Annotated in this window: 58 protein-coding genes (2 of these 58 cut by a window edge); 39 read left to right on the forward strand and 19 right to left on the reverse strand. The window is 57.3% G+C overall.

Translation table 11 applies throughout. The features are described from left to right. On the forward strand, window positions 1-383 hold the end of the coding sequence (locus SOM40_RS01905; protein WP_320529834.1) for an isovaleryl-CoA dehydrogenase. Its footprint begins 1,240 nt before the window's first position; 383 of the gene's 1,623 nt are visible here — the last part of the coding sequence; its start codon lies off the left edge, out of view; it ends in the stop codon at window positions 381-383. A gap of 3 nt (window positions 384-386) precedes the next feature. Here SOM40_RS01905 and SOM40_RS01910 read toward each other — a convergent pair whose 3' ends face one another. From SOM40_RS01910 to bsmA, 3 genes are all read right to left on the reverse strand, one after another. Next, entirely contained in the window at window positions 387-2,312 is a 1,926-nt protein-coding gene (locus SOM40_RS01910) for a methyl-accepting chemotaxis protein (RefSeq protein ID WP_166181392.1), read from the reverse strand. Between the two features lie 172 nt (window positions 2,313-2,484). After that, the gene (gene yjfN, locus SOM40_RS01915; protein ID WP_106994053.1) at window positions 2,485-2,772 is read right to left on the reverse strand and encodes a DUF1471 family protease activator YjfN; all 288 of its coding nucleotides are present in this window, start codon (window positions 2,770-2,772) and stop codon (window positions 2,485-2,487) included. 136 nt (window positions 2,773-2,908) lie between these two features. Next, window positions 2,909-3,238, reverse strand: a complete 330-nt coding sequence (gene bsmA / locus SOM40_RS01920; RefSeq protein WP_166181393.1) for a biofilm peroxide resistance protein BsmA — start codon at window positions 3,236-3,238, stop codon at window positions 2,909-2,911. A gap of 138 nt (window positions 3,239-3,376) precedes the next feature. Between bsmA and yjfP the strand changes: the two genes are divergently transcribed. Continuing rightward, complete coding sequence (gene yjfP / locus SOM40_RS01925) at window positions 3,377-4,108, forward strand: esterase (RefSeq protein WP_320529835.1); 732 nt, start codon at window positions 3,377-3,379, stop codon at window positions 4,106-4,108. Here the strand turns inward: yjfP and ulaR are convergent. Further along, window positions 4,105-4,860 carry an HTH-type transcriptional regulator UlaR gene (gene ulaR, locus SOM40_RS01930; RefSeq protein WP_106994056.1) on the reverse strand — a complete coding sequence of 252 codons (756 nt, stop codon included), beginning with the start codon at window positions 4,858-4,860 and terminating at the stop codon, window positions 4,105-4,107. The two genes, yjfP and ulaR, sit on opposite strands and share 4 nt — an antisense overlap. A gap of 108 nt (window positions 4,861-4,968) precedes the next feature. After that, window positions 4,969-6,033 carry an L-ascorbate 6-phosphate lactonase gene (gene ulaG, locus SOM40_RS01935; protein ID WP_320529836.1) on the reverse strand — a complete coding sequence of 355 codons (1,065 nt, stop codon included), beginning with the start codon at window positions 6,031-6,033 and terminating at the stop codon, window positions 4,969-4,971. A 356-nt stretch (window positions 6,034-6,389) separates the two neighbouring features. Here ulaG and ulaA point away from each other — a divergent pair, with 356 nt between their 5' ends. The 6 genes from ulaA to SOM40_RS01965 are packed head-to-tail and all read left to right on the forward strand — an operon-like array spanning window position 6,390 to window position 10,797. After that, on the forward strand, window positions 6,390-7,790 hold the full coding sequence (ulaA, locus tag SOM40_RS01940; protein WP_312080170.1) for a PTS ascorbate transporter subunit IIC: 1,401 nt from the start codon (window positions 6,390-6,392) through the stop codon (window positions 7,788-7,790). Between the two features lie 12 nt (window positions 7,791-7,802). Further along, a complete protein-coding gene (gene ulaB, locus SOM40_RS01945; protein WP_106994059.1) occupies window positions 7,803-8,108 on the forward strand; it encodes a PTS ascorbate transporter subunit IIB in 306 nt (101 codons plus the stop codon). Between the two features lie 9 nt (window positions 8,109-8,117). Then, the gene (ulaC, locus tag SOM40_RS01950) at window positions 8,118-8,585 is read left to right on the forward strand and encodes a PTS ascorbate transporter subunit IIA (protein ID WP_106994060.1); all 468 of its coding nucleotides are present in this window, start codon (window positions 8,118-8,120) and stop codon (window positions 8,583-8,585) included. Between the two features lie 12 nt (window positions 8,586-8,597). Beyond that, a complete protein-coding gene (locus SOM40_RS01955) occupies window positions 8,598-9,248 on the forward strand; it encodes a 3-keto-L-gulonate-6-phosphate decarboxylase UlaD (RefSeq protein ID WP_320529837.1) in 651 nt (216 codons plus the stop codon). 9 nt (window positions 9,249-9,257) lie between these two features. Beyond that, window positions 9,258-10,124, forward strand: coding sequence for an L-ribulose-5-phosphate 3-epimerase (locus SOM40_RS01960; protein ID WP_320529838.1), 867 nt, complete (start codon window positions 9,258-9,260; stop codon window positions 10,122-10,124). Continuing rightward, window positions 10,111-10,797 (forward strand): L-ribulose-5-phosphate 4-epimerase, encoded by a 687-nt coding sequence (locus tag SOM40_RS01965; RefSeq protein ID WP_320529839.1) that lies wholly within the window; start codon window positions 10,111-10,113, stop codon window positions 10,795-10,797. Before SOM40_RS01960 ends, SOM40_RS01965 begins: the two co-directional genes overlap by 14 nt. A gap of 81 nt (window positions 10,798-10,878) precedes the next feature. On the opposite strand, the gene yjfY is transcribed toward SOM40_RS01965, so the two are convergent. Continuing rightward, window positions 10,879-11,154, reverse strand: a complete 276-nt coding sequence (yjfY, locus tag SOM40_RS01970) for a DUF1471 family protein YjfY (RefSeq protein WP_320529840.1) — start codon at window positions 11,152-11,154, stop codon at window positions 10,879-10,881. 343 nt (window positions 11,155-11,497) lie between these two features. Here yjfY and rpsF point away from each other — a divergent pair, with 343 nt between their 5' ends. The 5 genes from rpsF (at window position 11,498) to SOM40_RS01995 (ending at window position 14,030) form a co-directional block, all read left to right on the forward strand. After that, complete coding sequence (rpsF, locus tag SOM40_RS01975) at window positions 11,498-11,893, forward strand: 30S ribosomal protein S6 (protein ID WP_011915632.1); 396 nt, start codon at window positions 11,498-11,500, stop codon at window positions 11,891-11,893. Between the two features lie 6 nt (window positions 11,894-11,899). Next, entirely contained in the window at window positions 11,900-12,214 is a 315-nt protein-coding gene (gene priB, locus SOM40_RS01980) for a primosomal replication protein N (protein ID WP_014068638.1), read from the forward strand. A gap of 4 nt (window positions 12,215-12,218) precedes the next feature. Next, on the forward strand, window positions 12,219-12,446 hold the full coding sequence (gene rpsR / locus SOM40_RS01985) for a 30S ribosomal protein S18 (protein ID WP_000135199.1): 228 nt from the start codon (window positions 12,219-12,221) through the stop codon (window positions 12,444-12,446). A 41-nt stretch (window positions 12,447-12,487) separates the two neighbouring features. Then, window positions 12,488-12,937, forward strand: coding sequence for a 50S ribosomal protein L9 (gene rplI / locus SOM40_RS01990; protein WP_032616202.1), 450 nt, complete (start codon window positions 12,488-12,490; stop codon window positions 12,935-12,937). A 151-nt stretch (window positions 12,938-13,088) separates the two neighbouring features. Then, on the forward strand, window positions 13,089-14,030 hold the full coding sequence (locus SOM40_RS01995; RefSeq protein ID WP_320529841.1) for a DMT family transporter: 942 nt from the start codon (window positions 13,089-13,091) through the stop codon (window positions 14,028-14,030). A 23-nt stretch (window positions 14,031-14,053) separates the two neighbouring features. On the opposite strand, the gene SOM40_RS02000 is transcribed toward SOM40_RS01995, so the two are convergent. Next, window positions 14,054-14,689: an OapA family protein gene (locus SOM40_RS02000; protein ID WP_106994065.1), complete on the reverse strand. Its 636-nt coding sequence runs from the start codon at window positions 14,687-14,689 to the stop codon at window positions 14,054-14,056. A 231-nt stretch (window positions 14,690-14,920) separates the two neighbouring features. On the opposite strand from SOM40_RS02000, the gene bamJ reads away from it, so the two are divergent. Together bamJ and cycA are read left to right on the forward strand one after the other, a co-directional pair. Further along, entirely contained in the window at window positions 14,921-15,541 is a 621-nt protein-coding gene (bamJ, locus tag SOM40_RS02005) for a BamJ family beta-barrel-assembly machinery protein (RefSeq protein ID WP_032616205.1), read from the forward strand. Window positions 15,542-15,847: 306 nt separating this feature from the next. Then, window positions 15,848-17,257 carry a D-serine/D-alanine/glycine transporter gene (gene cycA / locus SOM40_RS02010; protein ID WP_106994066.1) on the forward strand — a complete coding sequence of 470 codons (1,410 nt, stop codon included), beginning with the start codon at window positions 15,848-15,850 and terminating at the stop codon, window positions 17,255-17,257. Between the two features lie 96 nt (window positions 17,258-17,353). On the opposite strand, the gene ytfE is transcribed toward cycA, so the two are convergent. After that, the gene (ytfE, locus tag SOM40_RS02015; protein WP_320529842.1) at window positions 17,354-18,016 is read right to left on the reverse strand and encodes an iron-sulfur cluster repair protein YtfE; all 663 of its coding nucleotides are present in this window, start codon (window positions 18,014-18,016) and stop codon (window positions 17,354-17,356) included. A gap of 242 nt (window positions 18,017-18,258) precedes the next feature. Between ytfE and SOM40_RS02020 the strand changes: the two genes are divergently transcribed. Then, the gene (locus SOM40_RS02020) at window positions 18,259-19,908 is read left to right on the forward strand and encodes a methyl-accepting chemotaxis protein (RefSeq protein WP_106994068.1); all 1,650 of its coding nucleotides are present in this window, start codon (window positions 18,259-18,261) and stop codon (window positions 19,906-19,908) included. 41 nt (window positions 19,909-19,949) lie between these two features. On the opposite strand, the gene SOM40_RS02025 is transcribed toward SOM40_RS02020, so the two are convergent. The 3 genes from SOM40_RS02025 to SOM40_RS02035 form a co-directional block, all read right to left on the reverse strand. Further along, window positions 19,950-20,909: a DMT family transporter gene (locus tag SOM40_RS02025; RefSeq protein ID WP_320530007.1), complete on the reverse strand. Its 960-nt coding sequence runs from the start codon at window positions 20,907-20,909 to the stop codon at window positions 19,950-19,952. 75 nt (window positions 20,910-20,984) lie between these two features. Next, complete coding sequence (locus SOM40_RS02030; protein WP_320529843.1) at window positions 20,985-21,809, reverse strand: AraC family transcriptional regulator; 825 nt, start codon at window positions 21,807-21,809, stop codon at window positions 20,985-20,987. Window positions 21,810-21,889: 80 nt separating this feature from the next. Further along, window positions 21,890-22,738, reverse strand: coding sequence for an SDR family oxidoreductase (locus SOM40_RS02035; protein WP_312077700.1), 849 nt, complete (start codon window positions 22,736-22,738; stop codon window positions 21,890-21,892). An 89-nt stretch (window positions 22,739-22,827) separates the two neighbouring features. On the opposite strand from SOM40_RS02035, the gene SOM40_RS02040 reads away from it, so the two are divergent. Beyond that, on the forward strand, window positions 22,828-23,208 hold the full coding sequence (locus SOM40_RS02040) for a winged helix-turn-helix transcriptional regulator (protein WP_320529844.1): 381 nt from the start codon (window positions 22,828-22,830) through the stop codon (window positions 23,206-23,208). Between the two features lie 113 nt (window positions 23,209-23,321). Here the strand turns inward: SOM40_RS02040 and SOM40_RS02045 are convergent, their stop codons facing one another. After that, window positions 23,322-25,265 (reverse strand): bifunctional 2',3'-cyclic-nucleotide 2'-phosphodiesterase/3'-nucleotidase, encoded by a 1,944-nt coding sequence (locus SOM40_RS02045; protein ID WP_320529845.1) that lies wholly within the window; start codon window positions 25,263-25,265, stop codon window positions 23,322-23,324. 190 nt (window positions 25,266-25,455) lie between these two features. Here SOM40_RS02045 and cysQ point away from each other — a divergent pair, with 190 nt between their 5' ends. Continuing rightward, window positions 25,456-26,196, forward strand: a complete 741-nt coding sequence (gene cysQ / locus SOM40_RS02050; RefSeq protein ID WP_312189480.1) for a 3'(2'),5'-bisphosphate nucleotidase CysQ — start codon at window positions 25,456-25,458, stop codon at window positions 26,194-26,196. Here the strand turns inward: cysQ and SOM40_RS02055 are convergent. After that, window positions 26,190-26,747 carry a YtfJ family protein gene (locus SOM40_RS02055; protein ID WP_261644604.1) on the reverse strand — a complete coding sequence of 186 codons (558 nt, stop codon included), beginning with the start codon at window positions 26,745-26,747 and terminating at the stop codon, window positions 26,190-26,192. The two genes, cysQ and SOM40_RS02055, sit on opposite strands and share 7 nt — an antisense overlap. Window positions 26,748-27,071: 324 nt before the next feature. Between SOM40_RS02055 and SOM40_RS02060 the strand changes: the two genes are divergently transcribed. Next, a complete protein-coding gene (locus SOM40_RS02060; protein ID WP_032616223.1) occupies window positions 27,072-27,278 on the forward strand; it encodes a DUF1107 domain-containing protein in 207 nt (68 codons plus the stop codon). Window positions 27,279-27,347: 69 nt separating this feature from the next. On the opposite strand, the gene paeA is transcribed toward SOM40_RS02060, so the two are convergent. Together paeA and msrA are read right to left on the reverse strand one after the other, a co-directional pair. Continuing rightward, window positions 27,348-28,685: a polyamine export protein PaeA gene (paeA, locus tag SOM40_RS02065; RefSeq protein ID WP_106994075.1), complete on the reverse strand. Its 1,338-nt coding sequence runs from the start codon at window positions 28,683-28,685 to the stop codon at window positions 27,348-27,350. 188 nt (window positions 28,686-28,873) lie between these two features. After that, window positions 28,874-29,515, reverse strand: a complete 642-nt coding sequence (msrA, locus tag SOM40_RS02070) for a peptide-methionine (S)-S-oxide reductase MsrA (protein WP_106994076.1) — start codon at window positions 29,513-29,515, stop codon at window positions 28,874-28,876. A 224-nt stretch (window positions 29,516-29,739) separates the two neighbouring features. Here msrA and tamA point away from each other — a divergent pair, with 224 nt between their 5' ends. Genes tamA through SOM40_RS02085 form a run of 3 tightly spaced genes read left to right on the forward strand, consistent with a single transcriptional unit; the run spans window position 29,740 to window position 35,593 of the window. Then, complete coding sequence (gene tamA, locus SOM40_RS02075; protein ID WP_225759739.1) at window positions 29,740-31,473, forward strand: autotransporter assembly complex protein TamA; 1,734 nt, start codon at window positions 29,740-29,742, stop codon at window positions 31,471-31,473. Further along, a complete protein-coding gene (gene tamB / locus SOM40_RS02080; RefSeq protein ID WP_320529846.1) occupies window positions 31,470-35,246 on the forward strand; it encodes an autotransporter assembly complex protein TamB in 3,777 nt (1,258 codons plus the stop codon). Before tamA ends, tamB begins: the two co-directional genes overlap by 4 nt. Before the next feature lie 2 nt (window positions 35,247-35,248). Next, the gene (locus SOM40_RS02085; RefSeq protein WP_166181410.1) at window positions 35,249-35,593 is read left to right on the forward strand and encodes a gamma-glutamylcyclotransferase family protein; all 345 of its coding nucleotides are present in this window, start codon (window positions 35,249-35,251) and stop codon (window positions 35,591-35,593) included. 146 nt (window positions 35,594-35,739) lie between these two features. Here SOM40_RS02085 and ppa read toward each other — a convergent pair whose 3' ends face one another. Beyond that, the gene (gene ppa, locus SOM40_RS02090; RefSeq protein WP_106994080.1) at window positions 35,740-36,270 is read right to left on the reverse strand and encodes an inorganic diphosphatase; all 531 of its coding nucleotides are present in this window, start codon (window positions 36,268-36,270) and stop codon (window positions 35,740-35,742) included. A 309-nt stretch (window positions 36,271-36,579) separates the two neighbouring features. Between ppa and ytfQ the strand changes: the two genes are divergently transcribed. The 5 genes from ytfQ (at window position 36,580) to SOM40_RS02115 (ending at window position 42,823) form a co-directional block, all read left to right on the forward strand. After that, a complete protein-coding gene (ytfQ, locus tag SOM40_RS02095; RefSeq protein ID WP_032616231.1) occupies window positions 36,580-37,536 on the forward strand; it encodes a galactofuranose ABC transporter substrate-binding protein YtfQ in 957 nt (318 codons plus the stop codon). Between the two features lie 98 nt (window positions 37,537-37,634). Further along, window positions 37,635-39,137: a galactofuranose ABC transporter, ATP-binding protein YtfR gene (gene ytfR / locus SOM40_RS02100; RefSeq protein WP_106994082.1), complete on the forward strand. Its 1,503-nt coding sequence runs from the start codon at window positions 37,635-37,637 to the stop codon at window positions 39,135-39,137. Between the two features lie 10 nt (window positions 39,138-39,147). Then, entirely contained in the window at window positions 39,148-40,173 is a 1,026-nt protein-coding gene (gene ytfT, locus SOM40_RS02105) for a galactofuranose ABC transporter, ATP-binding protein YtfT (protein ID WP_166181415.1), read from the forward strand. Continuing rightward, a complete protein-coding gene (gene yjfF / locus SOM40_RS02110; RefSeq protein WP_106994084.1) occupies window positions 40,160-41,161 on the forward strand; it encodes a galactofuranose ABC transporter, permease protein YjfF in 1,002 nt (333 codons plus the stop codon). Before ytfT ends, yjfF begins: the two co-directional genes overlap by 14 nt. 93 nt (window positions 41,162-41,254) lie before the next feature. Then, window positions 41,255-42,823, forward strand: coding sequence for a methyl-accepting chemotaxis protein (locus SOM40_RS02115; protein WP_166181416.1), 1,569 nt, complete (start codon window positions 41,255-41,257; stop codon window positions 42,821-42,823). On the opposite strand, the gene SOM40_RS02120 is transcribed toward SOM40_RS02115, so the two are convergent. Together SOM40_RS02120 and fbp are read right to left on the reverse strand one after the other, a co-directional pair. Next, complete coding sequence (locus SOM40_RS02120; protein WP_261644608.1) at window positions 42,798-43,073, reverse strand: LysR family transcriptional regulator; 276 nt, start codon at window positions 43,071-43,073, stop codon at window positions 42,798-42,800. The two genes, SOM40_RS02115 and SOM40_RS02120, sit on opposite strands and share 26 nt — an antisense overlap. Window positions 43,074-43,313: 240 nt before the next feature. Next, a complete protein-coding gene (gene fbp, locus SOM40_RS02125) occupies window positions 43,314-44,312 on the reverse strand; it encodes a class 1 fructose-bisphosphatase (protein WP_166181418.1) in 999 nt (332 codons plus the stop codon). Window positions 44,313-44,491: 179 nt separating this feature from the next. On the opposite strand from fbp, the gene mpl reads away from it, so the two are divergent. After that, window positions 44,492-45,865 carry a UDP-N-acetylmuramate:L-alanyl-gamma-D-glutamyl-meso-diaminopimelate ligase gene (mpl, locus tag SOM40_RS02130; RefSeq protein ID WP_106994088.1) on the forward strand — a complete coding sequence of 458 codons (1,374 nt, stop codon included), beginning with the start codon at window positions 44,492-44,494 and terminating at the stop codon, window positions 45,863-45,865. Window positions 45,866-45,971: 106 nt separating this feature from the next. Here the strand turns inward: mpl and yjgA are convergent, their stop codons facing one another. After that, a complete protein-coding gene (gene yjgA / locus SOM40_RS02135) occupies window positions 45,972-46,523 on the reverse strand; it encodes a ribosome biogenesis factor YjgA (RefSeq protein ID WP_106994089.1) in 552 nt (183 codons plus the stop codon). A 95-nt stretch (window positions 46,524-46,618) separates the two neighbouring features. Between yjgA and pmbA the strand changes: the two genes are divergently transcribed. The 11 genes from pmbA to SOM40_RS02190 all read left to right on the forward strand — a co-directional run. Next, complete coding sequence (pmbA, locus tag SOM40_RS02140; RefSeq protein WP_106994090.1) at window positions 46,619-47,971, forward strand: metalloprotease PmbA; 1,353 nt, start codon at window positions 46,619-46,621, stop codon at window positions 47,969-47,971. Between the two features lie 54 nt (window positions 47,972-48,025). Further along, window positions 48,026-48,409: a cytochrome b562 gene (gene cybC / locus SOM40_RS02145; protein WP_106994091.1), complete on the forward strand. Its 384-nt coding sequence runs from the start codon at window positions 48,026-48,028 to the stop codon at window positions 48,407-48,409. 516 nt (window positions 48,410-48,925) lie between these two features. Next, window positions 48,926-49,264 carry a glycine dehydrogenase gene (locus SOM40_RS02150; protein ID WP_106994092.1) on the forward strand — a complete coding sequence of 113 codons (339 nt, stop codon included), beginning with the start codon at window positions 48,926-48,928 and terminating at the stop codon, window positions 49,262-49,264. An 11-nt stretch (window positions 49,265-49,275) separates the two neighbouring features. Next, window positions 49,276-49,638: an SFCGS family glycine-rich protein gene (locus tag SOM40_RS02155; protein ID WP_002437459.1), complete on the forward strand. Its 363-nt coding sequence runs from the start codon at window positions 49,276-49,278 to the stop codon at window positions 49,636-49,638. A gap of 2 nt (window positions 49,639-49,640) precedes the next feature. Next, window positions 49,641-49,940, forward strand: a complete 300-nt coding sequence (locus SOM40_RS02160) for a DUF4312 family protein (RefSeq protein ID WP_006810338.1) — start codon at window positions 49,641-49,643, stop codon at window positions 49,938-49,940. Window positions 49,941-49,962: 22 nt separating this feature from the next. Continuing rightward, entirely contained in the window at window positions 49,963-50,739 is a 777-nt protein-coding gene (locus SOM40_RS02165; RefSeq protein WP_106994093.1) for a DUF4311 domain-containing protein, read from the forward strand. 13 nt (window positions 50,740-50,752) lie between these two features. Next, on the forward strand, window positions 50,753-51,394 hold the full coding sequence (locus SOM40_RS02170; RefSeq protein ID WP_320529847.1) for a DUF4310 family protein: 642 nt from the start codon (window positions 50,753-50,755) through the stop codon (window positions 51,392-51,394). A 42-nt stretch (window positions 51,395-51,436) separates the two neighbouring features. Beyond that, a complete protein-coding gene (locus SOM40_RS02175) occupies window positions 51,437-52,570 on the forward strand; it encodes an amidohydrolase/deacetylase family metallohydrolase (RefSeq protein ID WP_320529848.1) in 1,134 nt (377 codons plus the stop codon). Next, entirely contained in the window at window positions 52,554-53,672 is a 1,119-nt protein-coding gene (locus tag SOM40_RS02180; protein ID WP_320529849.1) for a DgaE family pyridoxal phosphate-dependent ammonia lyase, read from the forward strand. Before SOM40_RS02175 ends, SOM40_RS02180 begins: the two co-directional genes overlap by 17 nt. Beyond that, on the forward strand, window positions 53,669-54,409 hold the full coding sequence (gene dagF, locus SOM40_RS02185; RefSeq protein ID WP_320529850.1) for a 2-dehydro-3-deoxy-phosphogluconate aldolase: 741 nt from the start codon (window positions 53,669-53,671) through the stop codon (window positions 54,407-54,409). The genes SOM40_RS02180 and dagF overlap by 4 nt, the downstream gene beginning before the upstream one ends. 122 nt (window positions 54,410-54,531) lie before the next feature. Beyond that, window positions 54,532-55,360 carry the 5' portion of a lactonase family protein gene (locus SOM40_RS02190; protein ID WP_261644613.1) on the forward strand. It continues 308 nt past the right edge of the window, so only the first 829 of its 1,137 coding nucleotides appear in the window; it begins with the start codon at window positions 54,532-54,534; its stop codon lies beyond the right edge, outside the window.

The following is a 55,360-nucleotide window of genomic DNA, read 5'->3' on the forward strand; positions in this document are numbered from 1 at the left end:
TCTACCGGGAGATGCCGGTCAACAGCATCTGGGAAGGCTCGGGCAATATTATGGGGCTGGACGTGCTGCGGGTGCTGGCGAAGCAGCCTGCGGTGATGGATCTGCTGGCCGAGGATTTTGCCGGCGTGAAGGGGCAGGATCGGCACTTCGATCGCAGCTGGCGCCAGTTACAGCAGAAGCTGCGTAAACCCCAGGAGGCACAGGGCAGGGAGATCGCCCGGCAGATCTTCCTGCTGGGCGCGGGGGCACAGATGTTGCGCCATGCGTCACCGCCGGTGGCGCAGGCCTGGTGTCGTGAAATGCTTGACGCTCGTGGAGGATCCCTGCTCAGCGAGCAGGTCCAGGACAACCTGCTGCTGCGCGCCACGGGCGGTGTAGCCTGACTCTTACAGGCGGAACAGGCTGACCAGATCGGTCAGGTGGGAACCCTTTCCGCGGAGAACCTGTGCCGTCTGTTCGCTGCGTGAGACGCGATCGGCGTTGATGTGCGACGCTTCGCCGATATGCGTCATCGCCAGGTTCACCTGACCGATACCTGCCGACTGCTCGCGGGAGGCATGGTTAATCTCCGTGACCAGCTGGTTGATATTGTCGATGTGCTCGATGATGCTCTCCATCGCATGCCGGGTCTGCTCCGACAGGGCGTGGCCCTCGCTCACCTTGCTGAGCGTATCGCCAATCAGCTGCTCAATCTCCTTCACCGCGTTGGCGCTACGCGCTGCCAGGGCGCGCACTTCCTGAGCCACCACGGCAAAGCCTTTACCGTGCTCGCCCGCCCGGGCGGCTTCGACGGCGGCGTTCAGGGCCAGGATATTGGTCTGGAAAGCGATACCTTCAATCACCCGCGTAATGGCTTCGATACGTTTCGATGCTTCGCGAATATCATCCATGGTAGCGACAGCATTGCTGACGGTCTCCCCGCCCTGATGCACCGCCCGTGAGGTTTCGCCTACCAGCTGCTGGGTCTGCTCCATATTGGCCGCGTTCTGCTGCACGCTGGCCGCCAGCTGCTCCATACTGGCGGAGGTCTCTTCCACGCTACTGGCCTGCTTGTTGATCTGCTCAGAGATCTCACCGGTATCCGCCGCCAGGGCGTTGGTTCCCTGATGGATATCCCCTGCGGCTTCACGCACCTGCAGCACGATTTTTTGCAGCCCGCCGCCAATGCCGTTGATGGCATTGATCAGCTGACCCACCTCATCCTGACGGGTAGCAGGCAGAGTGTTGCGCAGATCGCCTGCAGCATACTGTTCTGCCAGACCAATCACATCGCGCAGCGGACGTGAAAGCCAGCGGCGGATAATAAATGCGAACAGCATGGCGAAGAGTGCGGACAGGACGACGCCGGCCAGCAGGAAGCGATCGCGCAGGCTGGTAACGTCGGCCAGCAGGACGGATTTATCCACCTCTCCCACTATCGTCCAGTTCCAGCCCGGAAGCGGCGTCCAGGCCATAATCAGCGTACGACCATCGGCGCTCTGGCGCTCCAGGGTGCCGGATTTATCCGCCAGCAGCTGCTGCTGAACGTCGTTCTCCCATTTCGGCAACTGCCCCTCTTCTGCGCTATGGAACAGGTACTGGCCGTGATTTTTGCCATGACTGCGGTCCAGCACAAAGAAGTGGCCGCTCTCGCCCAGGCGGCGGCTGAGGATCTTCTCGCGCATGACGTTCCACGAGTGGGTAATGTCGACCCCGACGAAGATGATGGCGATCACCTGTCCGCCCGCATCCTTAACCGGTTGATACTGGGTGATGTAGCGTTTGCCGAACAGCAGGGCGAGGCCGCGATAGACCTCACCTTTGCTGACCACCGCCCAGGCCGGGCTGGCGTGATCCAGTACCGTACCGATGGCCCGGTCGCCGTTCTCTTTACGCAGGGAGGTTGCCACGCGGACAAAGTCGTCGCCGCTGCGGACAAACAGCGTAGCGATGGCCCCGGTACGATTCAGAAAATCATCGGGCGTGGTGTTGTTCTCATGGAGTTCCGTCTCACCGCCTTTCAGCAGCGGGACGTTCTGACCGTTGATGGTGCGGGTCTGGCTGGCATCAATGGTCAGCGGTTGCGGCAAAAAGGTGGTGAACAGGCGGGTATAGCTCTCCACCTCTTCGGTGAGGCTGGTATTGAACATCTGCACCATATCCACCACGCCGGTAGACTGGTTATGCAGGTCTTCTATGGCCAGCGATTCGAGTTTTTGACTGGTGTTATAGCTCAGGAGAAAAGTGAACAGCAGAAAGAGTGTGGCAACACTCAAGCCGGTAAGCAGCGATAGCTTGGTGCCCAGACCTGCACGGCGAAAAAAGTTGATCATAAATTGCTCATTGCTAAAAAGGTAACGCTTTTCAACGGCAGAGCGGGGATAACATTTATTAGCTTTATGTAACAAAATGTTACGGTATTGTCTCGAGGTAGTAGCGACAAGGATAATAGAATTGTAAATATTAAAAAGCCACTCTTTTTTAGTGGCTTTTTATGGGCGCTTTTCAGGCGTAGAGAATGGCTTGTACCCGCCAGCGATTGACATGGCTATCTTCCTGCATGGTAATAATGCGATACCAGGATGCTCCCTGTTCATCTGCTTTTAGCGCAATCATGCGCTCGACATCCTGCGGACTCCCTGAGATATCATTTACGGAAATCAGTCCAATTTCATTCAAACCCGTCACACAATCAGCGCTGGCAAATTCGGCTGACTGTGCGGCAGTACTCACCAGACCGGCTGAGAGTAACAGTGAGGTCAAAGCAAGAGATCGTTTCATCGTCAGCTCCATTTTACGTGTCCCCGGTATCCGCCGGGCAATCCTTCGCTAATAAACTCATTTCCATTGCCGCAGGCATGGAGTTTATTGTGGACAGGAATACGTCTATGGACGCAAAGCAGTGTAAATGTCGTTTAAATACCGCTCGTTATTTACGGTATAAAATGGCCTGCGAGTACCATTGTCCTGTCACGATAGTTTCATCGATAAGGATGATGACGTAATAATCTGCTTTCGCGGCGACGGCTTTTGCTTTAATGGCATCTTCCACATCGGCGGGAGAGCCTCGCTCAAGTGCGGTGACGGTACCCATCCGCTGTAATCCTTCCGTCTGATTACGGCGAATTTCTTGTGGGTGGTCGGCAACCGGAGGTGCAGGCTGTGGCGTGCCTTCCAGGACGCTACATCCGCCCAATACCAGCATCAGCAATAAAGCAGCAAACCTTCGCATAACCATATCTCGTTTCCTGATAGCCATAGTGTAGAACTCTGTTGATTTAGGATTGGGGGAATGTTCCCAAATTGTTAGCTGTGGCGTAAATTTCGAATGAAAATTGTGCGAAAGCGTAATCCAGTTCTCAACATTTTAAATCACCCTTTAGCATGAGGCCTTTTGATGATTGAACTTGAAATACGGCACTTTGGCGACCATGAAAGTGTACACGCGGTTCCGGCAGGAAAACGATCTCAACCGCTGCCGGTTATTATTTTTTATCATGGTTTTACTTCATCAAAGCTGGTCTACAGCTATTTTGCGGTAGCGCTGGCGCAGGCCGGTTTTCGGGTGGTGATGCCGGATGCACCGGATCATGGCGCACGCTTTGCAGGGGATGAGCAGGCTCGTCTGGGGCAGTTCTGGCCAATCCTGCATGGCAACCTCACGGAGTTTGCTGCGCTAAGGGATGGGTTGTATCAGGCCGGGCTGGTGGCGGATAAACGCCTTGCGGTGGCCGGTGCCTCGATGGGCGGGATGACCGCGCTGGGTATTATGGCGCGCCATCCGGAGGTGAAATGCGTGGCAAGCCTGATGGGCTCGGGCTACTTTACCTCCCTGGCCCGCACGCTGTTTCCGCCGCTGCAACCTGAGACATTTGACGCGATGGTCTCTCCGCTTGCCGACTGGGAGGTGACAACTGCGCTACCCCGTCTGGCTGACCGCCCGCTGCTGCTGTGGCACGGGGAGGCGGATGACGTCGTGCCCGCCGCGGAGACCTTCCGTTTGCAGCAGGCCCTGCAGCAGGAAGGGCTGGATAAGAACCTGACCTGTCTGTGGGAGACGGGAGTTAAACATCGCATCACGCCGACCGCCCTCGATGCCACGGTGGCGTTTTTCCGTCAGCACCTTTAAACGCGCAGGATCTTCACCCCCTGATCTTCCAGTTTCTGGAGGATCTGTGGGTCCGCACCTTTACCGGTGATCACCAGGTCTATCTGCTCGGCGCGGCTAAACAACATACCCGCACGCTCGCCAACTTTACTGCTGTCGACCAGCACCACCAGCTTACCAACCACGTTCAGCATGTTCTGCTCCGCCATCGCCGTCAGCATATCGGTTTTATACAGCCCCTCGGCGGTGAGCCCTTTTCCGCTGGTAAACATCCAGTGTCCGGCATACAGCGTGTTCTCGCTGTCCTGCGGGCTTAAGGTGATGGACTGGCTCTTGTTGTACTGCCCGCCCATGATCACCACGCTTTCGTGCTCCTGATCGATGAGGTAGTTGGCCAGCGGCAGGTAGTTGGTAATGATCTGCACCGGCTTGCCACACATTTCGCGGCCCAGCAGGAAGGCGGTTGAACCACAGTTGATCACCACGCTTTCACCAGGATTTACCAGCTGGGAGGCGGCCCGGGCTATGCGCACTTTCTCGTCGTGATTCTGCGCCTGATGGATATTCATCGGTGACCAGCGCGGGCGCTGTTGGCTAATGGCTTCGGCACCGTTACGGACTTTCTTCAGCTTCCCGCTCTCATCAAGTTTATTGATATCCCGGCGCGCGGTAGCGGGGGAGACGCCCAGCCGGGCAATCACCTGTTCCACGGTAACAAACCCCGTTTGTGCCAGGAGTTCCAGTAAAATTTGATGCCGCTGTGCTTCTGTCATGAGCTATTCCGAAATAAATTGATTTCAAAAGATGATATTTGAAATAGCCTGAAATTACTAAGTAAAAGATGGAACCGCCAGGCGCTGCGCCTGGCGATGAAGAGGTAATTACAGGAATGATTTGAACGGCAGATCCGGCTCAATGGTAAAGCAGTCGTCAAAGCCGCGCGGGTAGTGATACTCAAAATTGTCTTTATCCAGCGGCCAGGTAAACTTGCCGCCCACCTGCCAGATAAACGGCTTAAAGCCATATTTCAGACGATCTTTTTTCATCTCCCACAGGACGCGGATCTCCTGCGGATCGGCCTGGAAGTTTGACCAGATATCATGGTGGAACGGGATCACGACCTTGGTATTGAGTGCTTCTGCCATGCGCAGAATATCGGCGCTGGTCATCTTATCGGTGATGCCGCGCGGGTTCTCGCCATAAGATCCCAGCGCCACGTCGATATGATGCTCGTTGCCATGTTTGGCATAGTAGTTGGAGTAGTGCGAGTCGCCGCTGTGGTACAGCGTTCCGCCCGGGGTTTTGAACAGATAGTTCACCGCCCGCTCATCCATGCCGTCCGGCAGCACACCGGCTGCCTTCTGGTCTACCGGCAGGGTAATCAACGCCGTACGGTCAAACGCATCCAGGGCATGAATTTCTATATCTTTGATTTTCACCACATCGCCCGGCTTAACCACAATGCAGCGCTCTTTCGGCACGCCCCAGCCCATCCAGATATCCACGCAGGTTTGCGGACCGATAAAGGGCACATCTGGCGCGCAGTTTTGCATTACGGCGGCGGCGACATTCACATCAATGTGATCGTTATGATCGTGGGTCGCCAGCACGGCATCGATCTGACGAATGCCGAACGGATCGAGGACAAACGGCGTGGTGCGCAGGTTTGGCTGCAGCTTCTGCACCCCCGCCATACGCTGCATCTGATGCCCTTTCTTCATCAGCGGATTACCGTGGCTTTGCTTGCCGGTCCCGCACCAGAAATCGACACAGACATTGGCGCCGCCCTGAGATTTCAACCAGATTCCGGTGCAGCCCAGCCACCACATGGCAAAGGTGCCAGGCGCAACCTGCTCTTGTTCAATCTCTTCATTCAGCCAGGTTCCCCATTCCGGGAAGGTGCTGAGGATCCATGATTCTCGGGTGATAGTGTGCACTTTACTCATTACCAGACTCCCTTTTGTTCTCATAAGTAATCAATTAATGATTCAATATGATTTATATTGTCACCAATAAATCAGCATTGCAACGCACATTTTGAAGCCTTACTTCCTTTAAAAGCGCATTACAGATGTGATAAATGTTGATGATTGTTACATGATTATTTTGCAAATTATTGAAATATAAAATTATATCGGTATTTCAAAGATTGAAATAAAAGTCATTACAGTATGAGGGGAAATAATTTGCGTGATGCGTCACAAATAATCAAATACAATCTTGTGGTGATTATTTGTGATTAATAGAGTGGGGGCCTGTTGTACGAGCATTACGCAGCGTACTGCCTTTATCGGAGAGTGTTATGGAGATCCTCTACAGCGTCTTTACCGTCTTTTTTAATCAGGTAATGACTAATGCCCCGCTGCTGCTGGGTATCGTGACGTGTCTGGGCTACATCCTGCTACGCAAGAGCGTCAGCGTCATTATCAAAGGCACCATCAAAACCATCATCGGTTTCATGCTCCTCCAGGCGGGGTCCGGCATTTTAACCAGCACCTTTAAACCCGTCGTCGCCAAAATGTCCGAGGTCTACGGCATTAATGGCGCAATATCAGACACCTACGCATCAATGATGGCGACCATCGAACGTATGGGCGACGCCTACAGCTGGGTGGGATATGCCGTGCTGTTGGCGCTGGCGCTGAATATCATTTACGTCCTGCTGCGCCGGATTACGGGTATTCGTACCATCATGCTGACCGGCCACATCATGTTCCAGCAGGCCGGGTTGATTGCCGTCTTCTTCTTTATCTACGGCTACCCAATGTGGACCACCATCATCTGTACGGCAGTGCTGGTGTCGCTCTACTGGGGGATCACCTCCAACATGATGTTCAAGCCGACCCAGGACGTGACCGACGGTTGCGGTTTCTCCATCGGCCACCAGCAGCAGTTCGCCTCCTGGATCGCCTATAAAGTCGCGCCGTACCTCGGCAAGAAAGAGGAGAGCGTGGAGGATCTCAAGCTGCCGGGCTGGCTCAATATTTTCCACGACAATATCGTCTCGACGGCGATCGTGATGACTATTTTCTTCGGTGCGATTCTGCTCTCGTTTGGTACCGATGTGATTCAGGCGATGGCCGGGAAAACTCACTGGACCATCTACATCCTGCAAACCGGTTTCTCCTTCGCGGTGGCGATTTTCATCATTACCCAGGGCGTACGCATGTTCGTGGCCGAGCTCTCCGAAGCCTTCAACGGCATCTCGCAGCGTCTGATCCCCGGCGCGGTGCTGGCGATCGACTGTGCGGCTATCTATAGCTTTGCGCCGAACGCCGTGGTCTGGGGCTTTATGTGGGGCACCATCGGCCAGCTGATTGCGGTGGGCATCCTGGTGGGCTGTGGCTCTTCCATCCTCATCATTCCTGGCTTTATCCCGATGTTCTTCTCTAACGCCACCATTGGCGTCTTTGCCAACCATTTTGGCGGCTGGCGCGCGGCGCTCAAGATCTGCCTGATAATGGGGATGATTGAGATCTTCGGTTGCGTGTGGGCGGTCAAGCTCACCGGCATGAGCGCCTGGATGGGCATGGCGGACTGGTCAATTCTGGCCCCGCCAATGATGCAGGGCTTCGCCTCCCTCGGCATTGTCTTTATGGCCGTCATTATTTTTATTGCCCTGGCTTATATGTTCTTCGCTGGCCGTTCGCTGCGGGCGGAAGAAGATGCGGAAAAACAAACAGCAGAAGTTTCTGCTCACTAAGGAGTTTTGACTATGACCGTACGTATTCTGGCTGTATGTGGCAACGGACAAGGAAGCTCCATGATCATGAAAATGAAAGTGGACCAGTTTTTAACCCAGTCAAACATTGACCACACGGTGAACAGCTGCGCGGTGGGTGAATACAAAAGTGAACTGAACGGCGCGGACATCATCATCGCCTCGACCCATATCGCCGGGGAAATTAGCGTCACAGGCAATAAATATGTGGTGGGCGTGCGCAACATGCTGTCGCCTGCGGATTTTGGCCCAAAACTGCTGGATGTGATCAAAGAACACTTCCCGCAAGACGTGAAGTAAGGAGGCGCTATGAAACTCCGTGATTCGCTGGCAGACAACCACTCCGTCCTGTTACAGGCCGAGGCCAGCACCTGGCAGGAGGCGGTAAAGCTGAGCGTTGATCTGCTGGTTAAAGCTGATGTGGTTGAGCCGCGCTATTACCAGGCCATTCTCGATGGCGTTGAGCAATTTGGGCCGTACTTTGTGATTGCGCCGGGGCTGGCGATGCCGCATGGCCGCCCGGAGGAGGGGGTTAAAAAGACAGGGTTCGCACTGGTCACCCTGAAAACGCCGCTGGTGTTTAACCATGAGGATAACGACCCGGTCGATATTCTGATCACTATGGCGGCCGTTGATGCCAACACGCATCAGGAGGTGGGCATCATGCAGATCGTCAATCTGTTTGAAGACGAAGCCAATTTCGACCGTTTACGCGCCTGTCGTACCGAGCAGGACGTGCTGGATTTAATCGATAACGCCACTGCGGCGGCACGCTAAGAGGGAACTGAAATGTCATTACCAATGTTGCAGGTTGCGCTGGATAACCAGACTCTGGCCCACGCTTACGAAACCACCCGTCTGATCGCCGAAGAGGTGGACATCATCGAAGTGGGCACCATCCTCTGCGTCGGGGAGGGCGTGCGCGCCGTACGCGATCTGAAGGCGCTCTATCCCCACAAAATTGTGCTGGCAGACGCAAAGATTGCCGATGCGGGCAAAATCCTGTCGCGGATGTGCTTCGAAGCCAACGCCGACTGGGTGACGGTGATCTGCTGCGCGGATATCAACACCGCTAAAGGCGCGCTGGACGTGGCGAAAGAGTTTAACGGCGATGTGCAGATCGAACTCACCGGCTTCTGGACCTGGAAACAGGCGGAAGAGTGGCGCGAGGCGGGTATTCAGCAGGTGGTCTATCACCGCAGCCGCGATGCGCAGGCCGCAGGCGTGGCCTGGGGTGACGCGGATATCAGTGCCGTTAAGCGTCTGGCGGAGATGGGCTTTAAGGTCACCGTCACCGGCGGCCTGGCGCTGGAGGATCTGCCGCTGTTCCAGGGTATCCCGATCCATGTCTTTATCGCCGGGCGCAGCATTCGTGATGCCGCCTCGCCGGTGGAAGCGGCGCGCCAGTTCAAACGTTCCATCGCCAAGCTGTGGGGATAAGGAGCGGTTATGTTAAGCAAGCAGGTGCCACTTGGCATCTATGAAAAGGCACTCCCCGCCGGGGAGTGCTGGCTCGAACGGCTGAAACTGGCTCAGTCTCTGGGGTTCGATTTCGTCGAAATGTCGGTGGATGAGACGGATGCGCGCCTCTCCCGCCTCGACTGGAGCCGCGAGCAGCGTCTGGCGCTGGTGAATGCGGTGGCCGAAACCGGGGTGCGCGTCCCCTCGATGTGCCTGAGCGCCCATCGTCGCTTTCCGCTCGGCAGTGAAGATGATGCCGTGCGCGCCCAGGGGCTGACGATCATGCGTAAAGCGATTCGTTTTGCTCAGGACGTGGGGATCCGCGTCATCCAACTGGCGGGCTATGACGTTTACTACCAGCAGGCCAACAACGAAACGCGGCGGCGCTTTCGTGAGGGGCTGAAAGCGAGCGTGGAGATGGCGAGCCGCGCCCAGGTGACGCTGGCGATGGAGATCATGGACTACCCGCTGATGAACTCCATCAGCAAGGCGCTGGGTTATGCCCACTACCTCAATAATCCGTGGTTCCAGCTCTATCCTGATATCGGCAACCTCTCCGCGTGGGATAACGATGTGCCTATGGAGCTGCAGGCGGGGATCGGCCATATCGTGGCGGTACACGTCAAAGACACCCGGCCTGGGGTATTCAAAAACGTGCCGTTCGGCACGGGCGTGGTGGATTTCGAAGCCTGTTTCGCCACCCTTAATCACAGCGGGTACTGCGGGCCTTACCTGATTGAGATGTGGAGCGAAACCGCAGAGGATCCGCTGCTCGAAGTGGCGAAAGCCCGCGACTGGGTGCTGGCGCGGATGGCGCGGGCCGGGTTAAGGGGAGGCGAAAATGCAGCTGCTTAAACAGCAGGTCTTTGAGGCAAACATGGATTTGCCGCGTTACGGCCTGGTCACCTTTACCTGGGGAAACGTCAGTGCAATAGACCGGAGCCGCGGGCTGGTGGCGATCAAACCCAGCGGGGTAGCCTATGAGACCATGCGGGTGGAAGATATGGTGGTAGTGGATCTCGACGGCAAGGTGGTGGAGGGCCAGTGGCGGCCTTCCTCCGATACCGCCACCCATCTGGCGCTCTACCGGCGTTATCCCTCCCTTGGCGGCGTGGTGCATACCCACTCCACCCATGCCACGGCCTGGGCGCAGGCGGGGCTGGCGATCCCGGCGCTGGGCACTACCCATGCAGACTACTTTTTTGGTGATATCCCCTGTACGCGGGCGCTCAGCGAAGAGGAAGTGCAGGGCGAGTATGAGCTCAATACCGGCAAGGTGATCATCGACACGCTGGGAGAGGGTGAACCACTGCACACGCCGGGGATCGTGGTCTACCAGCATGGCCCCTTTGCCTGGGGTAATGATGCCCAGGATGCGGTGCATAACGCCGTGGTGATGGAAGAGGTGGCAAGAATGGCGTGGATTGCCCGCGGCATCAACCCGCGCCTGCAACCGATCGACAGCTACCTGATGAACAAGCACTTTATGCGGAAGCATGGCCCGAATGCCTATTACGGGCAAAAATAAAAAAAGCCCCCGGGCAGGGGGCTAATTCGACTATGACATATTCTCGTTGTTGGCTTTCCTGGTGCTAGCGTCAAAGCATTATTACCGGTAGATATCTGCACTGACGTGCATATTGCCGTTGCTGCCCGGTTCACGGGTGAGCATGACGTGATAGTAGCGGGCATCCCGCGCATCGGCTTCTGCATTAATGGCTTCAGTCGCTTCACTTTCCGTGGCGAAGTTGTGGTTGATATAGATGACGCCCAGACTTTGTACATCATCCATATTTCTGGCCTGTCGGCCGTCAACCTCAATCGCTGCTGTCGCGTTTGCACTGAGCAAAAGCGCAGCCAGAATGGCAAGGTTTATCTTTTTCATGATATGCGCTCCACGACAAACTACGGTGCGACGATAATCACTTCGGGTTTGGTCCTCAGAAGGGGTCTGATTAAAGTGTAACCCCTTATCTGGCGGGTATTGGCGACCATTTCTGATGCTGTTGTTCAAAAAAACGCCACGATCGACCCTGAGCAATGGTAAATCACCCACTTAGACGCGCTTTACGCTTTGTGCGAATTATTTATGCAATGCGCTTGAGTTTCCAGGGGGGGGCAAGTATTATGGCGCGTCAATTTTTCGGCCGACCTTTAACACGTTCCTTGCCTCCCCGGGCCTCGGCTGACCCAGACAGGAGGCTGAATAATCCGTAAGGAGCAATTCGATGCGTCATTACGAAATCGTTTTTATGGTCCATCCTGACCAGAGCGAACAGGTTCCGGGTATGATCGAGCGCTACACTGGTGCAATCACTGCAGCAGAAGGCACGATCCACCGTCTGGAAGACTGGGGCCGCCGTCAGCTGGCTTATCCGATCAACAAACTGCACAAAGCTCACTACGTTCTGCTGAACGTTGAAGCGCCGCAGGAAGCGATCGATGAGCTGGAAACTAACTTCCGCTTCAACGATGCCGTTATCCGCAGCATGGTTATGCGTACCAAAAACGCAGTGACCGAAGCATCTCCGATGGTTAAAGCGAAAGACGAGCGCCGTGAGCGTCGCGATGATTTCGCAAACGAAACCGCAGATGATTCTGATGCTGGGGATTCTGAAGAGTAATTTCTGATGACCAACCGTCTGGTGTTGTCCGGTACCGTGTGCAGGACCCCCCTTCGTAAGGTCAGCCCATCAGGAATTCCTCACTGCCAGTTCGTGCTTGAGCATCGTTCAGTGCAGGAGGAAGCCGGGTTTCACCGGCAGGCGTGGTGCCAAATGCCCGTTATTATTAGCGGACACGAAAACCAGGCCATTACTCACAGTATAACGGTCGGTAGCGCAGTAATCGTTCAGGGGTTCATTTCTTGCCACAAGGCAAAGAACGGCCTGAGCAAAATGGTTCTGCATGCCGAGCAGATTGATTTGATAGATTCTGGAGACTAGCCATATGGCACGTTATTTCCGTCGTCGCAAGTTCTGCCGTTTCACCGCGGAAGGCGTTCAAGAGATCGACTATAAAGATATCGCAACGCTGAAAAACTACATCACCGAAAGCGGTAAGATTGTCCCAAGCCGTATCACCGGTACTCGTGCAAAATACCAGCGTCAGCTGGCTCGCGCTATCAAACGCGCTCGCTACCTGTCCCTGCTGCCGTACACTGATCGTCATCAGTAATCGGGCACGGTCCATTAATACGACTTTAAGAGGATAAGGTAATGCAAGTTATTCTGCTTGATAAAGTAGCAAACCTGGGCAGCCTGGGTGATCAGGTAAACGTTAAAGCGGGCTACGCTCGTAACTTCCTGGTTCCACAGGGTAAAGCTGTTCCTGCTACCAAGAAAAACGTAGAGTTTTTCGAAGCACGTCGTGCTGAACTGGAAGCCAAACTGGCTGACGTTCTGGCGGCTGCTAACGCTCGCGCTGAAGAAATCAACGCACTGGGCACCGTTACTATCGCGTCTAAATCAGGCGACGAAGGTAAACTGTTCGGTTCCATCGGTACCCGCGATATCGCTGATGCAGTAACTGCAGCTGGCGTTAAAGTGGCTAAGAGCGAAGTTCGTATGCCGAACGGCGTTCTGCGTACCACCGGTGAGCACGAAGTGGACTTCCAGGTTCACAGCGAAGTCTTCGCTAAACTGGTTGTTAACGTTGTTGCTGAGTAAGTAATTACTCGTCACCACGTCGAAGCGCCGGCCTTGTGCCGGCGTTTTGCTTTTTAATGAGACCTGTCCCACCTTTTGCCTTCCAGGGTAGCTATTCCCGCTGCATTCTCTGATAATAAAATGAAACGCCATTTTATCTTCGAGATTTGCTATGGACTCCGTTCTCCCCACGCCGATTTTTGCCCGTAAAAACATCGTTTTCGCCTGCGCGACGCTGTGCTGTTTGTTATGGGGCAGCTCCTATCCCGCGATTAAGAGCGGCTACGAACTCTTTCAGATCGCCACCAACGACATTCCCTCAAAAGTGGTCTTTGCCGGTTATCGCTTTGTGTTTGCCGGCCTGCTGTTGCTGCTGTTAGCCCTTGCCCAGCGCAAACCAATTGGTCGGCTCAGCCCACGGCAGTTTGGCCAGCTAACGATCCTCGGCCTGACGCAGACGGCGATCCAGTACACCTTCTTTTATATCGGCCTCGCTTACACGACGGGCGCGAAAGGGTCGATCATGAACGCTACCGCCACCTTCTTCAGCGTCATGCTGGCGCACTTCATCTATCAGAACGACAGGATCAGCTATAACAAAGCTCTCGGCTGTATTCTCGGTTTTGCCGGGGTGATGATCGTCAACTTTAACAGCGGCTTGCAGGACTTCCACTTTGTCTGGAACGGTGACGGTTTTGTGGTGCTGGCGGCGTTTATCCTCTCTGCCGCCACGTTGTACGGCAAACGTATTTCCCAGACGGTGGATCCGATGGTGATGACCGGCTGGCAGCTGGCGATCGGTGGGGTGATGCTGGTGGTGGGCGGCTACATCACCGGCGGGACGCTGGCACTCCCCAGCGTCAAAGCGGCGGCAATCCTGGGTTATCTGACCCTGCTCTCGTCGGTGGCGTTCGCGCTGTGGAGTTTGCTGCTGAAGTACAACCGCGTCAGCATGATTGCGCCTTTCAACTTTTTAGTACCGGTGGCCGGCACCGTGCTTTCCGCCATTTTCCTTGGGGAAAATATCCTCGAGATCAAATATGCCGTGGCGCTGGTGCTGGTCTGCTCGGGGATCTGGTGGGTCAATAAAGTGAGTGGAAAACAGGCCCGGTAAGCATCACGCCACCGGGCAAAGGGCTATTTTGCGCGAACGAAGCTGCCGTCCGCCTGACGGGTAAACAGCACCTGCTGGCCATTGCCGCTGTCAATGGTCAGCCCGGTCACCACGCCGCTCGCATTCTGGCGGATCTGCACCATCTGACCGTTTTGCAGATTACTCAGCGGCTTACCGGCACCTTCAACCTGTGCCATCGCATAGACATCCGTCGGCGGCAGGTTGTGATCGCGGAACAGCTGCGCCATCGTTTTGCCGGACTCTACCCGGTAAGAACGCCACTGCTGTTCGATACCCGGCACCGGCTGCGACTGTACAGGCGCGGCGGCCTGCTCCTGCGGTTGCTCTTCCTGAATCGGCTCCGGCTCAACCGGCGCCATCTGGCCCGGATCGTTTGTCGGGGAAACCAGCTGCGTCTGCATCGGCTGGGTATCAGGTTGCGGCTGCGTCTGCGAGCGGAAATCCAGTTCGGCATCCCGCCTGACAGGCGTTGTCGCGCTGTCGTCAGCGCCTGGCAGCAGAAAACCAACGATAACCATCAGCGCACCGATGATAATGCCTCTGCGGTGCAGGGGCGGCAGCGGGTCCATGATGCGAAAGTTGTCTGGCGCATGCCAGATTTTCGTCAGGGTAGGTTTTAGTTCAAATGGCCCGGGCATGGCTCTCCTCCTGCTCCGCGTCTTTTTTCCTGTCCCGAGAAGTATAGTTCGCTAACTGCCTGATGAGCGTAGCAAACCCGGCTTCCGTGACACACATTCGGGAAAAATCCAGATAGTCTCTATTGTTTCCGTTTCATCGCAATTTGTCATCTTTCGATAAGACAAAGTTTTACCGGATGGAAGGTGGCTGTTATGCTGCCCGCTACTTTAAATGTGATGGAAGGAAATCCCATGACCACCCCGACTTTTGACACAATCGAAGCGCAGGCAAGCTACGGTATTGGTTTGCAGGTAGGACAGCAGCTGAGCGAATCAGGGCTGCAGGGTCTGTTACCAGAAGCGCTGGTGGCGGGTATCGCCGATGCACTGGAAGGTAAGCACCCGGCTGTTCCGGTAGATGTGGTTCACCGCGCGCTGCGCGAAATCCACGAACGTGCTGACTCCGTGCGTCGCGCGCGTTTTGAAGAGATGGCTGCGGCAGGCGAGAAATTCCTCGAAGAGAACCGTGAGCGCGAAGGCGTGAACAGCACCGAAACCGGCCTGCAGTTCCGCGTGATCAACCAGGGTGACGGCGCAATCCCGGCGCGTACCGACCACGTTCGCGTGCACTACACCGGTAAACTGATCGACGGCACCGTGTTCGACAGCTCCGTTGCCCGCGGCGAACCGGCTGAATTCCCGGTCAACGGCGTGATCCCAGGCTGGATCGAAGCCCTGACCCTGATGCCGGTAGGCTCCAAATGGGAACTGACTATTCCTCAGAACCTGGCCTACGGCGAGCGTGGCGCAGGCGCGTCCATCCCGCCATTCAGCACCCTGGTGTTTGAAGTCGAGCTGCTGGAAATTCTGTAATCCTGCTCTCTTTCCTCTCCCCGACCGGGGAGGGGAAATCAGTTAAAAAACCTATAGTTACGCGCTAATCAACAGATTATCTTGCAAATGATCGCATTAAGTGTATTTTTGTGAGCTGTTTTGCGTTGCTTAAGTGATATGACACTCACTTTCAACATATTGTTAACATAATATTTAAATCATAGTATTCATCCCGCCGATTCTTACCTAATATCGATGAGTCCTTAATCGGGCCGTCGCTTTTCGACGTAATAAAGGGCCAGAAGAGCCTAAACAACACAGGCAGTTACAACAGGAAAACATCACATGGTAGATCAGGTAAAAGTCGTTGCCGACGAAGAGGCACCGTCTGAACAGTCGCTACGGCGCAATCTCACAAACCGTCATATTCAGTTAATCGCCATTGGCGGTGCCATTGGTACCGGGCTCTTTATGGGGTCAGGCAAAACCATTAGCCTTGCCGGTCCGTCGATCATTTTTGTCTATATGATCATCGGCTTCATGCTCTTTTTCGTGATGCGTGCAATGGGAGAGCTGCTGCTCTCGAATCTCGAATACAAATCCTTCAGTGACTTTGCCTCCGACCTTCTCGGGCCGTGGGCGGGTTATTTCACCGGCTGGACCTACTGGTTCTGCTGGGTGGTCACCGGGATGGCTGATGTTGTCGCCATTACGGCCTATGCCCAGTTCTGGTTCCCCGGACTGTCGGACTGGGTTGCCTCGCTGGCAGTGATTGTTCTGCTGCTGAGCCTTAACCTCGCCACCGTAAAAATGTTCGGTGAGATGGAGTTCTGGTTCGCGATGATTAAAATCGTCGCCATTGTTGGCCTGATTGTGGTCGGCCTGGTGATGGTGATGACCCACTTCACCTCTCCGACGGGCGTAGAAGCCTCGTTCTCCCACCTGTGGAATGACGGCGGCTGGTTCCCGAAAGGGCTGAGCGGATTCTTTGCCGGCTTCCAGATTGCGGTCTTCGCTTTCGTGGGGGTTGAGCTGGTAGGTACTACTGCCGCAGAAACCAAAGATCCGGAGAAATCCCTGCCGCGGGCGATCAACTCCATTCCGATCCGCATCATCACGTTCTATGTGTTTGCGTTGATCATTATTATGTCCGTCACGCCGTGGAGCTCCGTCGTACCGACCAAGAGCCCGTTCGTTGAGCTGTTCGTGCTGGTTGGCCTGCCGGCTGCGGCGAGCCTGATTAACTTCGTGGTGCTGACCTCTGCGGCCTCGTCGGCTAATAGCGGCGTGTTCTCCACCAGCCGCATGCTGTTCGGCCTGGCGCAGGAAGGCGTGGCGCCGAGCGCGTTCGCCAAGCTGTCAAAGCGTGCGGTACCGGCGAAAGGGCTGACCTTCTCCTGTATCTGTCTGCTGGGCGGCGTGGTGATGCTCTACGTGAATCCGAGCGTGATTGGCGCGTTCACCATGATCACCACCGTCTCGGCGATCCTGTTCATGTTCGTCTGGACCATCATCCTGTGCTCGTACCTGGTGTACCGCAAAAAGCGTCCACACCTGCATGAAAAATCGATCTACAAGATGCCGCTGGGCAAGCTGATGTGCTGGGTCTGCATGGCGTTCTTCGTGTTTGTGCTGGTACTGCTGACGCTGGAAGAGGATACCCGTCAGGCGCTGATCGTCACGCCGCTGTGGTTTATCGCGCTGGGGCTGGGCTGGCTGTTTATCGGTAAGAAAAGAATGGCAGGCGTAAGATAAAAGCAAAACGGCAACGTCGGTTGCCGTTTTTTATGTGTTCTCCCTCTCCCTGTGGGAGAGGGGCGGGGTGAGGGCATCAGGCCGCAGCGGCTTTTTTTATTCCCCGGCCAGCGCCCGCGGGAACAGCACGTTATTCTCGAGGCTGATGTGCTCCATCAGATCGTCGATCATCTCGTTAATCCCGTTATACATCGCGCGCCAGGTGGTGCAGGCATCCGCCGGTGGGGTGACATTATTGGTGATATGTTTGAGCACCTCCACCAGTTCACCCGCGTCGTCATGCTCGCTTTCCATCACGCTGATAGGCCCCATCGCCTGGCTACCCATCCCCTGTTTAATCATCGGGAACAGGATCTGCTCTTCTTTCATCATGTGGCTGGATAGCTCTTCGTGCAGCATGGTCAGGTTTTTCGCCAGGCCGCGCGGGACAGAGGCTTTCTCCGCATGGACACGTTCAACTTTGGTCGCCTGCAGGATCAGTTCCGGCAGCTGTTCGCGGTGACGGTCATGGTAACGGACGATGATGTGATTGATAATTTCGCCCAGCGCCACGCTGCGCCAGTCTTTTTCCAGCGGCTGCTCAGCCAGTTTCGCCAGTTCAGCTTCGATGAGGTCCAGATCCAGTTCCTTACGCGATGCCGCACGCGCCAGGGTTTGCTTACCGCCGCAGCAGTAATCCATATCGTATTTACGAAACAGCGCAGAAGCGCGTGGAATGGAGAGCGCCAGCTCGCCTAAAGGTTGGTCGCGGAAGGCCATGGTCGTTACCTCATCGTTATTTGATAAGATGTATTTTAAATGCATCTTTGAGGCGAGGATATAACCCTTTAGGAGCAGAGGGTAAAAAGGCGGGCAATTCTAAAAACTTTCTTATGTTTTAACTTGCTGAAAGGATTTAATTATTTCCGAAAAACAGGGTGGTTAGACCACGAAACGTTAAATAACACGCCTGCTTTGCCGATATGTCCTCCACAGACAATGTCCTGCACATAAGGTTAAGAATGTTTAAACGGATTAAAGTAATCACCCTGTTAGTCTCGGTACTGCTGGTGCTCGGACTGATGCAAATCATCGCCGCGACAGTTTTTATCAATGCCCTGAATAATGATAAGGACAATTTCACCGTCTCCCAGCTGTCCAGCCAGAACGTGGCAGAGTTTACCGACGCGTGGATCAGCCTGAACCAGGCGCGCGTTACCCTTAACCGCGGCATGCTCCGTCTGCAAAGCAGCACGGCGACCGAGATCAACGGCACGCAGCTGGGTGAGCTGGTCACTGCCGCAAAAGCGCTGTTGGCCGAGGCGCAGGGCCATTACGACAAATATTATGCCCTGCCGGAAACACCGGGCATGGATGAGAAGCTGGCGGAGCGGCTGGAAGAGCAGTATCGCGCTTACCACACCACGCTGGCGAAAATGAACGAGCTGCTGGCCGAGGGCAAGCTGGACGATATGTTCAAGCAGAATGCCGAGAAGAAGCAGGTGGCGATGCAGGCGGTATACCGCGAATGGCGTGAGGCGCAGGCGAAGTTGACCCGCGCGGGCATCACCGATAACGAGAACGACTACCAGCGTATCCTGTGGATCCTCTCGTCCATTATGGTGATTGTGGTGGCGGTGATTGTCGCCAGCTGGATCGCCATGCGCAACGTGCTGCTGAAGCCGCTGCATGAGGTCATTGCCCATATTCGCGCTATTGCCGCCGGCGACCTGACCCAGCCGGTTAATGCCCACGGCCAGAACGAAATGGCGATGCTGGCACGCAACGTTGACGAGATGCAAAAGGCGCTGGCCAATACCGTAGGCGTGGTCCGCGATGGGGCGGATACCATTTATACCGGTGCCGGTGAAATCTCCGCAGGCAGCAACGATCTCTCTTCCCGTACCGAGCAGCAGGCGGCCTCCCTGGAAGAGACGGCGGCCAGCATGGAGCAGTTAACGGCCACAGTGAAGCAGAACGCCGATAACGCCCGTCAGGCGTCACGCCTGGCCCTGGACGCTTCCTCTACCGCGAAGAAAGGCGGTAACGTGGTTGAAGGCGTGGTGCGCACCATGGACGAGATCGCTACCAGCTCCAGCAAGATTGCCCAGATCACCAACGTGATTGACGGCATTGCCTTCCAGACCAACATTCTGGCGCTGAACGCGGCGGTAGAAGCGGCGCGTGCTGGCGAGCAGGGGCGTGGGTTTGCGGTAGTAGCAGGGGAAGTACGTACTCTGGCCCAGCGCAGCGCCCAGGCCGCGAAAGAGATCAAAGGCCTGATCGACGACTCTGGCGCGCGCGTCAGTGCGGGTTCCGCGCTGGTGAATGAAGCCGGAGCGACGATGGCGGAAATTGTCAGCGCCGTGACCCGCGTGACCGACATCATGGGCGAAATCGCTTCCGCCTCGGATGAGCAGAGCCGGGGGATTGATCAGGTAGGCCAGGCGGTCGCCGAGATGGATCGTGTGACCCAGCAGAACGCCTCGCTGGTTGAGGAGTCCGCAGCGGCAGCGGCGGCGCTGGAAGAGCAGGCGGCACGTCTGAACGAGGCGGTAGCGGTGTTTAAGATTGTCCACGGCCAGGCAGCCAAAGCGGCGCCGGTGAAAACCTATACTGCAAAAGCAAAACCGGTGCTGGCGACCACGGACGCTAACTGGGAAACCTTCTGACAGATGCCGGGTGGCGGCTTCGCCTTACCCGGCCTACGGAACTACGAAACCGGCACTACTGCCGGTTTTTCCGGCTTCGCACTTACCGCGATCACCACTCCCACCACCAGCAACACAATCCCCGTCCCGGTTAACAGCGGCGGCAGGCTCTGGCGCATCAAAAAGGTATACAACAGCCCGGCCAGGGTTTCGAAAACGATCAACGGCCCTAAAATCACCGTCGGTAATTTCTGGCTGGCGACGTTCCAGCACAGGGCTCCCACCCACGAGCAGCAGACAGCAATCACCACCATCAGCCCGAGAAAGACCCAGGGCCGCGGCCCCAGCGGCAGGGCAAAGTCCGGCTGCTGCACATTCAGCCAGGCGCAGGCGGCGAGATAGCCCAGCAGCGACACCGGCAGCGTCACCAGCGCCTGAGCGGTGGCCCACATCATCGGATGTTTGTCCGGATTTTCCCGCAGCCAGCGGGCATTACGCAGGGCATACCACGCCCAGCAGACCACCGACACCGACGCCAGCAGGATCCCTGAGACATAGCGCCAGCCGCTGCCCCCGGCCACGCCGTGACGCAGCTCGGCAATGTTGACGCAGGCCAGCCCCAGCGCAATCGCCACCAGGCCGGGCACCATCTTTGACCACGCCAGTTTGCCGTCGCGCTGGCTGTAGAGCAGATTGGCGAACACCGGGATCACCACCGGCAGCGTGCCGATGATCATCGTCGAGACGGGCGCCCCGGTGCGCTGGATGGCACTCGCCAGGCAGATGTAATAGATCAGGTTGCCCATCATGGTCAGCGCGAGGGCGGTCAGCCAGTCCTGGCGAGAAAGCTGACGTAACCGCGTCCGGCCCAGCCAGGCGATCGGCAGGGCGATCAGCCCCAGCGCCAGATAGCGCCCCATCGACTGCAACGCCGCCGGGTACTCCGGCACAATCAGCGGGCCGACAAAAATCAGCCCCCACATTAACCCTGCAAGCAGGGCATACAACACGCCGCTAACCATTTTCGTATCCATTTTCGCTAAACCTGCTGGCAGTGTAGAAGGGCAGAAGGGGGGCGTATTGTATGAGATTGCGCATTAGCGCTTCGCGACCTGTTTCTGGTAGCGCACGGGAGTGATGCCGTACCGACGGGTAAACGCCCGGGTCAGGTGCGACTGATCGGTCAGACCCGTTGCGGCGGCCACCTCTGCCGCTGGCAGGCCCTGCGTAAGAAAGGCTTTGGCGCGCCACAGGCGGATCGCCATCAGCATCTGATGGGGCGTGACGTGAAAGTGGGCCTTGAACTGGCGCTGAAAATGGTACGGGCTGAGGGACACCACCTGCGCCAGCTCATCAAGCGTCAGGGAGTGCATATAGTTGTCATGCAGATAATCGCGCACGCGATCGAAACGATGCGCCCCTTCAGGCAATACCGGAGCATGACGCGCCAGCGGCTGGAAGGTATCAATCAGATCCAGCAGCAGGCCTTTTTGCGCCAGCGGATCGTCGGTGTGCCACAGGCCATAGATCAGCTGACAGATCTGCCGGGAACGGCGCGGATCGTGGCGGGTCACGTCGCTAAACCACCAGTGACGAATGCCTGTCACCTCTTCCAGCAAATCTGGCTCGAGGTAGATCATCCGGTAGCGCCAGCCGTCGGCGGTTTCGGCCTCGCCGGTATGCAGCTCATCGGGATTCATGGTGACAACGGAATGGACGGGGGCCACGTACTGGGTCCCGCGATAGCGAAAGCGTTCGGCACCGGCTTCAATGGCGCCGATACCGAAGGCCTCGTGGGTGTGCGGCTCAAAGGCGTAGCGTGAGATATGGGCGTGATAGAGCTCTACGCCCGGCAGCTGCGCCAGATGGCGAAAGCGCGCGCTGTCTCTCTCATCGAAGAACTGTTCGGGTACGCCTTGCACGGTGAGCCTCCTCGCGGGTCAGATTTCATTATCAGAGATGACCCGCGGGGATGCCACAATAATTAACCACATTTTAACAATTACAGGATGCCTTTCACGCTCTCGGCCAGCGTCGTGGTCGGGCGACCCAGCAGCGCGCTCAGGGTGCGGCTGTCATCAAACAGACCGCCTTTCGAGGCACCCACGTCGGAGTCGGCCAGCATATCCGCCAGGCCCGCCGGCAAGCCCACGCCCTTCAGCGCGGCGGCAAAATCGGCCTCGCTCAGGTTCTGGTACGCCACGTTTTTCCCGCTCTGGCGGCTGAGTTCGGCAGCCAGGTCGCTTAAGGTCCACGCCTGGTCACCCGCCAGCTCGTACACTTTCCCGGCATGACCCTCTTCGCTGATAACCCGGGCCGCGGCGGCGGCATAGTCGGCGCGAGTGGCAGAGGCGATTTTGCCCTCACCCGCAGAGCCGATGAATACCCCGTGCTCCAGCGCAGGTGGGGCGCTGGCGAGGTAGTTTTCGGTATACCAGCCGTTACGCAGCAGGGCGTAAGGAATGCCGGATTGTGCCAGCGCTTTTTCGGTGTCGACGTGCTCCACGTGCAGCCCCAGCGGTGAGGTGTCGGCATGTAGCAGGCTGGTGTAGGCGATAAATTTCACCCCCGCCGCCTTAGCCGCGTTAATCACGTTCTGATGCTGCGGCGCGCGCTGGCCCACTTCACTGGAGGAGATCAGCAGCAGTTTATCCACGCCCGCGAGTGCGGCGGTAAAGGCGGCCTGGTCGGTGTAATCGGCCTGACGGACGATCACCCCTTGCTGGCTCAGCGCGTCGGCCTTGGCCGGGTTACGCACAATGGCGACCAGCTGGCTGGCCGGAACAGTTTTCAGCAGCTGTTCAATAACGAGTTGGCCAAGCTGGCCGGTAGCGCCGGTAATCGCGATCATGATGAATATCCTTCGTCTCGTGTGAATGTTGTGGCACACTACCACCCAAACTAACTTTTAGTAAGTACGTACAAAAAGGTAAGTATCAAATGACCAATCCAACCCTCAGCGAGCAGATGCGCGACGGCAATCTCTTTGCCGAGCAGTGCCCTTCCCGGGATGTGCTTAAGCATGTAACCAGCCGCTGGGGCGTGCTGATCCTGGTGGCGTTGCGTCAGGGCACCCATCGCTTTAGCGATCTGCGGCGCAAGATGGGCGGGGTGAGCGAGAAGATGCTGGCCCAGTCGCTGCAGGCCCTGGAGCAGGATGGCTTTATCAATCGCGTGTCGTACCCGGTGGTGCCTCCGCACGTGGAGTACAGCCTGACGCCGCTGGGGGAAGAGGTGAGCGAGAAGGTGGCAGCGCTGGCCGACTGGATCGAGCTGAATTTACCGCAGGTGATGAGTAACAGGGGGGATCGTGCGGCCTGATTGCCTGGCTGACGGTTTTGTAGGCCCGGCAAGCGAAGCGCCGCCGGGCATTGCGCGGTCTGATTGCCGGGTGGCGGCTGCGCCTTACCCGGCCTACGAAACCGCACTTGCTTTTACCTGCTTAAATCCACCTGATAAATCGCAAATCCGATCTCATCGGTGGCTACCTGCTGCATCGGATACTGCGCTTTCTCTTTGATAAACGCCGCCGCTTTTTCGGATGGCGCGGTCTCAAAGCGAATATCCAGCTTCACGTTGCTGTGGATCGGCGCCAGGCGCCAGTTGTTGTCCGCTGCCGGGTGGATTTCACCTGCGTTTTTCGACTGCTCACCGATCCACGCCGCCAGCACCGAGCGGTTCTCGTCCGGGGAGGCAAAGGCGATGTGACTGTCACCGGTCCCGGCAAACTTGCCGCCGTAGGCGCGGTAGTTATTGGTGGCCACCAGGAAGGTCGCTTTTGGATCAATTGGTTTGCCGTTGAAGGTCAGGTTTTTAATGCGCTCCGCCTGGGCATTCACCACCTGGCACTCGCCGTCATATTTCGCTGGCTGGGAGACATCAATCTGGTACTCCACGCCGTCGATGACGTCGAAGTTATAGGTGCGGAATCCGTCCCAGTTGATCAGCGCCTGCGGTTGGGTGCTGTTGACATCGATCTGGTTGAACTGCCCGGCTGAGCACTCCAGCCACTCCTTCACCTCCTGGCCGGTGGCTTTAACCACCACCAGGGTGTTCGGATAGAGATAGAGATCGGCGGCGTTACGGAAGGTCAGCTGGCCTTTCTCCACTTCGACATAGCTGGCCGGATCGTTCTTGCGTCCGCCCACCTTAAACGGCGCGGCGGCGGAGAGCACAGGCAGTTTGGCCAGATCCGGATCGCCCTGAATATAGCGCTCCACGTAGGCTTTCTGCGCCAGGTTCACCACCTGCACGGTAGGATCGTCCTGCACCAGCGACAGGTAGCTGTACATGTTGTCGGAAGAGTTGCCGATCGGTTTGCTGACAAACTCGCGGGTGGCATCGTGGTCGTGCTTCAGCACCTCGACGATCTTTTTATCCTCGCCCACCAGCGCTTTTTTGGCGGCCAGATCGTAAATCGGCCGCGCTTCGGCCTTCGACTCGGTCACCTGCCATTTACCGCCGTCATTATTCAGCACCAGATCGACCACCCCCAGGTGATCGCCCCACATGCCCGGCATCACCGCCGGCACGCCGTTCAGCGTCCCCTTGGCAATGTCCGCCCCTTTGATATTGGCGAAATCTTTGCCCGGGAACACCGCGTGGGCGTGGCCGAAGAGAATGGCGTCGACGCCTTTCACTTCGCTGAGGTAATAGACCGAGTTTTCCGCCATCGCCTGATACGGATCGGCAGAGAGACCGGAGTGCGCCACCACCACCACCAGATCGGCGCCTTTTTCGCGCATTTCCGGCACATATTTGCGCGCGGTTTCGGTAATGTCGTTAACCGTCACTTTGCCGCTCAGGTTGGCTTTATCCCAGGTCATGATCTGCGGCGGCACAAAGCCGATATAGCCGATCTTCAGGGTCTGCGGTTTTCCATCCTGATCGACTACGATGGTCTCTTTGATCAGATAAGGCGTAAACAGCGGTTTGTTGGTCTTAACGTCGATGATATTGGCGTTAACGTACGGGAATTTGGCCCCCGACAGCGCCATGTGCAGATAATCCAGCCCGTAGTTAAATTCGTGGTTACCGAGGTTACCCACCGCATAATCCAGGGTGTTTAGCGCCTTATAAACTGGATGGATATCGCCCTTTTTCAGACCTTTCGCCGCCATGTAATCGCCAAGCGGACTACCCTGAATTAAGTCTCCGTTATCGACCAGGACGCTGTTTTTCACTTCGCTACGGGCGGCATTAATCAGGCTGGCAGTGCGCACCAGGCCGAATTTTTCCGTCGGCGCATCTTTGTAGTAGTCGAAGTCCATCATATTGCTGTGCAGGTCGGTAGTTTCCAGAATGCGGAGATCGACCGTCGCTGCCTGTACGCTCGCCGCAATCAGCGTCGCCAGGAGCGTTGCGCTAAACTTAATCATCAGAGGAGTCCTTTTTTTGAACCAGGCCACAAAAGAATATGTATCTATATTTTTTTGCTTACAGAATTGTGAATCCTGCCAGAAAAAAGTGCCCTGAAACCGGAATTGCTTCACAGATAGCGGATTTATTCACAATGCGATATAAATAAAACAAAGAGTTAAACCCACTGTGTTAACAAAGAGGTGGAGAATGTTAGATAAAATTTGTCAGCTCGCACGGGATGCGGGCGATGCCATTATGCAGGTCTATGATGGCAAGATCCCGATGGACGTGATCCAAAAAATCGATGACTCACCGGTGACCGCCGCCGATCTCGCGGCGCACGGGGTGATCCTCCAGGGCTTGCAGGCGCTGACGCCTGATATTCCGGTGCTGTCCGAAGAGGATCCTCAGCCCTGGGAAGAGCGCCAGCACTGGCAGCGTTACTGGCTGGTCGACCCGCTGGACGGCACCAAGGAGTTCATCAAACGTAATGGTGAATTCACCGTGAACATTGCCCTGATTGAGAAAGGCAAAGCGGTGCTGGGGGTGGTCTATGCCCCGGTACTGAAGGTGATGTACAGCGCTGCCGACGGCAAAGCGTGGAAAGAGGAGTGCGGCGTGCGCAAGCAGATTCAGGTGCGTGATGCCCGGCCACCGCTGGTGGTGATCAGCCGCTCGCACGCGGATAACGAACTGCAGGAGTACCTGCATCAGCTGGGCGAGCATCAGACGACGTCGATCGGCTCCTCGCTGAAGTTCTGCCTGGTGGCGGAAGGGCAGGCGCAGCTCTATCCCCGTTTCGGGCCAACCAACGTCTGGGATACGGCGGCAGGTCATGCCGTTGCCGCCGCTGCGGGGGCGCACGTTCACGACTGGCAGGGCAAGCCGCTCGACTATACCCCGCGTGAGTCCTTCCTCAATCCCGGCTTCCGGGTCTCGCTTTACTGACCGACGAGCTTATGCAGCAGGGCAGTTACCTGCTGCACCTCTTCCTGGGTCAGCGCCCCGTCTTTCGCCCACTGAATGCGACCCTCTTTATCCAGCACTGCAATCGCCGAACTTTCCTCTTTCAGCTGCCATGCGCCGCGCGCCGTGCCGTTACTGTCGACGATAATCTGTGACCACGGATAGAGCTTTTTATTGCTCTCGAGGCTGCTACGCACAAACATGGCGGAGCCCGGAATCGCATCATCGGTGTTCACAATGGTGGTGGTCTGGTAGCGATCTTTAGGTAAATTTGCCGACTTGATCGCTTCAATTAAGGTTGCGTTTTTCTCTTTTGCCGATGAGCGACCGGCAATATGCAGCACAACTCGCACTTTGCCTGGGAGCTGCGCGCTATTCCATTTTTTGTAGCTAAACTCATTATTGTCGAGGATCAATTCTCCCCGGTCGGCGATGCCCACCGGCGGCACACGTTGTCCCTTCTCAAAACTGTGTGCGGAAGCCATCAGTGGCAGCATCAGGCAGGCGGTTGCCAGAATGTTACGTAGGGTCATGGTGTTTCCTTATTTTTTTAGCAGGTGATCCGACCACTTGGTCTGACGTTTTAATCATATGTGCGATCGCGGCGATTTACCCGCAATCCCGGTGCCAGAGTGAGGGGAAACGCACATATCTGCACAAAAACGAAGGCTTATACTGTCCGAAAGTTACCATTGCAAAGAATATTCTGATTATTTGTCATCAAAAGGTAAATAAACTTATGCAGACTGGGTATCACTGTTTTTCTGGACTATAGTCATTGGGCAATAAATTTGCGCTCCAGAGAGTCGGCCCGATTGTGGCGCCGCAAGAGCGTATGATTCGCAGGAGATAATAGAATGAAAATTTTTCAACGCTACAATCCGCTTCAGGTGGCGAAATACGTAAAAATCCTGTTCCGTGGACGGTTGTATATCAAGGATGTTGGCGCTTTTGAGTTTGATAAGGGCAAAATCCTTGTCCCGAAAGTGAAGGATAAACAGCACTTTTCTGTGATGTCCGAAGTCAACCGTCAGGTTATGCGTCTGCAAACTGAGATGGCTTAACCAACGTGCTATGCAGTAATAAAGCTGTAAAAAAAACGGCTCCCAGAGGGAGCCGTTGATGTTTCTGGCTTAGGCCGAAGCGTTCTCTTCGGCGTCCGGCAGTTTCGGCACCAGCACGGTCGGTTTGTTGTCGATGCGCGTCACCAGCAGCTGGTCGATGCGGTAGTTATCGATATCCACCACTTCGAACTTGTAGCCCGAGAACTTCACCGAGTCGGTGCGTTTCGGGATCTTACGCAGCATAAACATCATAAAGCCGCCAATGGTCTCGTAGTTGCCGGACTGCGGGAACTCGTCGATATCCAGCACGCGCATGACGTCGTCAATCGGCGTACCGCCGTCCACCAGCCATGAGTTCTCATCGCGGGCCACAATCTGCTCTTCCAGACCCTGACCCACCAGATCGCCCATCAGGGTGGTCATCACGTCATTGAGGGTGATGATCCCTACCACCAGCGCGTATTCATTCATGATCACCGCGAAGTCTTCCCCGGCGGTTTTGAAACTTTCCAGCGCTTCAGAGAGCGTCAGGGTGTCCGGGACAATCAGCGTATTGCGTATCTGCACGCCGCTGTTCAGGGCCAGACTCTGGTTCGCCAGCACGCGGTTCAGCAGGTCTTTGGAGTCCACATAACCGATGATGTGGTCGATATCCTCATTACAGACCAGGAACTTGGAGTGCGGATGTTCCGCCACCTTGTTCTTCAGACTCTGCTCGTCTTCGTGCAGATCAAACCAGATCACGTTCTCACGGCCGGTCATTGACGACGGCACGGTACGCGACTCCAGTTCAAACACGTTCTCGATCAGCTCATGCTCCTGCTTACGCAGCACACCCGCCAGCGCACCCGCTTCGAATACCGCGTAGACATCATCAGAGGTGATGTCGTCTTTACGCACCATCGGCAGCTTGAACAGGCGGAAGATAGTGTTCGCCAGGCCGTTGAAGAACCACACCAGCGGGCGGAACACATACAGGCAGAAGCGCATCGGGTTGATGATGCGCAAAGCCACGGCTTCGGGCGCAATCATACCGATGCGTTTCGGGGTCAAATCGGCAAACAGAATGAACAGGCCAGTCACCAGGGAGAAGGAGAGAATAAAGCTCAGCTGGTCGGAGAGTTCGGGGGAGAAGTAGCGGGAGAAGACGCTATAAAACACCGGTGAAAACGCCGCATCACCGACGATACCGCCAAGAATGGCGACCGCGTTGAGGCCGATTTGCACCACGGTGAAGAACATCCCCGGGTTTTCCTGCATTTTCAGCACGCGTTGAGCATTGATATCGCCATCATCGGCGAGCAGTTTGAGTTTGATTTTACGGGATGCGGCCAGAGAAATTTCTGAAATTGAGAAAAATGCACTGACGGCTATCAGACAAAGTATTACTAAAATACTGTTTAACATATCTTATCCGGCTTCTCGCCAGATCCTCGGAGGGAAGTTGGTCACACAGGGTTGTAGATATTTTGAACACCGGTCCGAAGCGGTAGGCCGGTTATTTCAGCGGCTAGTATAGCGTAACGAACTGTAAAGTCGCCAGAGATCACTTTTTGAGCCGGTTCTGCCCGCAAACAGGCAGAACCGGTTTATTGTTATGCCAGCTGCGGTGGCAGGCAAACGCCAATACCACCGATGCCGCAGTAGCCGTACGGATTTTTGTGCAGGTACTGCTGGTGATCGTCTTCCGCGTAGTAGAACGGCAGGGCGGTGGCGATCTCGGTGGTCACCTGACGGTCGTCGTTGGCAGCGAGCATCGCCTGCTGGAAGCGCGCCAGGCTGTCGCGGGCCGCGGTATCCTGTTCCGGGGTCAGTGGATAGATCGCCGAGCGGTACTGGGTGCCGTGGTCATTGCCCTGACGCATACCTTGCGCCGGATCGTGATTTTCCCAGAACACCTGTAACAGCTGTTCGTAGCTGATGACGTTCGGGTCATACACCACGCGCACCGCCTCGGCATGACCGGTCTGGCCGGAGCAGACTTCGCGATAGGTTGGGTTAGGGGTATAGCCGCCGGTGTAGCCCGCCGCGGTGCTATAGACGCCCGGCAGCTGCCAGAACAGGCGCTCCACGCCCCAGAAGCAGCCCATGGCGAACAGGGCGATGGCCATGCCGTCCGGGACGTTAGTCATTGAGTGACCGTTCACGGCGTGCAGGGTGGCGACGGGCATCGGGGTGTTACGTCCCGGCAATGCCTCCGCCTGAGCAACAAGGTGCTTTTTATCGAATAAACTCACGGTGTGACCTCCGGGCAGGTGATGTTTGGGTTAAGGTTGTCACGACGCGTTTAATTGAACACAATAAATGCGGTGAATGAGTCTAGATTTAAACATAAGAAATATTAGGGTGTTTAACCATTTTTCAACCCGTAAATTGGGTTTTGGGCTTTATGCCGTGATCTGCTGCGGAGCGGCACTTCATCTGCTTCCAGGGGTGGAAACAAGGATATTCAGGAGAAAACGTGCCAAAAATCCGCCAGTTATGTTTTGTCAGTCTCTTGCTGACAAGCGGAATCGCCGACGCGGCGAATGTTCGTCTGCAGGTTGAGGGGTTATCCGGCGCGCTGCAAAAAAACGTCCGCGCACAGCTCTCCACGATCGAGAGCGACGAAGTGACGCCAGACCGTCGCTTCCGCGCCCGCGTGGATGATGCTATCCGCGGCGGTTTAAAAGCGCTCGGTTACTACGAACCGACTATCGACTTCGAACTGCGTCCACCTCCGGCCAAAGGTCGGCAGGTGCTGATTGCCCGCGTCAAGCCGGGTGAGCCGGTGCTGATCGGCGGTACCGATGTGGTGCTGCGCGGCGGCGCGCGCACGGATCATGACTACCTTGATCTGTTGAGTACGCGCCCGAAGAACGGCACCGTGCTCAATCACAGCGACTATGACGGCTTCAAAAAAGATCTGACGAAAGTGGCTCTGCGCAAAGGCTACTTCGACAGCCAGTTCAATAAAAGCCAGCTCGGCGTCTCCCTCGACCGGCATCAGGCGTTCTGGGATATCGATTACGACAGCGGGGAACGCTACCGCTTTGGCGACGTCACCTTTGAAGGGTCGCAGATCCGCGACGAGTACCTGCAGAATCTGATCCCCTTCAAAGAGGGCGACTATTACCAGTCGAAAGATCTGGCCGAGCTCAACCGCCGCCTGTCGGCTACCGGCTGGTTTAACTCGGTGGTGGTGGCGCCGGAATTTGATAAAGCGCGGCAGACCAAAGTCCTACCGCTGCACGGCGTGGTGTCGCCACGTACCGAGAACACCATTGAGACCGGGGTGGGTTACTCCACCGACGTCGGCCCGCGGGTCAAAGCGACGTGGAAAAAGCCGTGGATGAATTCCTGGGGCCACAGCCTGACCACTAACGCCAGTATCTCCGCGCCTGAGCAACAGCTTGATTTCAGCTATAAAATGCCGCTGCTGAAAAACCCGCTCGAGCAGTATTACCTGGTGCAGGGCGGCTTTAAGCGCACCGATCTGAACGATACCGAAGCGGACTCCACGACCCTCGCAGTGTCGCGCTACTGGGATCTCTCCAGCGGCTGGCAGCGTGCCATTAACCTGCGCTGGAGTCTCGACCACTTTACCCAGGCGAACGTGACCAACACCACCATGCTGCTCTATCCGGGGGTGATGATCAGCCGGACCCGCTCCCGCGGCGGGTTGATGCCGACCTGGGGCGATTCCCAGCGCTATTCGGTGGACTACTCCAATACCGCCTGGGGCTCGGATGTGGACTTTGTGGTGGTGCAGGCGCAGAACGCCTGGATCCGCACCCTCTACGATCGTCACCGCTTCGTGATGCGGGGCAATCTCGGCTGGATTGAAACCGGCGACTTCGAAAAAGTGCCGCCGGATCTGCGCTTCTTCGCCGGGGGCGATCGCAGCATTCGTGGCTATAAATACAAATCCATCGCGCCAAAAGATGACGACGGCAAGCTGATCGGGGCCTCGAAGCTGGCCACCGGCTCGCTGGAGTATCAGTACAACGTCACCGGAAAATGGTGGGGGGCGACCTTTATCGACAGCGGGGAGGCGGTGAGCGATATCCGCCGCAGCGACTTCAAAACCGGCGCCGGTGTCGGGGTGCGCTGGGAGTCACCGGTCGGGCCGATCAAGCTCGATTTCGCCGTGCCGGTGGGTGATAAAGATGAACACGGTTTACAGTTTTACATCGGTCTGGGGCCTGAATTATGAGTTTATGGAAGAAAATCAGCCTCGGCGTTGTGCTGTTTATCCTGCTGCTGCTGTCTGCGGTGGCCTTCCTGGTGGGCACCACCAGCGGGCTACATCTGCTGTTTAAGGCGGCTAACCGCTGGGTGCCGGGGCTGGAGATTGGCCAGGTCACCGGCGGTTGGCGGGACCTGCATCTGAAAAACGTCCGCTATGACCAGCCGGGCGTGGCGGTCAACGCCGGGGATCTGCACCTGGCGGTGAAGCTCAGCTGTCTGCGCGACAGCAGCCTGTGCATCAACGATCTGTCGTTAAAAGACGTCTTCGTAACGATCGATTCGAAAAAAATGCCGCAATCGGAGCAGGTCGCTGAAGAGGATAGCGGGCCGCTGGATCTCTCCACGCCATACCCGATTGCCCTTAGCCGGGTGGCGCTGAACAACGTCAACGTTAAAATCGACGACACCACCGTGTCGGTGATGGACTTCACCTCCGGCCTGCGCTGGCAGGAGAAGAACCTGACCCTGACCCCGACCAGCCTGCAGGGGCTGCTGATCGCTCTGCCAAAAGTGGCCGAGGTGGCGCAGGAAGAGATCGTCGAACCAAAAATTCAGAACCCGCAGCCGGAAGAGAAGCCGCTGGGCGAAACGCTGAAAGATCTGTTCTCGAAACCGGTCCTGCCGGAGATGACCGACGTTCACCTGCCGCTGAACCTCAACATCGAGGAGTTCAAGGGCGAGCAGCTGCGTCTGACCGGCGATACCGATCTGACGGTCTTCAACATGCTGCTGAAGGTGAGCAGCATCGACGGCGATATGAAGCTCGACGCGCTGGATATCGATACCAACCAGGGAAGCGTCAACGCCACCGGTAACGCGCAGCTGCGCGATAACTGGCCGGTGGATATCACCCTTAACAGCAGCCTGAACATCGACCCGATCAAGGGCGAGAAGGTGAAGCTGAAGGTGGGCGGTGCCCTGCGCGAGCAGCTGGAGTTTGGCGTTAACCTCTCCGGTCCGGTGGATATGGTGCTGCGCGGTCAGACCCGGCTTGCCGAAGCGGGCCTGCCGCTCAACCTGGAAGTGGTCAGCGAACAGCTCTACTGGCCTTTCACCGGCGAGAAGCAGTACCAGGCCGATGACGTGAAGCTGAAGCTCACTGGCAAAATGACCGATTACACCCTGTCGTTCCGCACGGCGGTGAAAGGGGAGGGGCTACCCTCCGCGGGCATTACCCTTGATGCGAAGGGCAACGAGCAGCAGATCAACCTCGATAAGCTGACGGTCGCGGCGCTGGAGGGTAAAACCGAGCTGACGGCGCTGCTCGACTGGCAGAAGGCGATCAGCTGGCGCGGGGAGCTGAAGCTCACCGGGATCAACACCGCCAAAGAGGTGCCGGACTGGCCATCGAAGCTCGACGGGCTGATTAAAACCCGCGGCAGTCTGTACGGCGGCAGCTGGCAGATGGATGTCCCGGAGCTGAAAATCACCGGCAACGTGAAGCAGAACAAGGTCAACGTGAATGGCTCGCTGAAGGGCAACAGCTATCTGCAGTGGATCATCCCGGGTCTGCACGTGGCGCTGGGCCGCAATACCGCCGACATCAAGGGCGAGCTGGGGGTGAAAGATCTCGATCTGGATGCCACCATCGACGCGCCGAATCTTGATAATGCCCTGCCGGGGCTGGGCGGGACGGCGAAAGGGCTGGTGAAAGTGCGCGGCACGGTCGAAGCCCCACAGCTGCTGGCCGATATCACCGCCAACGGCCTGCGCTGGCAGGAGCTTACCATCGCCCGCCTGCGCGTTGATGGCGACGTCAAATCCACCGATCAGATCGCCGGGCATCTCAACCTGCGCGTCGATCGTATTTCCCAGCCGGGCGTGAACCTCAGTCAGGTCACCCTGGAAGCCAAAGGCAGCGAGAAACAGCACGACCTCCAGCTGCGCGTCCAGGGCGAGCCGGTCTCCGGCCAGCTGCACTTGGCGGGCAGCTTTGACCGCAAAGAGATGCGCTGGAAAGGCACGCTGGATAATACCCGCTTCGCCACCCCGGTGGGGCCATGGTCGTTAACCCGCTCGATTGCGCTGGATTATCGCAATGCGGAGCAGAAGATCAGCATCGGGCCACACTGCTGGACCAACCCGAACGCCGAGCTGTGCGTGCCACAGACCGTTGACGCTGGGGCCGAAGGGCGGGCGGTGGTCAATCTCAACCGTTTCGACCTGGCAATGCTGAAGCCGTTTATGCCGGAGTCGACCCAGGCCAGCGGCGTGTTCAGCGGCAAGGCCGATGTCGCCTGGGATGCCACTAAGCCGGGGCTGCCGCAGGGCAACGTCACGCTTTCCGGGCGTAACGTGAAGGTCACCCAGGTGGTGAACGACGCGCCGCTGCCGCTGGCGTTTACCACCCTCAATCTTACCGCCGATCTGCATAACAACCGCGCCGAGCTGGGTTGGCTGATCCGTCTTGCCAACAACGGCCAGTTTGACGGCCAGATCCAGGTCACCGATCCGCAAGGGCAGCGCAACCTGGGCGGCAACGTCAATATCCGCAATCTCAACCTGGCGATGGCGAACGCTATTTTCTCCCGCGGCGAGAAGGCGGCAGGCATGTTGAATGCCAACCTGCGGCTGGCGGGTAACGCCCAAAGCCCGCAGCTGTTTGGTCAGATGCAGCTCAATGGCGTGGATATCGACGGCAACTTTATGCCATTCGATATGCAGCCGAGCCAGCTGGCGATGAACTTCAACGGCATGAGTTCGACCCTGACCGGGACGGTGCGTACCCAGCAGGGCCAGATCAACCTCAGCGGCGATGCCGACTGGAGCCAGCTCGATAACTGGCGCGCGCGGGTAGCGGCCAAGGGCAGCAAGGTGCGCATCACGGTGCCGCCGATGGTGCGTCTGGACGTCTCGCCGGATGTGGTCTTTGAGGCCACGCCGCAGCTGTTCACCCTCGATGGCCGGGTCGATGTGCCCTGGGCGCGCATCGTGGTGCATGACCTGCCGGAGAGCGCGGTAGGCGTCTCCAGCGACGAGGTGATGCTCGATAAAAATCTGCAGCCGGAAGAGGCGCAGCGGGCTTCGATTCCGATCAACAGCAACCTGATCGTGCACGTGGGCAACAACGTGCGGCTGGATGCCTTTGGTCTGAAGGCGAGGCTGACCGGCGATCTGAAGGTCGCGCAGGATAAGCAGGGTCTGGGCCTGAACGGGCAGATCACCATTCCGGAAGGGCGCTTCCACGCCTACGGCCAGGATCTGATCGTGCGTAAAGGCGAGCTGCTGTTCTCCGGTCCGCCGGATCAGCCGCTGCTGAATATCGAAGCGATCCGTAATCCGGAAGCCACCGAAAATGACGTGATCGCCGGGGTGCGCGTGACCGGCACCGCCGACGAACCGAAAGCGGAAATTTTCTCCGACCCGGCAATGTCCCAGCAGGAAGCGCTCTCATACCTGCTGCGCGGGCAAGGTCTGGACAGCAATCAGAGCGACAGTGCAGCGATGACCTCAATGTTAGTCGGTCTGGGGGTTGCACAAAGTGGTCAGGTTGTGGGTAAAATCGGGGAGACGTTTGGCGTAAGCAATCTGGCGCTGGACACCCAGGGAGTCGGTGACTCTTCGCAGGTGGTGGTCAGCGGCTATGTACTGCCGGGTCTGCAGGTGAAATATGGCGTGGGGATCTTTGACTCGCTGGCGACACTCACGTTACGCTATCGCCTGATGCCTAAGCTATATCTGGAAGCGGTGTCTGGCGTAGACCAGGCGCTCGATTTGCTCTATCAGTTTGAGTTTTAGCAATGCGAATATTTGTTTACGGCAGTTTACGAACCAAGCAAGGCAACAGCCACTGGATGACCAACGCCCAGTTGCTGGGAAATTACAATATTGAACACTACCAGTTGTACAGTCTGGGCCACTATCCAGGCGCGGTTCCGGGGAACGGAACGGTACAGGGTGAGGTTTATCGTATTGATAACGCTACGCTGGCCGAACTTGATGCTTTGCGCACCAAGGGCGGGGAATACGCTCGCCGGTTGATCCAGACCCCCTACGGCAGTGCATGGATGTACGTGTACCAACGTTCGGTCGACGGCCTGACGCTGATTGAAAGCGGTAACTGGTTAGACAGAGACCAGTACTGAGATAAACAACGCCACCTTCGGGTGGCGTTGTTTTTTGACATCCGCGGACGGTTTTGTAGGCCGGGTAAGGCGTAGCCGCCACCCGGCAGCAGGTCGCACAGACAAAAAAAAGCCCCGACAAGTCGGGGCTCTTCACGCAGAAAGAATTACTTCTTCTTCGCGCGTTCGAAAGAGGCAACGATTTCAGCTTTTGCCGCTTCAGCGTTGTCCCAGCCGTCAACCTTAACCCATTTGCCTTTCTCGAGATCTTTGTAATGCTCGAAGAAGTGGGTGATCTGCGCTTTCAGCAGTTCTGGCAGGTCGTTCACATCATTGATGTGATCGTACTCTTTGCTCAGTTTGGTGTGCGGTACCGCAACCAGTTTCGCATCTTCACCGGCTTCGTCGGTCATTTTCAGAACGCCAACCGGACGGCAGCGGATAACCGCGCCTGGCTGCAGTGGGTATGGGGTTGGGACCAGCACGTCTACCGGGTCACCGTCCAGAGACAGGGTGTGGTTGATGTAACCGTAGTTGCACGGATAGAACATCGCGGTAGACATGAAACGGTCAACGAACAGCGCGCCAGTGTCTTTGTCGATTTCGTATTTGATAGGATCAGCGTTCGCCGGGATTTCGATAACTACGTAGATGTCTTCCGGCAGTTCTTTACCCGCTGGGACGTTGAGTAAGCTCATGTCTGTGTCCTTTAAAATGATTGGTAATCAAGTGGCGAGTATTATAGCCAACTGGCACGGAATGTCTTCGCCTGTTTTCGCTATTACCCGCTCCCTGATGTCACTATCAGCCCTTTCTCATGACAAGATAATCCATAAACTCAGCCGCTTTTTTAATGGTCCAATGAAAGCGATTACAAACTTGTGATTAACGTTTTATTCACTTCTCCGAAGTGTGATGTAACACACTCCGTTACATCTCGCATTGTCTATAGTTTTTTCGCAGAACACCTTTTACCCAACAATAAACTACCCTACGAGGACGTTCTTATGTGGAAGCGCTTACTTCTTGTCACAGCAGTTTCAGCAGCCATGTCGTCTATGGCAATGGCCGCCCCATTAACCGTAGGATTCGCACAAGTCGGCTCGGAATCAGGCTGGCGAGCGGCTGAAACCAACGTCGCGAAAAGCGAGGCCGAAAAGCGCGGCATCACGCTGAAAATCGCGGATGGGCAACAAAAGCAGGAAAACCAGATCAAAGCGGTACGCTCTTTTATCGCCCAGGGCGTTGACGCCATCTTCATTGCACCGGTCGTGGCAACAGGCTGGGAGCCGGTACTGAAAGAAGCCAAAGATGCCGAAATTCCGGTCTTCCTGCTCGATCGTTCCATCGATGTAAAAGACAAATCTCTCTATATGACTACCGTCACTGCCGACAACGTTCTGGAAGGCAAATTAATCGGTGAGTGGCTGGTGAAACAGGTGGATGGCAAGCCGTGTAACGTGGTTGAGCTGCAGGGCACCGTCGGTGCCAGCGTGGCCATCGACCGTAAGAAAGGCTTTGCCGATGCCATCTCCAAAGCATCTAACATCAAGATTATCCGCTCTCAGTCCGGCGACTTCACCCGCAGTAAAGGGAAAGAAGTTATGGAGAGCTTCATCAAAGCCGAGAACAACGGCAAAAACATCTGCATGGTTTACGCCCATAACGACGACATGGTGATCGGCGCCATTCAGGCCATTAAAGAAGCGGGTCTGAAACCGGGCACCGATATCCTGACCGGCTCCATCGACGGCGTGCCGGATATCTATAAAGCGATGATCGACAAAGAGGCCAACGCCAGCGTTGAGCTGACGCCAAACATGGCAGGCCCGGCCTTCGACGCGCTGGAAAAATTCAAGAAAGACGGCACCATGCCGGAAAAAGTCACCATCACCAAATCCACCCTCTACCTGCCTGATACCGCGAAAGAAGAGTTAGAGAAGAAGAAAAATATGGGCTACTGATCACTTTTCCCTCTCCCTCCGGGAGAGGGTAGGGTGAGGGGAATTGCCGGGCGGCGCTGCGCTTGCCCGGCCTACGGGTTGTGCCGGGGGACGACATTATGACCACAGACCAACACCAGGAAATCCTCCGCACAGAAGGATTGAGCAAGTACTTTCCCGGCGTAAAAGCGCTGGATAGCGTCGATTTCAGCCTGCGCCGTGGTGAGATTATGGCGTTGCTGGGAGAGAACGGCGCCGGGAAATCCACGCTAATCAAAGCCCTGACCGGCGTCTATCACGCCGATCGCGGCACCATCTGGCTGGAAGGCCAGGCCATATCGCCCAAAAACACCGCCCATGCCCAGCAGCTGGGGATCGGGACGGTCTATCAGGAAGTGAACCTGCTGCCGAACATGTCGGTGGCCGATAACCTGTTTATCGGTCGCGAGCCGCGGCGTTTTGGCTTTTTGCGCCGCAAGGAGATGGAGGCCCGCGCCACCAGGCTGATGGAATCCTACGGCTTTTCCCTCGACGTGCGCGAACCGCTGAACCGTTTTTCAGTGGCGATGCAGCAGATCGTCGCCATCTGCCGCGCCATCGACCTCTCCGCTAAAGTGCTGATCCTCGATGAACCCACCGCCAGCCTGGATACCCAGGAGGTGGAGATGCTCTTCACCCTGATGCGCCAGCTGCGCGATCAGGGGGTGAGCCTGATTTTCGTCACCCACTTCCTCGATCAGGTGTATGAAGTGAGCGACCGCATTACCGTCCTGCGTAACGGCAGCTTTGTCGGCTGCCGTGAAACCCGCGAGCTGCCGCAAATCGAGCTGGTCAAAATGATGCTCGGCCGCGAGCTGGAAACCAACGCCCTGCAGCGTGCGGGCCGCACCCTGCTCAGCGAGAAACCCATTGCGGCGTTCAAGGATTACGGTAGGAAGGGCACCATTGCCCCCTTTAACCTCGAGGTGCGCCCTGGCGAAATCGTCGGCCTGGCGGGGCTACTGGGCTCCGGTCGGACCGAAACCGCGGAGGTGATCTTCGGTATCAAGCCTGCCGACACCGGCAGCGCGCTGATCAAAGGCAAACCCCAGGCGCTGCGTTCCCCGCATCAGGCCTCCAGCCTCGGGATTGGCTTCTGCCCGGAAGACAGGAAAACCGACGGGATTATTGCCGCCGCCTCGGTGCGCGAAAACATCATTCTGGCCCTGCAGGCCCAGCGCGGCTGGCTGCGACCGATCCCGCGTAAAGAGCAGAACGCCATTGCCGAGCGCTTTATTCGCCAGCTGGGGATCCGTACCCCGAGTGCGGAACAGCCGATCGAATTTCTCTCCGGCGGCAACCAGCAGAAGGTGCTGCTGTCGCGCTGGCTGCTGACCAAACCGCAGTTCCTGATCCTCGACGAGCCGACGCGCGGTATCGACGTAGGGGCGCATGCGGAGATCATCCGCCTGATCGAAACCCTCTGCGCCGACGGCCTGGCGCTGCTGGTTATCTCGTCGGAGCTGGAGGAGCTGGTGGGCTACGCGGATCGGGTGATCATCATGCGCGACCGCCAGCAGGTGGCCGAGATCCCGCTGGACGAGCTGTCCGTTCCGGCAATCATGAACGCCATTGCGGCATAAGGAGTAGATCGTGATGCCACGTTCACTTTCTCAGACTGGCGAGCCGAAGCGCCGCTTCCGCTGGCCCACCGGTATGCCGCAAATCATTGCGCTGCTGCTGGTGTTGCTGGTAGATAGCCTCGTTTCGCCGCATTTTTATCAGATTATCCTCCAGGATGGCCGCCTGTTCGGCAGTCCGATTGATATTTTAAACCGCGCTGCCCCGGTGGCGCTGCTGGCGATTGGCATGACGCTGGTGATCGCCACCGGAGGGATCGATCTGTCGGTAGGGGCGGTGATGGCTATCGCCGGGGCCACCGCGGCCTCGATGACCGTGGCCGGACACAGCCTGCCGGTGGTGCTGCTGGTGACCCTGGGCACCGGGGTGCTGGCGGGGTTGTGGAACGGTATCCTGGTCGCGATCCTCAAAATACAGCCCTTCGTCGCCACCCTGATTTTAATGGTGGCCGGACGCGGGGTGGCGCAGCTGATCACCTCCGGGCAGATCGTCACCTTTAACGCCCCTAATCTGGCGTGGATCGGCAGCGGTTCGCTGCTGTTCTTCCCGACGCCGGTGATCATCGTGGTGGTGACCCTGATTGCCTTCTGGCTGTTCACCCGCAAAACCGCGCTCGGGATGTTTATTGAAGCGGTGGGGATTAACATTCGCGCGGCGAAAAACGCCGGGGTCAGTACCCGCCTGATGGTGATGCTGACCTACGTCTTAAGCGGGGTGTGCGCCGCTATTGCCGGGATTATTGTTGCGGCGGATATTCGCGGGGCGGATGCCAACAACGCCGGCCTGTGGCTGGAGCTGGATGCCATTCTGGCAGTGGTGATCGGTGGCGGGTCGCTGATGGGCGGGCGCTTCAACCTGCTGCTGTCGGTGATTGGCGCGCTGATTATTCAGGGGATGAACACTGGGATCCTGCTGTCCGGCTTCCCGCCGGAACTCAACCAGGTGGTGAAAGCGGTAGTGGTGCTCTGCGTGCTGATCGTTCAGTCGCCGCGCTTTATCAGTCTTATTAAGGGGATGCGTGGCCATGATAAAACGTAATTTACCGCTAATGATCACCCTGGGCGTATTCGTGCTGGGCTATCTCTACTGTCTGACGCAGTTCCCCGGCTTTGCCTCGACGCGGGTGATCTGCAACATCCTGACCGATAACGCCTTCCTCGGGATCATTGCCGTCGGCATGACCTTCGTGATCCTCTCCGGCGGGATCGACCTCTCCGTCGGGTCGGTGATCGCCTTTACCGGCGTCTTCCTGGCGAAAGCGATCGGCTACTGGGGGATCTCCCCGCTGCTGGCTTTCCCGCTGGTGCTGGTGATGGGCTGCGCCTTCGGGGCCTTTATGGGCCTGCTGATCGACGCCCTGAAGATCCCGGCGTTTATCATCACCCTCGCCGGGATGTTCTTCCTGCGCGGGGTCAGCTATCTGGTGTCGGAGGAGTCGATCCCGATTAACCATCCGGTCTACGACACCCTCTCCAGCCTGGCGTGGAAAATTCCCGGCGGCGGTCGGCTGAGCATTCTTGGCCTGATCATGTTGGGGGTGGTGGTGATTGGCATTTTCCTTGCCCACCGCACCCGCTTCGGCAACGAGGTGTACGCCATCGGCGGCAGCGCGACCTCCGCCAACCTGATGGGCATCTCCACCCGCAGCACCACCATTCGCATCTATATGCTCTCCACCGGGCTGGCGACGCTGGCGGGGATCGTCTTCTCCATCTATACCCAAGCGGGCTACGCTCTGGCAGGAGTGGGCGTGGAGCTGGACGCGATTGCCTCGGTGGTGATTGGCGGCACGCTGCTCAGCGGCGGGGTCGGCACGGTGCTGGGAACCCTGTTCGGGGTGGCGATCCAGGGGCTGATCCAGACCTATATCAACTTCGACGGCACCCTCAGCTCGTGGTGGACCAAGATTGCGATTGGCATCCTGCTGTTTATCTTTATCGCCCTGCAGCGTGGTCTGACGGTGCTGTGGGAGAACCGCCAGAGCTCCCCTGTCACCCGGGTGAGCACCACCACCCTCAAGCGGTAACCCGCTGAATTTTCGCAATGTCTAAATCTTTTCCGGTAGCGGCCGATAACCCTTAATTCTGTCCAGATTTATCTCGCTACCGGAAATTACATCATGCTGAAAACGCTATCGATTCGTACCGGCTTGCTTTCGTTACTGGCCGTCATGACCCTCCTGCTGCTGCTCGTCAGCGGTATTGGCATTTATGCCCTCACGCAGAGTTCCGCTTCACTGCAGCGCATTAATCATCTTCAGGGCGAGCAGCTGGTGCAGCTCAATTCGGGCTACACCCTGATCCTGCGCGCGCGCAACGAAGCGGGGCAGGCCGTTCGCATGATGGAGGTCGGCCTGCTGGATGACGCCGCCAAATCGGTGAAGAACATCAATGACGAAATCACCCAGGCACAAACCACGTTGAAAAACGTGATCGATAGCGGCGTGGACGATCCAGAAGGTGAAGCGTTGCTGAAGAAGGTTGCGGCGAGTCTCGCGGCCTATAACGCCCAGGGGATCGTGCCGATGCAGAACGCCCTGAAAGCGCAGAGCGCCGATGCGTATTACGATCTGCTGGAGAACCATCTGGTACCGGTGGCGCGTCAGTTCGATAACGACATGCAGGCCTTCCAGACCTGGAGCGAAAGCCGCGGCAAAGCCGAAGTGGCGGCGGTGCAGGCCAGTAAAAGTAAGGTGATGATGCTGATTATTGTCGCCGCGCTGCTGACCGCGGGCATCATTGTGCTGGCCTGGCTGGCCCTGCGCCATATGCTGCTCAAACCGCTCTCCACCTCCATCGCCCAGCTGGAACATGTGGCCGCCGGGGATTTGACCCACGCCCTGACCGCGCCCGCCAGCCAGGAGTTTAACCGCCTGAATGCCGCCATCGAAGAGATGCGCCAGTCACTGATGGGCTCGGTGCTGCGCGTGCGCGACGCCAGCTCGCAGATCGACACCGGCAGCCGGGAGCTGACCGCCGGTAACATGCACCTGGCCCAGCGCACGGAAACGACCGCTACCTCTCTGGAGCAGACCGCAGCCAGCATGGAAGAGCTCACCGCCACGGTGAAACAGAACGCCCACAACGCCGAGCAGGCGCATCAGGTGGCGAAGACGATGTCTGATACCGCGGATCGCGGCAGCGAAATGGTCTGCTACGTGATTGAGAAGATGCGCGACATCTCCGGCAGCGCCGGCCGTATCGCCGATATTCTCAGCGTTATCGACGGCATTGCCTTCCAGACCAATATCCTGGCGCTGAACGCCTCGGTCGAGGCCGCCCGCGCGGGTGAGCAGGGCCGTGGTTTTGCGGTGGTGGCCGGGGAAGTACGTATCCTCGCCAGCCGTAGCGCCGATGCGGCAAAAGAGATCCGCACCCTGATTAGCGATTCGCAGTCACACGTCAGCGAAGGCAGCGAGCTGGCCCAGCAGGCGGGTGAAACCATGGATGAGATTGCCACCGAGGTGATGCGCATGACCCGCCTGATGCGTGAGATTGCTAACGCGTCGCACGAGCAGAGCCGGGGGATTGAGCAGGTGAATATTGCGGTCAATCAGATGGACGAAACCGCGCAACAAAACGCGGCGCTGGTCCAGCAATCTTCCGCCGCGACGCGCTCGCTGGAAGAGCAGTCCCGCGAGCTGATCGAGGCGATGTCGTCCTTTAAACTGTCGATGCAACAGGCATAGCGTTATCACATTCCGGCGCCGCAGCAGGCGTCGGGATGCTCTCACCGATGGACGGCGCGCTGGCGATATGGTCGTGAATCAAGCCCAGCAGCTTTTCCATCTCGGCGGTCAGGTGCAGCGCATAAGGCGTTGGCTCCAGAAACAGACCCTTGCGGTTAAACAGCGGCGCATTAAAAAGCATCCCAAAGCGTTTCAGCGCCAGGCTCACGGCGGGTCTGGACATATCAAGACGTAAAGAGGCTTTGGCCATGCTCCCGCACCTGACGACTTCAATAAATACCGGAATCAGATTGAGGTCGATCCCAGTGGATGAGCGAGAGAGATTTTTCATTTCTGCTGATTTCCATTGAACACTATTTGAACGCCGTAATGATGACGGATTGATTCAGCGGGTTACAGCAGCATTTTTATATAGCTTTATACCGACACCGGTATAAATCGTTGGAAAAATAAAAGGGGCCTTGCGGCCCCTTCTGGTCAAACTCAACAATCAGGCATCCGGGTATTCACGGATTAAGCGTTCAACGTCTTCCACCATATGATCGTTGCCGACGAAGAACGAACGGCGCTGGTGCAGACTCTCAGGAATGATATCCATAATCCGCTCTTTACCGTCGCTGGCTTTGCCGCCCGCCTGCTCGGCGAGGAAGGCCATCGGGTTGCACTCGTACAGCAGACGCAGCTTACCTTCCGGGTGGCTGGCGGTGCTTGGGTAGAGGTAGATCCCACCTTTCAGCAGGTTGCGGTGGAAATCCGCCACCAGGGAGCCGATATAACGTGAGGTATAGGGACGCTGGGTGGCAGTATCCTCTTCCTGGCAGAATTTAATGTATTTCTTCACCCCGGACGGGAATTTGATGTAGTTCCCTTCGTTGATGGAGTAGGTGCTGCCTTTCTGCGGGTAGCGCATGCGTTCCTGGCACAGGCAGAACACGCCCAGCGACGGATCGTAGGTAAAGGCATGCACGCCGCAGCCGGTGGTGTAGACCAGCATGGTGGAGGAGCCGTAAACCACATAGCCTGCCGCAACCTGCTTGTTGCCCGGCTGCAGGAAATCTTCTTCGGTTACCGGGGTGCCGACAGGGGTAACGCGGCGGTAAACAGAGAAAATGGTGCCGACAGAGACGTTAACGTCGATGTTGGAGGAGCCATCCAGAGGATCCATCAGAACGACATATTTTGCGTGTTCACACCCTTCAAAGACCACGATTTCGTCTTCTTCTTCGGAGGCGATCCCCGCCACGATGTCGCGTGCGCGCAGTGCAGCTTTCAGTTTTTCATTCGCGAACAGATCGAGTTTCTGTTGAACTTCGCCCTGCACGTTTTCAGCACCGCTGGCACCCAGGATATCGACCAGACCGGCCTTGTTGATATCGCGATGGATGATCTTGGCGCCCAGCTTTATTGCCGACAACAAAGCAGTGAGTTCACCGGTAGCATGCGAGAACTCGTGCTGCTTTTCGACAATAAATTCACCTAACGTTTTCATAACACCTTCCCTGCATTGGATGTTGAGTAAAGTTGTTGATGCCCAACAATCTTAACAAACTTTCAAATCTTCGCGCAGAGGTGAATCGCGCCAGCTAGGTACAGATTTTCCTGAAATGCGTTTCTCTGCCGCAGACATATGCGTAAAATGTGCGCCACATTGAAGAGGGATAGTGACGTATGCGCATTCATATATTGGGGATTTGTGGCACTTTCATGGGCGGCCTGGCTATGCTGGCGCGCGCTCTTGGCCATGAGGTGACAGGTTCGGACGCCAATGTGTATCCGCCGATGAGCACGCTGCTGGAAAACCAGGGCATCTCACTGATTGAAGGGTACGACGCCAGCCAGCTGGAGCCGCAGCCAGATCTGGTGATCATTGGTAACGCCATGACCCGTGGAAATCCGTGCGTGGAAGCCGTGCTGGAGCGCAACATTCCTTACATGTCTGGCCCGCAGTGGCTGCATGACTTTGTGCTGCGCGATCGCTGGGTTGTTGCTGTTGCGGGGACGCACGGCAAAACCACCACCGCCGGGATGGCGACCTGGATCCTCGAAGCCTGCGGCTACAAGCCGGGCTTTGTGATCGGCGGCGTACCGGGGAATTTCGAGGTTTCTGCCCGCCTGGGCGACAGCCCGTTCTTTGTCATTGAAGCGGACGAATACGACTGCGCCTTCTTTGACAAGCGCTCTAAATTTGTTCATTACTGCCCGCGCACCCTGATCCTCAATAACCTTGAGTTCGATCATGCGGATATCTTCGACGACCTGAAGGCGATTCAGAAGCAGTTCCACCACCTGGTGCGTATCGTGCCGGGCCAGGGGCGCATCATCCTGCCGGAAAACGACGTCAATCTGAAGCAGACCCTGGCGATGGGATGCTGGAGCGAGCAGGAGCTGGTGGGCGAGCAGGGCCACTGGCAGGCGAAAAAACTGACCAACGATGCCTCCCAGTGGGAAGTGCTGCTGGACGGTGAAAAGGTCGGGGAAGTGCACTGGGCGCTGGTGGGCGAACACAACATGCATAACGGCCTGATGGCGATTGCCGCCGCCCGTCATGTGGGCGTATTGCCTGCCGACGCGGCCCATGCGTTGGGGTCATTCATCAACGCCCGTCGCCGTCTTGAACTGCGTGGTGAAGCTAACGGCGTGACGGTGTATGACGATTTTGCCCATCACCCGACGGCGATCCTCGCGACGCTGGCGGCTCTGCGCGGCAAAGTGGGCGGCACGGCACGCATTCTGGCGGTGCTGGAACCCCGCTCCAACACCATGAAGATGGGCATCTGCAAAGACGATCTCGCCCCGTCGTTAGGCCGTGCGGATGAGGTCTTCCTCCTGCAGCCGCAGCACATTCCATGGCAGGTCGCAGAAGTCGCGGACGCCTGTATTCAGCCTGCGCACTGGAGTGCGGATGTCGATGTGCTGGCGGATATGGTGGTGAAAGCCGCTCAGCCGGGGGATCACATTCTGGTGATGAGCAACGGCGGGTTTGGTGGGATCCATCAGAAGCTGCTGGACGGTCTGGCGAAGAAAGCAGAAGTAGCAGAGTAATAAAAAAGCCCGGTGGCGCTAACGCTTACCGGGCCTACAGTTCGTGCGCATTTGTAGGCCGGATAAGGCGTTTACGCCGCCATCCGGCGAACAGCATGCACGAGGATTAACTTTCGGCTTCCGCCAGTTCGCGCAGATACTGGAAGATCAGACGCGCAGATTTCGGCGGCTTATTCCCTTCTTTCTCTTTCTTGGCGTTACGGGCAAGCGTTCGCAGCTGCTGGCGGTCGGCGTCCGGCCACAGGTTCAGCACCTCCGCCAGGGCATCATCGCCATTATCAATAAGACGATCGCGGATCTGCTCCAGCTTATGGAACAGGGCAACCTGCTGGTTATGGCGGTTTTTCAGCTTATCCAGCGCCTGGCGGATAGGCTCTACGTCGCGCTGACGCAACATTTTACCAATCAACTGAAGCTGGCGGCGACGGCCCTCTTTCTTGATGCGCTGTGCCAGTTCGATGGCGGCACGCAGATCCGGATCGAGCGGGATTTTATCCAGCGCGTTCTTACCCAGCTCTACCATTTCCGCACCAAGCTGTTTTAACTCTTCGGCGTCGCGTTTAATTTCACTTTTACTGACCCAGATGATCTCATCATCTTCGTCTTCGATGTCATCACCGGGAACGTCGTCGAGCCAGTCTTCGGGCTGCTTAGTCATGTCAGGCTCCTTAAAAAAAGAGGCTAATCTTACCAGTTTAGGCGCGTACTGAGAAACGGTTCTCTGATAGACTTCAGCTAACTACACCTTACATTATGGCATTTACGATGAAAGTGATCTCACAAGTTGCAGCACAGCGTAAAGCACTGGAAGAGGCCGTCTCCATGGCCCTGGAGCTGGCGTCAGCGAAATCCGACGGGGCAGAAGTCGCCGTCAGTAAAACCACCGGTCTGAGCGTCAGCACCCGCTATGGCGAAGTGGAAAACGTTGAATTTAATAGTGATGGCGCGTTAGGGATTACTGTTTATCACCAGAACCGTAAAGGCAGCGCCTCCTCCACCGACCTCAGCCCGGACGCTATTGCGCGTACCGTGCAGGCGGCGCTGGATATCGCCAGCTACACCTCCCCGGACCCTTATGCGGGCGTGGCAGACAGAGAATTACTGGCCTTTGAAGCCCCGGATCTGGATCTGTTCCACCCGGCAGAAGTGACCCCTGATGAAGCCATTGATTTCGCCGCGCGTGCAGAACAGGCCTCCCTGAATGCCGATAAGCGCATTACCAACACCGAAGGCGGCAGCTTTAACAGCCACTACGGCATCAAGGTGTTTGGCAACAGCCACGGCATGCTGCAGGGCTACAGCTCCACCCGCCACTCGCTTTCCAGCTGCGTCATCGCTGAAGAGAACGGCGACATGGAGCGTGATTACGCCTACACCATTGGCCGCGCGCTGGGCGATCTTCAGTCGCCAGAGTGGGTTGGGATGGAGTGCGCAAAACGCACATTGTCCCGCCTCGCTCCACGAAAACTGTCTACCATGAAAGCACCGGTGATCTTCGCCAATGAAGTGGCGACCGGGCTGTTCGGGCATCTGGTCGGGGCGATCGCGGGTGGCGCGGTGTACCGTAAATCGACCTTCCTGCTCGACGCGCTGGGTACGCAAATTCTGCCAGAATGGCTGACCATTGAAGAGCACCCGCACCTGCTGAAAGGGCTGGCGTCTACGCCGTTCGACAGCGAAGGCGTGCGCACGGAGCGTCGCGATATCATTAAAGACGGCATCCTGACCCAGTGGCTGCTGACCAGCTACTCCGCACGCAAACTGGGGCTGCAAAGCACCGGCCATGCGGGCGGCATCCACAACTGGCGGATCCCGGGTCGTGGCCTGAGCTTTGAGCAGATGCTGAAAGAGATGGGCACCGGGCTGGTGGTAACCGAGTTGATGGGCCAGGGCGTTAGCGGCGTGACCGGCGACTACTCGCGCGGGGCGTCCGGCTTCTGGGTAGAAAACGGTGAAATTCAGTATCCGGTGAGCGAAATTACCATCGCCGGCAACTTAAAGGATATGTGGCGCAATATCGTGACGGTGGGCAACGATATTGAAACCCGCAGTAATATACAGTGTGGATCGGTGTTGTTACCGGAGATGAAGATCGCCGGCCAGTAATACTCAAGCGCACTCCGGTGCGCTTTTTTTTAATAATAAAAAAGGAAGTGAGCAATGCGTAAACATCTGTTAGCAATCGTCGCAGCTTCAACGCTGGTAATGAGTACGTCGGTCCTGGCTGACCTGGAAGACAACATGGACACCCTCAGCGAAAATCTGAAGGTGGTGCAGAAAACGGACAATGCGGCGGAAATGAAAGACGCCCTGACCAAAATGCGTACTGCTGCGGTGGATGCGCAAAAAGAGACCCCGCCGAAGCTGGAAGGCAAAGCGGAAAACAGCGCGGAGATGAAAGATTTCCGTCACGGTCTGGAGACCCTGGTGGGGCAGATTGACGGCGCGCTGAAGCTGGCCAACGAAGGCAAAGTCAAAGAAGCACAGGCGGCAGCCGATGGGTTTGTCACCACGCGTAATACTTATCACAAAAAATACCGCTAATGGGTGCCTGAGCCTTACGTCCTCTCCCGTGTTGCGGAAGATGATTATTGTCAAAGAAATGATCATCAAAACCCTGATACTGGGATCTCTGCGTTTCATGGATGCCTCCTTGCTTTTAAAGCGGGCGAGGTAGCGAACTCCACGGTGTGACGTGTCGTTTCGAGCCCCCGCCCTGATTTTTAGTCAGGCGGGGCTTTCCACTTCCCGTCCCATGCATGAGACGGTCAGTCTCAAGCACCCACGGCCACTCTACCCAATCCGCATAAGAAAACCTTATCCAGCTCACATTTCTACGAGTCTGCTCGTAAACTTTTTCACTTCCACAACGCCGCTTTACCCGCTCAGGAGCGTGATATTCATCACGTAAACCCAGCGAATTATCATCATTCAGTGCAATTATGTGGCACAGATCACTGGCGCCGGGTTCCTTTCCACTTCGAAGTGGAAAGGAACTCGCTACAAACAATTAACCCCCGGCGTTAGTTTTATCCCAGAGCCAATAACGGGGTAAGACGAGTGATTAACGGAACGGTAATAAACGACACTGGAGACCAGGCGGCGCAAACTGAACAGCTCGCCGACACCATGCTCAAGCAGACGTTCACTCTGCTTAGTCATCACCACATTATCCCCAATGCCGTTCAGGAGCAGATGCTCACCTCCCACGTTCGCGCGATGGCGCACCGGTCGGTGACCGGTGAGCCGCTGCCAGAGGTTGAGGCTGACCTGTTCGACGAAATTTCACCTGAATCAATGCGGCTTGCCCGCGAAGTCGTGGCGCAGTTTGGCAACCTTCCTGATGAAGAAGCCTGGCTGCTCTCCGTTCACTTTGAAGTCGCAAAAGACAACCTTTAAGGAGCAACACTATGGAACAAATTACAGTCGTTATCGGCGATCGCCTGGGTAAAGGTCAGAAGGTTGCAGCAGGCGTTGAAAAAGCGGGTGGTCGCGCCGTGGTTGTGCCAGGCGTGGCGGCAGACATGAAGCTGGGTGACGTGATGAAGGCGGAAAACGCCACCTTCGGCATCTCCTTCTGCGGCAGCGGCGGCGCGGGGGCGATCACCGCTCAGACCAAATATGGCTACAAAGCGAAGTACGGCATGCGTTCCGTGGAAGAGGGCGTCACCGCCATCAACGAAGGCTGCAACGTGCTCGGTTTTGGCTTTATGGATAAAGAAGAGCTGGGCGAGCGTCTGGTACAGGCGTGGCAGAAGAAGCACGGCGCATAAGCATGAAAGAACAGTTCACCACCACGGTGAGAGTGAAAGGCAAGGGTGACGCCAAAGCGCGCGCCTTTGCCGACGCGCTGAACCACGTTCAGGCCGCGGTGATGAAAGCATCGCCGCATATCTTACTGCGTATTGAGCCACAGGATGTGCAGGTTGTTCAGGCGCAAGAAGCGGTGCGTAAAGAGGCGTTTCTGTTCTTCTTTTTGCGCCGGGAGAGACGCACCTACAGCGTGGAGCTGGATGTGACCGTCAACGTGACTGCCATCAATCTGGACCAGGTGGACTTTGTCACGCAACGCTGATTCTTACTAATAGGGCAGACTAATGTTCCTGATAATTTTAATAAAATCGCTCATCATCGGCGGCCTGGTTGGCGTCGGCGTGGGCGCCGGGGCTGCACGCATGTTCCATGCGCCTACCACTCAGGGTATGGGCGCATTTCGTACGTTGGGGGAGCTGAACTCCTGTGAAGGGGATCCGGCCTCTCACTTCTCCTTTGGGTTAGGCTTCTTCTTCAACGCCTGGGCCTCGTCGGTTGCGGCGGGTTCCTTCACCCAGGACGTTGACCACCGCATCATCCCGAACTGGGGTGCCGCGGCACTGATGATCAAAAACCGTAACGTCGGCGAGACGCTGCACGATCCCCGCAAAATGGCGATTGCCTGCGGCGTGATCGGCATGATGGTCGTCACCTTCCTGAACCTTACCGCCTCGTCCGTTCCTGCAGCTCTGCAGGTCACCGCCGTGAAGGTGCTGGTACCGGCCGCAAACCTGCTGGTGAACACCGTGATGCCGGTGATCTTCTGGCTGGCGGCTATCGACGCGGGTAAAAAATCGGGCTTCTGGGCCACCGTCTTTGGCGGCGCGGCGCAGCTGATCATGGGTAACGCCGTACCGGGCCTGGTGCTGGGGATCCTGATCGGAAAAGGTGTGGAAGAGAGCGGCTGGAACCACGTCACCAAAGTGATGATGGTCGCCATCGTATTGCTGTTCGTGCTGAGTGGTTTCTTCCGCGGCTTCGACATGAAGATGATTGAATCCTTCCATCTGACCGTGCCGAACTGGCTCGACATGATCCACAACTCGCTCAGCGGCAAGTAACAGGAGCCTCTAAATGGAACAGAATAAAGGTTTTTGGTATGCCGACTGGTCGTTCCCGATCTTCGTTGGCCTGCTCTCCTCCGGCGTGTTCGCCGGGACGCACATGTACTACCTCTACGGCATCGGTGCCTTTAACGAAGTGGCCTTCGTGGCGATGCTGAAAGCGGGCATCGATACCGGTGCCTACGGCGCGGTTGCCGCCTTCGGCGCCAGCTTCCTGTTCGCCCGTATTATCGAAGGCTCCCTGGTAGGGATCCTTGATATCGGCGGGGCGATCCAGACTGGCGTCGGCTTAGGTGTTCCGGCGCTGCTGCTGGGAGCAGGGATTATGTTCCCGGTGACCAACTTCCTTGCCTCGCTGGTAACCGGCCTGGTGATTGGCCTGGCGATTGGTTACATCATCATCCTGGCGCGTAAGTTCACCATCAACCAGAGCAACTCCACCTACGGGGCGGATGTGATGATGGGGGCCGGTAACGCCTCCGGCCGCTTCCTCGGGCCGTTGATTATCCTCAGCGCCATGACCGCGTCGATCCCCATCGGCATCGGTTCCCTGTTAGGTGCTCTGCTGTTCTACATCTGGCAGAAGCCGATTACCGGTGGCGCCATCCTCGGCGCGATGCTGTTGGGCTGGCTGTTCCCGGTCGCCCTTTAATACCCGCGGGCGCTCAGGCGCCCGCCTTATCAGGAGAACCCCATGTTTGATTTACTCCTGCGCCGTGCGCGCCTTACCGACGATACCCTGACCGATATCGCCATTCAGGACGGGAAGATCGCAGCGGTGGGCGACATCACCGATCCCGCCCATCATACCGTTGAGCTGAACGGTGACACCTGGGTCAGCGCAGGCTGGATTGACTCCCACGTCCACTGCTACCCGAACTCCCCGATTTACCATGATGAGCCGGACAGCGTGGGCATTGCCACCGGCGTCACCTCGGTGGTGGACGCGGGCAGTACCGGGGCGGACGACGTGGACGATTTCTATGAAATCACCCGTAAAGCCGCCACCGAGGTCTTTGCCCTGCTGAACATCTCCCGCGTGGGGCTGATTGCCCAGAACGAACTGGCCAATATGGCCAATATCGACGCCAGCGCGGTGAAGCAGGCGGTGAAACGCCACCCGAATTTTATCGTCGGCCTGAAAGCGCGCATGAGCAGCAGCGTGGTCGGTGAGAACGGCATTACGCCGCTGGAGCGCGCCAAAACCATCCAGAAAGAGAACGGCGATCTGCCGCTGATGGTGCACATCGGCAACAACCCGCCGAACCTTGATGAGATTGCCGACCTGCTGAGCTCCGGGGACATCATTACCCACTGCTACAACGGCAAACCGAACCGCATTCTGACCCCGTCCGGCGAGCTGCGTGCCTCTGTCACCAACGCCCTGAAACGCGGCGTGCGTCTGGATGTCGGCCACGGCACGGCGAGCTTCAGCTTTGAGGTGGCGAAACGCGCCATCGCGCTGGGCATTCTGCCGCACACCATCAGCTCGGATATCTACTGTCGCAACCGCATCAACGGCCCGGTGGGCTCGCTGGCCAGCGTGATGTCGAAATTCCTCGCCATTGGCATGTCGCTGCCGCAGGTGATTGAGTGCGTGACCGCCAACGCCGCCGACGGCCTGCGCCTGGCCCATAAAGGCCGCATTCAGCCAGGCCTCGACGCCGACCTGACGCTGTTCACCATTAAACGCCAGCCAACCGTGCTGACGGATGCCGAAAACGACAGCCTGCAGGCTGAACACATTCTGGTGCCGCTTGCCGCGATCCGCGCGGGCAAGGGCTACATGACCGAACAAGGGAGCACGGAACATGCCTTCAATTTTTGAGAAATACAATTTAAAACAGGTCATTAACACCTCCGGGCGCATGACCGCGCTCGGCGTCTCCACCCCGCGCCCGGAAGTGGTGCAGGCGGCCATGGAGGGTATGAACCAGTACTTCGAGATGAAGGATCTGGTCAACAAAACCGGTGAGTACATCGCGAAGTTGTTGGATGTGGAAGGGGCGACCGTCGTCTCTTGCGCCTCGGCGGGCATCGCCCAGTCGGTGGCGGCGGTCCTGGTCAAAGAGAGCGACTGGCTGCTGGAGAACCTGCACATCACCCCGATTGAGAACAACGAGATCGTTCTGCCGAAAGGCCACAACGTCAACTTTGGCGCCCCGGTCGGCACCATGGTGGCGCTGGGCGGCGGCAAGCTGGTGGAAGCCGGTTACGCCAACGAATGCTCCGCCGATCAGCTGGCGGCGGCGATCACTCCGCGCACTGCGGCAATCCTCTATATCAAATCCCACCACTGCGTGCAGAAGAGCATGCTCAGCGTCGAGCAGGCGGCAGTAGTAGCCCGTAAACACGATCTGCCGCTGATCGTCGATGCGGCGGCGGAAGAAGATCTGCACGCTTACTACCGTTCCGGCGCGGACCTGGTGATCTACAGCGGCGCGAAGGCCATCGAAGGGCCAACCAGCGGCCTGGTGATCGGCCGAACTCAGTACGTTGAGTGGGTCAAACGCCAGACGGCGGGCATTGGCCGCGCCATGAAGGTAGGTAAAGAGGGCATTCTGGGCCTGACCTGCGCCATTGAACACTACCTGACGGCGACCAAAGAGAGCGGCGACGAGATGGTGGCGAAGATGACGCCGTTTATCGATGCCCTGAATACCCTCAACGGCGTGACCGCCCGCGTGGTGTGGGACAGCGCCGGGCGTGACATCGCCCGCACCGAGATCAAGTTCGACGAAGCCACCACCGGCGTCGGCACCGCAGATCTGGTCGCGAAACTGAAGCAGGGCGAATACGCCATCTACTTCCGCGGCTACAAGGCTAACGAAGGGATCATCGAAGCCGACGTGCGCAGCGTCAGCGCTGACCAACTGAATATCGTCTATCGCCGCATCAGCGAAGTATTAGGCCAGGAGAAAAAGGCATGAAACTGACCCCCAATTTTTATCGCGACCGCGTCTGCCTGAACGTGCTGGCCGGTTCCAAAGCTAACGCCAGCGCCATCTACGAGGCGGCAGAAGGCCATGTGCTGGTGGGCGTGCTCTCCAAAAACTACCCGGACGTGGAGAGCGCCGTGGCGGATATGCGCGAGTATGCTCAGCTTATCGACAATGCGCTCTCCGTGGGCCTCGGGGCGGGCGATCCGAACCAGTCGGCGATGGTGAGCGAGATCTCCCGCCAGGTGCAGCCACAGCACGTGAACCAGGTCTTTACCGGCGTCGCCACCAGCCGCGCGCTGCTGGGGCAGAGTGAATCCGTGGTCAACGGCCTGGTCTCCCCGACCGGCACCGTCGGGATGGTGAAGATCTCCACCGGCCCGCTGAGCAGCGCGGCACCGGACGGTATCGTCCCGGTGGAAACCGCGATTGCCCTGCTGAAGGATTTTGGCGGCAGCTCAATCAAATACTTCCCGATGGGCGGCCTGAAATGCCGTGACGAATACCAGGCGGTGGCGGAAGCCTGCGCCCGTCACGACTTCTGGCTGGAGCCGACCGGGGGCATCGATCTGGAAAATTATGAAGAGATCCTGCAGATCGCCCTCGATGCTGGCGTGAGCAAGATCATTCCGCATATCTACAGCTCGATCATCGACAAAGCCAGCGGCGACACCCGTCCGGAAGATGTCCGTACGCTGCTGGAAATGACGAAGAAGCTGGTGAAGTAATAAAAACCAACCCCTCACCCCGGCCCTCTCCCCAAAGGGGAGAGGGTGTAATCGTCCCCTCTCCCCTTTGGGGAGAGGGTTAGGGTGAGGGGAAAAAACCGCACACACCTTAAGGAGCCACCATGCACACCCGTAACCTGCTTGTCGCTTCACTCTCAATGCTTGCCACCGCCGCCGTCGCCCAGACGCAGTATGCCTGGGTGGGCACCTACAACCCCAACGGTGAAGGTCTGTACCGCTTTACCCTGGACCCGCAATCCGGTGCGCTCGCCAACAAAACGCTGGTGAGCACGCTGCCGAACGCCGCGCAGCTGACCGTCTCGCACGACGGCAAAACGCTCTATCTGGCCAGCGAAGTGGAGCAGGGCGTGGTGCAGGCGCTGCGGGTGGGCGATAACGGCGAGCTGAGTGAGCTCAATCAGGTGGCCTCCGGTGGGGCGGGTCCGGTGTATCTCTCCCTGACGCCGAACGGCCAACATCTGCTGGTGGCGAACTACGTCAGCGGTTCGATTGCGGTTCTGCCGATCAACGCAGACGGCAGTCTGGGTGATGCCACCGACAAACATCAGGATCAGGGTGAACCTGGCGCCGCGAAACCGGAAGCGGCGGCAGAGGGCAGCTTTGCCATCAGCGATCACAATGGCCCCCATGCGCACATGATCGCCGCCGATCCGAGCGGGAAATATGTTTTTTCCACCGATCTGGGGCTGGATCGGATCTACCAGTACCGTTTTAACGATCAAACCGGGACGTTGACCCCGAACGATCCGCCGTTTATCAACGCCTCTTCGAAAGGAGCCGGGCCGCGCCACTTCGTCTTTACGCCAAAAGGGGATGCCCTGTGGCTGATTAACGAAGAGGCGTCTACGCTGACCCATTATGCCGTGGAGGCTAACGGCACCCTGAAAGAGGGCAAGACGGTCTCGGCGCTGCCAGAGGGTTACAAAGGCA

The organism is Leclercia sp. CFBP8987 (assembly GCF_034044995.2).
Lineage (GTDB): Bacteria > Pseudomonadota > Gammaproteobacteria > Enterobacterales > Enterobacteriaceae > Enterobacter > Enterobacter tamurae.

What these genes read in the sequence shown, in the direction of transcription:
- SOM40_RS01910 (WP_166181392.1), bottom strand. Translation starts at nt 2,312, where the DNA reads ATGATCAACTTTTTTCGCCGTGCAGGTCTGGGCACCAAGCTATCGCTG.
- yjfN (WP_106994053.1), bottom strand. Translation starts at nt 2,772, where the DNA reads ATGGAGCTGACGATGAAACGATCTCTTGCTTTGACCTCACTGTTACTC.
- bsmA (WP_166181393.1), bottom strand. Translation starts at nt 3,238, where the DNA reads ATGGCTATCAGGAAACGAGATATGGTTATGCGAAGGTTTGCTGCTTTA.
- yjfP (WP_320529835.1), top strand. Translation starts at nt 3,377, where the DNA reads ATGATTGAACTTGAAATACGGCACTTTGGCGACCATGAAAGTGTACAC.
- ulaR (WP_106994056.1), bottom strand. Translation starts at nt 4,860, where the DNA reads ATGACAGAAGCACAGCGGCATCAAATTTTACTGGAACTCCTGGCACAA.
- ulaG (WP_320529836.1), bottom strand. Translation starts at nt 6,033, where the DNA reads ATGAGTAAAGTGCACACTATCACCCGAGAATCATGGATCCTCAGCACC.
- ulaA (WP_312080170.1), top strand. Translation starts at nt 6,390, where the DNA reads ATGGAGATCCTCTACAGCGTCTTTACCGTCTTTTTTAATCAGGTAATG.
- ulaB (WP_106994059.1), top strand. Translation starts at nt 7,803, where the DNA reads ATGACCGTACGTATTCTGGCTGTATGTGGCAACGGACAAGGAAGCTCC.
- ulaC (WP_106994060.1), top strand. Translation starts at nt 8,118, where the DNA reads ATGAAACTCCGTGATTCGCTGGCAGACAACCACTCCGTCCTGTTACAG.
- SOM40_RS01955 (WP_320529837.1), top strand. Translation starts at nt 8,598, where the DNA reads ATGTCATTACCAATGTTGCAGGTTGCGCTGGATAACCAGACTCTGGCC.
- SOM40_RS01960 (WP_320529838.1), top strand. Translation starts at nt 9,258, where the DNA reads ATGTTAAGCAAGCAGGTGCCACTTGGCATCTATGAAAAGGCACTCCCC.
- SOM40_RS01965 (WP_320529839.1), top strand. Translation starts at nt 10,111, where the DNA reads ATGCAGCTGCTTAAACAGCAGGTCTTTGAGGCAAACATGGATTTGCCG.
- yjfY (WP_320529840.1), bottom strand. Translation starts at nt 11,154, where the DNA reads ATGAAAAAGATAAACCTTGCCATTCTGGCTGCGCTTTTGCTCAGTGCA.
- rpsF (WP_011915632.1), top strand. Translation starts at nt 11,498, where the DNA reads ATGCGTCATTACGAAATCGTTTTTATGGTCCATCCTGACCAGAGCGAA.
- priB (WP_014068638.1), top strand. Translation starts at nt 11,900, where the DNA reads ATGACCAACCGTCTGGTGTTGTCCGGTACCGTGTGCAGGACCCCCCTT.
- rpsR (WP_000135199.1), top strand. Translation starts at nt 12,219, where the DNA reads ATGGCACGTTATTTCCGTCGTCGCAAGTTCTGCCGTTTCACCGCGGAA.
- rplI (WP_032616202.1), top strand. Translation starts at nt 12,488, where the DNA reads ATGCAAGTTATTCTGCTTGATAAAGTAGCAAACCTGGGCAGCCTGGGT.
- SOM40_RS01995 (WP_320529841.1), top strand. Translation starts at nt 13,089, where the DNA reads ATGGACTCCGTTCTCCCCACGCCGATTTTTGCCCGTAAAAACATCGTT.
- SOM40_RS02000 (WP_106994065.1), bottom strand. Translation starts at nt 14,689, where the DNA reads ATGCCCGGGCCATTTGAACTAAAACCTACCCTGACGAAAATCTGGCAT.
- bamJ (WP_032616205.1), top strand. Translation starts at nt 14,921, where the DNA reads ATGACCACCCCGACTTTTGACACAATCGAAGCGCAGGCAAGCTACGGT.
- cycA (WP_106994066.1), top strand. Translation starts at nt 15,848, where the DNA reads ATGGTAGATCAGGTAAAAGTCGTTGCCGACGAAGAGGCACCGTCTGAA.
- ytfE (WP_320529842.1), bottom strand. Translation starts at nt 18,016, where the DNA reads ATGGCCTTCCGCGACCAACCTTTAGGCGAGCTGGCGCTCTCCATTCCA.
- SOM40_RS02020 (WP_106994068.1), top strand. Translation starts at nt 18,259, where the DNA reads ATGTTTAAACGGATTAAAGTAATCACCCTGTTAGTCTCGGTACTGCTG.
- SOM40_RS02025 (WP_320530007.1), bottom strand. Translation starts at nt 20,909, where the DNA reads ATGGTTAGCGGCGTGTTGTATGCCCTGCTTGCAGGGTTAATGTGGGGG.
- SOM40_RS02035 (WP_312077700.1), bottom strand. Translation starts at nt 22,738, where the DNA reads ATGATCGCGATTACCGGCGCTACCGGCCAGCTTGGCCAACTCGTTATT.
- SOM40_RS02040 (WP_320529844.1), top strand. Translation starts at nt 22,828, where the DNA reads ATGACCAATCCAACCCTCAGCGAGCAGATGCGCGACGGCAATCTCTTT.
- SOM40_RS02045 (WP_320529845.1), bottom strand. Translation starts at nt 25,265, where the DNA reads ATGATTAAGTTTAGCGCAACGCTCCTGGCGACGCTGATTGCGGCGAGC.
- cysQ (WP_312189480.1), top strand. Translation starts at nt 25,456, where the DNA reads ATGTTAGATAAAATTTGTCAGCTCGCACGGGATGCGGGCGATGCCATT.
- SOM40_RS02055 (WP_261644604.1), bottom strand. Translation starts at nt 26,747, where the DNA reads ATGACCCTACGTAACATTCTGGCAACCGCCTGCCTGATGCTGCCACTG.
- SOM40_RS02060 (WP_032616223.1), top strand. Translation starts at nt 27,072, where the DNA reads ATGAAAATTTTTCAACGCTACAATCCGCTTCAGGTGGCGAAATACGTA.
- paeA (WP_106994075.1), bottom strand. Translation starts at nt 28,685, where the DNA reads ATGTTAAACAGTATTTTAGTAATACTTTGTCTGATAGCCGTCAGTGCA.
- tamB (WP_320529846.1), top strand. Translation starts at nt 31,470, where the DNA reads ATGAGTTTATGGAAGAAAATCAGCCTCGGCGTTGTGCTGTTTATCCTG.
- SOM40_RS02085 (WP_166181410.1), top strand. Translation starts at nt 35,249, where the DNA reads ATGCGAATATTTGTTTACGGCAGTTTACGAACCAAGCAAGGCAACAGC.
- ppa (WP_106994080.1), bottom strand. Translation starts at nt 36,270, where the DNA reads ATGAGCTTACTCAACGTCCCAGCGGGTAAAGAACTGCCGGAAGACATC.
- ytfQ (WP_032616231.1), top strand. Translation starts at nt 36,580, where the DNA reads ATGTGGAAGCGCTTACTTCTTGTCACAGCAGTTTCAGCAGCCATGTCG.
- ytfR (WP_106994082.1), top strand. Translation starts at nt 37,635, where the DNA reads ATGACCACAGACCAACACCAGGAAATCCTCCGCACAGAAGGATTGAGC.
- yjfF (WP_106994084.1), top strand. Translation starts at nt 40,160, where the DNA reads ATGATAAAACGTAATTTACCGCTAATGATCACCCTGGGCGTATTCGTG.
- SOM40_RS02115 (WP_166181416.1), top strand. Translation starts at nt 41,255, where the DNA reads ATGCTGAAAACGCTATCGATTCGTACCGGCTTGCTTTCGTTACTGGCC.
- SOM40_RS02120 (WP_261644608.1), bottom strand. Translation starts at nt 43,073, where the DNA reads ATGGCCAAAGCCTCTTTACGTCTTGATATGTCCAGACCCGCCGTGAGC.
- fbp (WP_166181418.1), bottom strand. Translation starts at nt 44,312, where the DNA reads ATGAAAACGTTAGGTGAATTTATTGTCGAAAAGCAGCACGAGTTCTCG.
- mpl (WP_106994088.1), top strand. Translation starts at nt 44,492, where the DNA reads ATGCGCATTCATATATTGGGGATTTGTGGCACTTTCATGGGCGGCCTG.
- yjgA (WP_106994089.1), bottom strand. Translation starts at nt 46,523, where the DNA reads ATGACTAAGCAGCCCGAAGACTGGCTCGACGACGTTCCCGGTGATGAC.
- pmbA (WP_106994090.1), top strand. Translation starts at nt 46,619, where the DNA reads ATGGCATTTACGATGAAAGTGATCTCACAAGTTGCAGCACAGCGTAAA.
- cybC (WP_106994091.1), top strand. Translation starts at nt 48,026, where the DNA reads ATGCGTAAACATCTGTTAGCAATCGTCGCAGCTTCAACGCTGGTAATG.
- SOM40_RS02155 (WP_002437459.1), top strand. Translation starts at nt 49,276, where the DNA reads ATGGAACAAATTACAGTCGTTATCGGCGATCGCCTGGGTAAAGGTCAG.
- SOM40_RS02160 (WP_006810338.1), top strand. Translation starts at nt 49,641, where the DNA reads ATGAAAGAACAGTTCACCACCACGGTGAGAGTGAAAGGCAAGGGTGAC.
- SOM40_RS02165 (WP_106994093.1), top strand. Translation starts at nt 49,963, where the DNA reads ATGTTCCTGATAATTTTAATAAAATCGCTCATCATCGGCGGCCTGGTT.
- SOM40_RS02170 (WP_320529847.1), top strand. Translation starts at nt 50,753, where the DNA reads ATGGAACAGAATAAAGGTTTTTGGTATGCCGACTGGTCGTTCCCGATC.
- SOM40_RS02175 (WP_320529848.1), top strand. Translation starts at nt 51,437, where the DNA reads ATGTTTGATTTACTCCTGCGCCGTGCGCGCCTTACCGACGATACCCTG.
- SOM40_RS02180 (WP_320529849.1), top strand. Translation starts at nt 52,554, where the DNA reads ATGCCTTCAATTTTTGAGAAATACAATTTAAAACAGGTCATTAACACC.
- dagF (WP_320529850.1), top strand. Translation starts at nt 53,669, where the DNA reads ATGAAACTGACCCCCAATTTTTATCGCGACCGCGTCTGCCTGAACGTG.